The sequence below is a fragment of the Luteimonas sp. A534 genome, assembly GCF_054072805.1.
In genome coordinates, this window is sequence record NZ_JBSVRR010000004.1 from 113,846 (window position 1) to 169,667 (window position 55,822).

The window sequence follows — 55,822 nt, forward strand, 5'->3', positions numbered from 1 at the left end:
CGAGGTGCTGCGCCGGCTGGCCGCGGTGGTGCGTGCCCATGTGCGCGACGGCGATATCGCCGGGCGCATCGGCGGCGAGGAGTTCGCAGTGCTCCTGTGCGAAAGCGATACCGCGGCCGCGGAGGCATTCGCCGAGCGCCTGCGCCTGGCCGTGGCCGCGACCCGGTTTTCCCCGGGCGGCGACCCGCGGCAGGTCACGGTGAGCATCGGCATCGCCACGGTGTCGGCGGCACGCGCCACGCGCGCCAGCCTGATGGCCGCGGCCGACGCTGCGCTGTACCGCGCCAAGGCCGAGGGCCGCAACCGGACGCGCGTGAGCGCCTGAGTTCGCCGCGGGCGTGAATGTCCTGCGCGGCAGGGCTTGCACGTTTACGTTCCTGACCCGTCAGCCACAAGGAATCGGATTCATGCAGCTTGCTTCCGTCACCACCCTGTTCTCCGCCGCTCTGCTCCTCGCCAGCACCGGCGACGCACTCGCCGCCGACATCACGCGCTTCCAGATCCGCGCAGCCGTCAATGTCTGCCAAGGCTCCCTGCCAAGCTTCGAAGGCGCGCTGCGCAAGCGGCCGCTTGCCATCGCGAACGAAGGCACGACGGGTGCATTCGTCGGGTGCTCGCTGGAAGCCAACAACATGTTCAATTACGAGCGCACCTCGGTGGCCGCTATCTTCGTCAACCGCGGCGCTGCGGCGGCAACCGTGAACTGCACGCTCGTCAACGGCCTGCTGAACCGGCTCACGCCCACGTACTTCCCGAAATCGGCCACGATCGCCCCAAGGGGCGAGGCTGTCCTGAACTGGAGCGCCCCCGAGTTCCCGGACGGCTTCGAATTCCCGAACCTCAACTGCTCGCTGCCGCAGGGCGTGGAAATCGGCTGGATCAGCGACGTCTATCCGGAGCCGGTGGGCGAGTAGCGGCCAGCGGGCCGGCACGCCGCCGCGGCATGCCGGCTACTCCCGCGGGGGGCGTCGCCAGCGGTGGCAGACCAGCACCCACGCCGCAGCCGTCCATGCCATCGCCGCGGCCCATCCCGCGAGGATATCCGACGGGTAGTGCACGCCCAGATAGACCCGCGAGAACCCGACCAGTGGCACGAAGACCAACATCGCGGCCAGCACCGGCCAGCGCCAACGCGTCTGCCAGCACAGCAGCACCAGCACCATCGCCAGCGTCATCGAGCCCATGGCGTGGCCACTGGGAAAGCTGAAGTTGTGCTCGGGCGCGATCGATTCCCACAGCGTGGGGCGGTCGCGCGCGAAGGCCTGCTTGGCGGCGACATTCAGCAGGCCGGAGCCCGCCAGGGAGACGCCCGCGAACAGGCCGTGACGACGCCGCCCGGCCAAGGCCAGGCCCAGCACCAGCAGGATGTCCACGGGGACCACGCCCCACTCGTAGCCCAGCTTCGAAGCCAGCAGGAACACGCGATCGAACCCTTCGCGCGCCAGTCCGTGCGCGAACAGCAGGATCGGCTCGTCGAAGGCGAACGGTTCGCCCTCCAGCACCTCGTCGGCCAGTTCGGCGAATCCCCAGAGCGGCAGCAGCAGGCCGGCGAACACCAGTACCAGGCGCCAACCGTGGCGCTGCAGGAAGCCGGCGCCGAAGCGGGCTTCCGACATCAGGTTCCCGACGGCCTCAGCCGGCGTGCGCGGCCCGGCCATACCGCTGGTCGACGTAGGTGTCGATGAGGCCGACGAATTCGGCGGCGATGTTGTCACCGCGCAGGGTCACGGCCTTCTGGCCATCGATGAACACCGGCGCCGCCGGTGCCTCGCCCGTGCCCGGCAGCGAGATGCCGATGTCGGCATGGCGCGACTCGCCCGGGCCGTTGACGATGCAGCCCATCACCGCCAGCGTCATATGCTCGGCGCCCGGCCGCGTGATCTTCCACTCCGGCATCTTCGCGCGCACGTGCTCCTGCACCACCTTGGCCAGCTCCTGGAAGAACTCGGACGTGGTGCGGCCACAGCCCGGGCAGGCGGTGACCATCGGCGTGAACGCGCGCAGGCCCATGGTCTGCAGCAGCTCCTGGGCCACCACCACTTCCTGCGTACGCGGCGCGCCGGGCTCGGGCGTGAGCGAGATGCGGATGGTGTCGCCGATGCCTTCCTGCATCAGCACCGCCAGCGCCGCGCTGGAAGCGACGATGCCCTTGCTGCCGATGCCGGCCTCGGTCAGGCCGAGGTGCAGGGCGAAGTCGCTGCGCAGGGCGAGGTCGCGGTACACCGCGATCAGCTCCTGCACGCCGCTGACCTTGGCCGACAGGATGATCCTGTCGCGCCCGAGGCCCAGCTCGACCGCGCGCTCCGCGGACTCCAGGGCCGAACGGATCAGCGCTTCGCGCAGCACGCGGCCGGCATCGCGCGGCTCGGCGCGCGCCGCGTTCTCGTCCATCAGTGCCGTCGCCAGGGCCTGGTCGAGCGACCCCCAGTTGGCACCGATGCGCACCGGCTTGCCGTGCTTCATCGCGAACTCGATGAGCTGCGCGAACTGCAGGTCCTTCTTCCGACCGAAGCCGACGTTGCCGGGATTGATGCGGTACTTCGCCAGCGCTTCCGCACAGGCCGGCTCGCCGGCAAGCAGTTGGTGCCCGTTGTAGTGGAAGTCACCGATGATCGGCACCTCCAGCCCCATCATCGCCAGCTTCTCGACGATGCGCGGCACCGCTGCCGCGGACTCCGGGTTGTTGACCGTGACCCGCACCAGCTCCGATCCCGCGCGCCACAGCGCGGCGACCTGCTTCACGGTGCCGTCGATATCGGCGGTGTCGGTGTTGGTCATCGACTGCACCACCACCGGCGCCTCACCGCCGACGGCGATCTTCCCCACCATCACCTGGCGGGTCGCGCGCCGCGGCGCCGGGCCGAACGCCCATTCTTCAAGCGTGTGGGCGGCGTCCATGTGGCGGGTGTCGGTGATGGCGTTCATCGTTCCATTTTAGTCCGCGCCGCGACGGTTGTTACCGGGGGCACTGTCCCCCAGTTCATCTACGATCCCACGACAGGCCCCGCCATGCCCGTTTCCACCGCCACCATCGCCACCGCCGACGCCAGCCGCCTGATCAAGCGCCTGTGCACGCACTGGGCGCACAAGCTCGAGGTCAGCTTCGACGACAGCCAGGCCCGGGTGGTCTTCGATGCGGACACCGTCGCCCACCTGGCCGCCGGACCCGCGGCCCTGGAGGCACGGGTGGAGGCTCCCGACGAGGCGCAACTCGCCCGGATCCAGGAGGTGGTCGCCTCGCACCTTGAACGCATGGCCCGAGGCGAAACCCTGGAAATCAGCTGGCAGACGGCGCAGGGCGCTGACTGAAAGGTTGGGTCGGAGTCCAACTCCGTCACTTGGCGAGGGCGGAGGCTGGGTAGGTACTCCGCCGGCTGACCACGTGGTGGTCTTTATGCCGGCTGCGTACCCACCCACCCTCCGCTGCCATCGATCCGGCTGGCTGGGGGGAGGGCAAAAGCAAGTGCTCGCGATCCCGTCTGACCTGCAGGCTTGCCAAACCGTGAGCCGCGCGGGCACCGGTGGATTCGCGGCAATAGCCGCTCCCACACAAAAACCGCGGCAACCCCGCTCTCCCACCGGCCGCGAAAATGTCGCCATGGCGGGGCGGTGGGTGCGGAGTGGGCATCAAGAGCAGCTCCGCTGCGACGCCCACGGAGTACCCACCGACCCGCCACACAGCGACCCGCCACTCCGCGACCCCGGTATCCTGACTGCATGCCCGCCCCCCAGAACGAAAACGTCCTCAGCCCGAGCCAGCTCAACGCCCTGGCGCGCAGCCTGCTGGAGGACGCATTCCCGGTGGTCGTCGTCGAAGGCGAACTCGGCAACCTGTCGCGGCCTGCGTCCGGGCACCTGTACTTCACCCTCAAGGACGCCCGCGCACAGGTCCGCTGCGCGCTGTTCCGGCAGAGGAGCCAGGGGCTGCGCTTCCAGCCACGCGAAGGGCTTCGCGTGCTCGCGCGCGGCCGGCTCACGCTGTACGAGGCCCGCGGCGACTACCAGCTGATCCTCGATTCGCTGGAAGAAGCCGGCGAAGGCGCGCTGCGCCGCGCCTTCGAAGAGCTCAAGGCGAAGCTGGAGGCCGAAGGACTGTTCGACGCTGCGCGCAAGCGCCCGCTGCCGGCCTATGCGCGGCGCGTGGGCATCATCACCTCGCCCTCGGGCGCCGCCGTGCGCGACGTGCTGAGCGTGCTGGCGCGACGCTTTCCGCTGGTCGAGGCCGAGGTGCTGCCGGTGCCGGTGCAGGGCGACACCGCGGCGGTGCAGATCCGCGGCATGCTCGAACGCGCGGCGGCCAGCGGTCGCTACGACGTGCTGGTGCTGGCGCGCGGCGGGGGTTCGCTGGAAGACCTGTGGGCGTTCAACGACGAGGCGCTGGCGCGCGCCATCGCGGCGTCGGACGTACCCGTGGTCTCGGCGATCGGACACGAGACCGACTTCACCCTCGCCGACTTCGCGGCCGACGTTCGCGCGCCCACGCCTTCGGTGGCGGCGGAGCTGGTGGTGCCCAACGCGGTCGACGTGGGTACCCGGATGCGCGGCCTGCACCAGCGCCTCGCCGCGCTGCACCTGCAGCGCATGCGCGACCGGATGCAGCGCGCCGACCGGGCCTCGCTGCGGCTGCAGGCGCTGGCGCCGCAGATGCGGCTGCGTGCACTGGGCGAGCGCCAGCAGCAGGCGCTCCGGCGGCTGCACTCGGCCTGGCAGGTGCGCGATGCCGCGCTGCGTGCCCGCCTGCGCCATGCAGACGCGGTGCTTCGCGCGACCCGCCCGGAGCGGCGACTGGCGATCCTGCGCGATCGGCTGGCTGCGCTCGGGCCGCGTCCGCAGGCCGCCGTCGCGCGACGGCTGCAGGCCGATACCCTGCGCCTGCGCGGCCTTGCGCGTTCGCTGCAAGCGGTGAGTCCGCTGGCCACGGTGGCGCGCGGCTACGCCATCCTGCGGCACGACGATGGCCGCGTGGTGCGCAGCACCGGCGATGCGGCGCCAGGCGACCGCCTTACCGCCCGCGTCGGCGACGGCGAGCTGCAGGTACGCGTCGAGGGCGGGAACGACTGAGCCGTCCGGCGCCGCGGCGCACGCTCGCCTGACGCTAACGTCGCGACCTCCATACTGCCTGCACCGACGGCAGCCACATGGAGGCAGATCCACATGGCCAAAGCGTCCGACCTGCTGGTCGCCGCACTCCAGGCCGAGGGCGTCGAATACGTCTTCGGCATCCCGGGCGAAGAAAACCTGGACCTGCTCGAATCGCTGCGCACCTCGGGCATCCACCTGATTCTCACCCGCCACGAACAGGCCGCCGGCTTCATGGCGGCGACCTGCGGCCGCCTCACCGGCCGCGCCGGCGTCTGCCTGAGCACGCTGGGCCCGGGCGCGACCAACCTGGTCACCGCGGCCGCCTACGCCCAGCTCGGCGCCATGCCGATGCTGATGATCACCGGCCAGAAGCCGATCCGCAGCAGCCGCCAGGGCCACTTCCAGATCATCGACACGGTCGGCACCCTGCGTCCGCTGACCAAGTACACGCGCCAACTGGTCTCGGCCGACAGCATCCCCGCGCGCGTGCGCGAAGCCTTCCGCCGCGCCGAAGAGGAGCGCCCGGGCGCCACCCATCTGGAACTGCCGCAGGACGTCGCCGGCGACCCGACGGATGCGGTGCCGATCGCCAGGTCGTATTCGCGCAGGCCGGTCGCCGAGCACAAGGCGATCGCGCGCGCCGCGGAGGCGATCCGCGACGCCCGCCACCCGCTGTTGATGATCGGCGCCGGCGCCAACCGCAAGACCACCGCGCGCGCGCTGCGCGGCTTCGTCGACCGGCTCGGCATCCCCTTCTTCAGCACCCAGATGGGCAAGGGCGTGCTCGACGAGACCGACCCGCTGTGGATCGGCACCGCCGCGCTGTCCGACCACGACTACGTGCACCGCGCGATCGACGCCGCCGACTGCATCGTCAACATCGGCCACGACGTCATCGAGAAGCCGCCGTTCTTCATGCGCGAGGGCCGGCGCACGGTGATCCACGTCAACTACGACGGCGCCGAGGTCGACGCCGTGTACTTTCCGCAGGTCGAAGTGGTGGGCGATATCGCCGATGCGGTGTGGCGCCTGGGCCAGGCCGTCGAGCCGCAGGTGCACTGGGACTTCGCCTTCTTCGACCGGGTGCGCACGGCGCTCTGCGAGCAGCTGCGGCAGCGCAGTACGGACGACCGCTTCCCGATGGCCAGCCAGCGCATCATCGCCGACCTGGCGCAGGCGCTGGGTCCGGACGACATCACCTGCCTCGACAACGGCCTGTACAAGCTCTGGTTCGCGCGCAACCAGCGCTGCCGGCGGCCGAACACGCTGCTGCTGGACAATGCACTGGCGACCATGGGCGCAGGCCTGCCCTCCGCCATCGCCGCGCGCATCGTCCATCCCGATCGCAAGGTGGTCGCGGTCTGCGGCGACGGCGGCTTCATGATGAACTCGCAGGAGCTCGAGACCGCGGTGCGCCTGAAGCTGGACCTGGTGGTGCTGGTGCTGCGCGACGACGCCTACGGGATGATCAAGTGGAAGCAGGCCCACGAGGACTTCCCGAACTACGGCATGGACCTCGGCAATCCGGATTTCGTGAAGTATGCGGAGAGCTACGGCGCGCGCGGCCACCGGCCGGCGTCGGCCGGCGAACTGCTGCCGCTGCTGCGCGAGGCGCTGGCGAGACCGGGCATCGACCTGATCGACGTGCCGGTGGATTACGGCGACGACGACTGGCTCTTGAACGAAGAGATCCCGCGCCTGAGCGCGGCGGTGGAGTGAGCACCCGGCGTGCGTGAGGAGAACACGAGATGGCGAAGCAGAAGAAGGCGAAGCGGGACGGCCTTGCCCACAGCTACCCCTACTACCTCGCGAACCGCGCGGTCGCGGCCAACACCGACCTCGAGGTGCTGGACAAGTACAGCGGCAAGGTCGCCACCCGGGTCGCGTTTGCCGACACCGCCACCGTGCGCAAGGCGCTGGTCGCGGCGCACAGGGCGCGGGCAGCGATGGCCGCGTTCCCGCCCGACGCGCGCCGCGACGTGCTCGAGCACTGCGTGCGGCGCTTCGGCGAGCGCGCGGAGGAACTGGCACTGGCGCTGTGCATCGAGGCCGGCAAGCCGATCAGCGACTCGCGCGGCGAAGTCGCGCGCCTCATCGACACCTTCCGCATCGCCGCCGGCGAAGCCACGCGCATCGAGGGCGAGGTGCTGGAGCTGCAGGTCTCGGAGCGCAGCCGCGGCTACCGCGGCATGGTCAAGCGCGTGCCGATCGGCGCCTGCAGCTTCATCACCCCCTTCAACTTCCCGCTCAACCTGGTCGCGCACAAGGTCGCTCCGGCGATCGCGGCCGGCTGTCCCTTCGTGCTCAAGCCCGCGGTCAAGACCCCGGTCGGCGCGCTGATCATCGCCGAAGTGCTGGCCGAAACCGACCTGCCCAAGGGCGCGTTCTCGGTCCTGCCCTGCAGCAACGAGGATGCCTCGCTGCTGGTCGAGGACGAGCGCATCGCGCTGCTCAGCTTCACCGGCGGGCTGGTTGGCTGGGAGCTCAAGGCGCGCGCCGGCAAGAAGAAGGTGACGCTGGAACTCGGCGGCAACGCCGCCTGCATCGTCGACGCCGATCCCGGCGCCGACCTGGACCACGTCGTCGCGCGCCTGGTGTCCGGCGCCTACTACCAGTCCGGGCAGAGCTGCATCAGCGTTCAGCGCATCATCGCCCACGCCGACGTCTACCCCGCCTTGCGGCGCAAGCTCAAGGCCGCGGTGGCGAAGCTGCGCATGGGCGACCCGCGCGACGAAAGCACCTTCGTGGGCCCGGTGATCGATGAGGCGGCCGCCGAGCGCATCGAGCAGTGGATCCGCGACGCGCGCAAGGGCGGCGCGAAGCTGCTCGCCGGCGGCGCGCGCGCGGGCAGCATGCTGCCCGCGGCGCTGCTGGAGAACGTGGCGCGCGATGCCGACCTCTATCGCAAGGAGGTGTTCGGCCCGGTCGCCTGCCTGGAAGCCTTCGACGACTTCGACGACGCTCTTGAGCGCGCCAACGACAGCGACTTCGGCCTTCAGGCGGGCGTGTTCACCGCCAGCCTGGCGCATGCGATGCGCGCGTGGGACCGGCTCGAGGTCGGCGGCGTGGTGGTGGGCGATGTGCCGAGCTTCCGCGTCGACAACATGCCCTATGGTGGCGTGCGGGATTCAGGGCTGGGCCGCGAAGGCGTGCGCAGCGCGATCGAGGACATGACCGAACCACGCCTGCTGGTGATCCGCGACCCGGGCTGAGCACAATCGGCCGAAGCCCGGGGCAGCGCCACCGGCGCCGGAACCCCATGTCGCCTCCCGGCGCGTTGTCGCATCCGTCCAACCACGGAGCCATGCCATGACGCGCCATGCATTCACCGCCGCCCTCGCGGCCAGCCTGCTGCTTGCCGCTTGCCAGACGCCGCAGTCCAGCGCCGACAAGACGGCCGGTGCATCCGGCTCCACGCCGACCACGCCCGCCCCGCCGGCCCCGCCAGCCCCACCGGTCGCACTCGCGCAGCAACATGAGGCGATGCTGGATCGCGTCGAGGTCACCGGCGGACGCCAGCGGCTCATGGCCACTTCCAAGGCTCCGTCCGGGGTCATCAGGCCACCGCACCCCTGGCCGCCCAGCGATCCCGCGAACCGGGAGGAATACGCGGCCATCGACGACAACCCCGTGCGCCGTGCCTCCGAACACCCCGTGTCAACCTTCTCCGTCGACGTCGACACCGGCAGCTACAGCAACGTCCGCCGCATGCTGCGCATGGGCGTGCGCCCGCCGCCCGACGCCGTGCGCGCCGAGGAGTTCATCAACTACTTCCGCTACGACCACCCGGCGCCGACGTCGCGCGAAGTGCCGTTCCACGTGACCACCGAGATCGCGCCGTCGCCCTGGGATCCCGGCCGCCACCTGCTGATGGTCGGCATCAAGGGCTATGACGTGCCGAAGGCCGAGCTGCCGCCGGCCAACCTGGTGTTCCTGGTCGACACGTCGGGCTCGATGCACACGGCCGACAAGCTGCCGCTGCTGCGCAAGGCCTTCGCCGCGCTCACCGACCAGCTGCGCGCACGGGACAAGGTGTCGATCGTGGCCTACGCGGGTTCGGCGGGCCTGGTGCTGCCGCCGACCGCAGGTGACCGCAAGGGCGAGATCCTGGCCGCGCTCGAGCGCCTGCAGGCAGGCGGCAGCACCAACGGCGGCGCGGGCATCGAGCTGGCGTACGCGATGGCGCGGCAGGGCTATGTCGAAGGCGGCGCCAACCGCGTGATCCTGGCCACCGACGGCGACTTCAACGTCGGCACCGTCAACCGCGACACGCTCGAGGCCCTGGTCGCCGACCAGCGCGGCTCGGGCATCGCACTCACCACGCTCGGCTTCGGCACCGGCAACTACAACGACGCCATGGCCGAGCGCCTGGCCGACGCCGGCGACGGCAACCACGCCTACATCGACACCCTGCTGGAGGCGCGCAAGGTGCTGGTCGAAGAGATGTCGTCGACCCTGCTGACCATCGCCCGCGACGTGAAGATCCAGGTCGAGTTCAATCCGGCCCTGGTCGCCGAGTACCGCCTGGTCGGCTATGCCAACCGCATGCTGCGCGAAGAAGACTTCACCAACGACCGCGTCGATGCCGGTGACATCGGCGCCGGCCACGAGGTCACGGCGCTGTACGAGATCGCACTCGTCGGCTCCGGGGGCGAGCGCCTGTCCGCGCTGCGCTATGGCGGCGGCGCGCCCGCCGCAGCACACGGCGGCGAACTGGCACACCTGCGCCTGCGCTACAAGCAGCCCGACAGCGACAGCAGCCGGCTGATCGAGGTGCCGCTTGCGCGCAGTGCGATCCGCGCCGAAGCCGGCCCGGCCCTGCGCTTCGCCGCGACGGTCGCCGGGTTCGCCGATGCCCTGCGCGGCGGCCACAACCTCGGCCAATGGGATTGGGACGCGATCGCGGCCGGTGCGCGCGCCAGCCGGGGCGACGATCGCTGGGGCCTGCGCGGGGAGTTCGCCGAACTGGTCGAAGCCGGGCGCGCGGCCACCCGCGGCGATGCCGCCCGCAGCGGCGACTGACGCGATGGCCCTGCCCCGCCCCCGCTCAGGCCGCGCCGCGGCTCTCGGCGGCGGGCGCGGGCATCGGCTGCCCGAACAGGAAGCCCTGGCCCATGGTGCAGCCCAGCTGCCGCAGGATCGTGGCCTGCGCTTCGGTCTCCACGCCTTCGCCGATACTGTCGATGCCCAGCGTGCCGGCCAGCGCCAGGATCGCGCGCACCAGGGCCAGGCTCTCGGTGTGGAGTTCGTCGTCCAGGCCCGCGACGAAGCTCTGGTCGATCTTCAGCGCATGGATCGGGAACCGGTGCAGGTAGGACAGCGCCGAGAAGCCGGTACCGAAATCGTCCAGCAGGGCGTAGATGCCGCGCGAGCGCAGGGTCTTGAGCATCCGCAGCGTACGCGGCGCATCGTCGAGCAGGGCGACTTCGGTGATCTCGATGCGCAGCCGCGCGGGTTCGGCGCCGGCGTCGCCCAGCATCTGCAGCAGGCGTTCGACGAAATTGTCGGAGCGGAAGTGCCGCGGCGACACGTTGATCGATACGTAGCCCTCGCGGTGGCGGGCCATCCAGTCGAAGGCGCGCCGGTACACCAGCCAGTCGACCTGTTCGATCAGCCCGCTGTCCTCGCCCACGCCGATGAACTCGCCCGGCGGCAGCGGACCGCGCACTTCGTGGTTCCATCGCAGCAGCGCCTCGTGGCCGACCACCTTGCCGCTGGCGAGGTCGACGATCGGCTGGAACCAGGGCTCGAAGTCGTCGGCGAGGATCGCGCGCCGCAGATCGGCCTCGAGGTCGAGCAACCGCGTGGCTTCGGCGCGCATCTCCTCGTCGAACAGTTCGCTGCGGTCGCGGCCGCTGGCCTTGGCGCGGTACATGGCGGCGTCGGCATCGCGCAGCAGGTCCTCGCCGTGGTGGTAGCGCGGCTGCCACATGGCGATGCCCACCGACGCGGAGGGAAACAGTTCGCGGCCCGCGATCCACATCGGCTTGCCCAGCTCGGCGAGGATGCGCGCCGACACCGCCTGCGCCGTCGCCTCGTCGCCGGCATCGCCCAGCAGCACCGCGAACTCGTCGCCTCCCAGGCGCGCGACCACGTCGCCCTCGCGCAGCATCCGTGCGATCCGGCGCCCGGACTCGACCAGCATCTCGTCGCCGGCGGCATGGCCGACGCTGTCGTTGACCAGCTTGAAGCGGTCGAGGTCGAGGAACAGCACCGCGAACGGCCCGCGCTCCCGGGCACGGGTCTCTGCGATCGCCGCATCCAGGCGATCGAGCAGGTGGATGCGGTTGGGCAGGCCGGTGAGGTGGTCGTGCCGCGCCTGGTCGATCAGGCGCTGCTCGGCGCGCATGCGCTCGGAGACCTGCGCGCGCAGCTCGCGGTTGGCCTCTTCCAGCTCGCGCGTGCGCGCGTCGACCCGGTCCTCGAGTTCGGCATGCGCGGCCTTCAGGTGGTCCTGCGACCGCTTGCGCGCGAGCGCGCCGCCGATGTGGTGCGCGACGAAGGTCAGCAGCTTCTGGTCCTGCACGGTGAAGCCGATGTGCGGCGAATAGCTCTGCACCGCGATCACGCCCACGGCCATGCCGTCGCGCAGCAGCGGCACGCCGAGCCAGCAGTGCGCGAGCGTGCCGTGGTGCTGGAGGTCGCCCGCGGCCTCCAGGCGGGCGATGACCACGCGGTCGGCCAGCAGCGCGCGTCCGCTGTTGATCACGTACTCGCTCAGCCCACGGATCATCCGCCTGGTCTTGCGAATGATGTCGCGCTCGTCCACCGAATACGGGAACTCGATGTGGCTACCGTCGCCGGACACCATGGCGATGTAGAAGTTGCGCGCGTACAGCAGCTCGCCGACCACCGCGTGCAGGTCGCCATAGAAGCCTTCGACGCTGCCCGCGGTGAAAGACAGCTCGCTGATCCTGAACAGCGCGCGCTGCAGGCGCTCGGCGCGCTGGCGTTCGATGATTTCCGCTTGCAGCACCTCGTTGGCCTGCTGCAGCTCGCGCGTGCGCGCGTCCACGCGGCGCTCGAGCTCCGCCTGGGCATGCTTGCGGTCGAGCGCGGTGAGGATGTGCTGGGCCACGAACTCGAGCAGCGCGCGGTCCTCGTCGGTGTAGCAGTCGGGCTGGTCGTAGCTTTGCACCACGATCGCGCCGCTGACCCGGCCCTCGCGGCGCATCGGCACGCCCAGCCAGTCCGCGGCGTCGGGGCCGTGCGCCGGATCACGCTCGACGTGCAGCTGTTCGCGGATCAGCTCCGACGGGCCGCGCAGGGGCTGGCCATGCCGCAGCAGCGCCACGGTCAGGCTGTTGGGCATCGTCCCTACCGGGGCCTCGTTGTCCGGCTGCGCGATCCAGGGGTCAAGCCGATCGGCGAAGTACAGGAAGCGCACGGTGCCGCGCATGTCGTCGTACAGCACGATGTAGAAGTTCTCGGCCGACATCAGGCCGCCGACCACACCGTGGATGCGCTTGAGCATCTCCTCCATCTCGAGGCCCGAGCCCGCGAGGTCGGCGATCTCGTACAGCGCCTGCTGCAGCCGCTCCGACTTGCGCAGCGAATCAATCCGGGCTTCCGCCTGCGCCGAAGCGAGGGTGGCCGACACCAGCCTGCGCGCCAGCGCGCGCCAGGCTTCGCGCGAGCCGGGCGTAAGCGGTTCGGGAAGGCGCGCGGCGAGCGCGACGCGCGCCTCGCCCTCGATCCAGGATTCGTCGATCAGCGCGCCACCGGCGTCGGCGCGGCTGCGCTTGCCGGACATGAGTTCCTCCGCGCGCGCGCGCAGGGCGGGGGCCACGCCTTCGACCTCGGAGCGGCCGCTGCCCAGGCGCTCGTCGTCCCAGCACACCACCACGTCCGAGCCGGTCGGAAGCGATTGCGCCAGCATGCCCGCCAGCCCCGCGAGGTCGACCTCGCGCGGCGGCGCCAAAACCGGGATGTCCAGCATTGCCTGCACGTGCCGCGTCCCTTTGCCCAAGTCCGTCCCATGGGGACAACGGCAGTTGCAGCCGCGCGCGGCAAGCGGGCGCGGCCTCCCCATGCGACCCCGGCCGACATCATGCCCGTCGCGGCGGCCTCACGCACGGGCTTCCCGCGCCTGGCCGCAGCGCTTAACCTCGCATCCATGGACGCCCTGCCAAGCCGCGAAGACGCCGGAACCAGCGACGACGCGCTGATGCTGGCCTGGAGCGAGGGGGATGTCGCCGCGTTCGAGGCCCTGTACGGGCGCCACCGCGAGCGCCTGCACCGCTTCCTCCTGCGCCAGCTCCGCGATCCGGGGCTGGCTGATGAGGTGTTCCAGGACACCTGGCAGCGCGTGGTGGCTGCCGGCCGCGACTGGCGCCCGGACGCCGCCTTCATCACCTGGCTGTACCGGATCGCCCGCAATCGCATCGCCGACCACTGGCGCGCACGGCAGCACCGTCCGCCGGCGCCCGCCGATGCCGACGAGCGCAGCCTCCGGATCGAGGATCCGGACACGCCCGAGCTGCGCATGGATGCCTTCCAGCGCGGTCGCGACCTTCAGCAGGCACTCGACACCCTGCCCGACGAACAGCGCGAAGTGGTGCTGCTGCGCCTGGAGCAGGAACTGACCCTGGAGGAGATCGGTGACATCACCGGCGTGGGCCGCGAAACCGTGAAGTCGCGGCTGCGCTATGCCATGGACAAGCTGCGCGCGGCGCTCGCCGACCGCGATGTCCTGTCGGCCGGGGAGGTCGCACCGTGACCCGCCAGACCCGCCCCGACCCGCTGCAGCCGGCGGAGCGCGCGCTGGCTGACGCCCTGGCAGCGGCCACGCCACCGTCAGGGCCGTCTCCCGGCCTGGACGCGGCGATCTTCGCTGCCGCTCGCAGGACTGCCGCGGATCGCGCGGGCGGCAGCGCCCGTGCAGGGGAAGGCACCCCGGCGGCCGCCACGCCGTCATCCACTTCCACACGCGCCGGGCACCGTCGCCGGCGGCGGAGCCCGATCTGGCTGCGCGGCGGCGCATTGGCTGCAACGCTGGTGCTCGCGATCGGCGTGGCCTGGCAGCTGCGGCCGCAGCTCGAAGTGGTCCGGCTGCCAGAGGAGGCACCCGCTGCAGCGAAGATGCCAGCGCTCGCCGATGATGTTTCCGGGGCGCCTGCCAGTGCTCGGCGGCTTCACGCGCCAGCCGAAGCGGCCCAGGCCCCGCGCCAGCCGGCGCCCCCTGTGGAGACGGAGGCTGCGGCCGCGGCGTCGCAGGCCCCGGAAGCGATCACCCCGCCATCCGTAAGCGACGCTCCTGCGCCGCCGGCGCTGTTCGATGCGCCGTCTCGCGAACCAGCGGCGGCGCGCGAGGCAGCTACCGACTCGGCCGGCCAAGAGCTGCCCAGGCCTGCCGCGAAGTCCGCCCGGCCCGCACCGCGAGAAGCCGCAGCATCGGCACCCGTGCCGATGGCCATGCCGGCGCCGCCGCCTGCCCCGCCGGCGCCGCCGGCTCCAGCAGCGTCACGGGCCCTGCAGGCCCTGCCGCCGCCAAGGCCTGCCCCCGCCCAGGACGCCGCCATGCGCACCCGCGCACCGGACATCCTGGGCGGCGCGCAAGCGATCGACGGCGAGGCGATGCACGACGAGGACTGGCTCGACCAGCCCCTCGACGACACCCCGCCGGCGTCGGTGGACTCGCCTGCCGTGCGCGAGGCCTGGCTGGCGCGCATCCGCGAACTGGTGGTCTCCGAACGCTACGGGGAAGCGCGCGAGAGCTTCGCCGAGTTCCGGCGTCGCCATCCCGGAGCGGCCGTGCCGGACGACCTGCGCACGCTGCTCGGCGAAGAATGAGCACCACGCTTGCCGCGCCCGCCACGCACGAACTGGTGGTGAAGCACAGCCGTTTCCTGGCCCATGCAGCCCCGGTGGACGACACCGGGGCCGCCGCGGCCTTCATCGCTTCCGTGTCCGTGCCCGACGCCACCCACAACTGCTGGGCCTGGCGCATGGGCAGCGCCTACCGCTCCAGCGACGACGGCGAGCCCGCCGGAACCGCCGGGCGCCCTATCCTGGCCGCCATCGACGGCCAGGGCCTGGACGGCGTCGTGGTGGTGGTGACGCGCTGGTACGGCGGCATCAAGCTCGGCGCCGGTGGCCTGGTGCGCGCCTATGGCGGTACCGCGGCCGAGTGCCTGCGCACCGCCGAGCGGCGCGAAGTGGTCGAGATGGCCGAGGTCGACGTGGAGTGCCCCTTCGCCGACCTCGCCGCCGTGCATGCCGCGTTGCCCGTGTTCTGCGCCGAGAAGCTGGGCGAGGACTTCGCCGCCGATGGCGTCCACTTCCGCCTGCGCCTTCCGGCCAGCCAGCTGCCGGCGCTGGCCAGCCATCTGCGCGACGCCACGCGCGACCGCGCGCGCGTCGGGGAACCATAGGCAGAGGGCATGGGCGACAATGCCCGGATGGCCCAGTTCGCTCACACCTCCACCCCGCCCCCGACTCCCGATACGCGCGACGGCGATCGCGCCGGGAAATCAAAGGTCCCGCTGTCGACGCTGCGCCCGCTGTGGCCCTTCCTGGCCCGGCACCGCGGCCTGCTGGCAGCCTGGCTGCTGGCGCTGCTGGCCTCGAGCACCGCGACCCTGAGCCTGCCGCTGGCGGTGCGGCGGATGATCGACGACGGCTTCGCCAGCGGCGCCGGCATCGACGCCGCCTTCGTGCTGCTGTTCCTGGTGACGTTCGCGCTGGCCATCGCCACCGCGGCGCGCTTCTTCTTCGTATCGCTGCTGGGCGAACGCGTGGTGGCCGACCTGCGCACGCAGCTGTTCGGCCACCTGGTGGGCCTGGACCAGTCCTTCTTCGAACGCAGCCGCACCGGCGAGCTGGTCTCGCGCCTGACCGCGGACACCGAACTCCTGCGCGGCGTGGTCGCCACCAGCATGTCGGTGGCGCTGCGCAGCGTGGTGATGGTGCTGGGCAGCGTCGCCATGCTGATGGTGACCAGTCCGCGGCTGGCGGCCTGGACCCTGGTCGGCATCCCGCTGGCGGTGCTGCCGCTGGTCCTTGGCGGCCGCCGCCTGCAGCGCATTTCGCGCCAGAGCCAGGACCGCGTGGCCGATGCCAACGCGCTGGCCACCGAAACCCTGGGCGCGATCGACACCGTGCAGTCGCACGCCCGCGAGGGCCATGAGCGCGGCCGCTTCGCCACCGCCGTGGCGACCGCGGTGACGGTGGCGCGCAAGCGCATCGGCGTGCAGGCGCTGGTCACGGCCGTGGCGATCTCGGTGATCTTCGGCGCCATCACCCTGGTGCTGTGGCTGGGCGCGCACGACGTCGCCGACGGCCGCATGAGCGCCGGCACGCTGGGACAGTTCGTGCTGTACGCGATGTTCGGCGCCGGCTCGGTCGGTGCGCTGGCGGAGGTGTGGAACGAACTGCAGAAGGCCGCCGGCGGCATGGGCCGGATCGGGGAGCTGCTGGACGAACAGCCGCAGGTCGTCGCACCGGCCACGCCGCGCGCGCTGTCGCAGCCCGTGCGCGGTGCCGTCGCCCTGCGCGACGTCGTCTTCCACTACCCCACGCGCCCGGACACCGCGGCCCTGGAAGGCTTCAGCCTTGAAGTGGCACCGGGCGAGACGGTGGCACTGGTCGGGCCGTCCGGCGCAGGCAAGAGCACGGTCTTCTCTCTGCTGCAGCGCTTCCACGACCCGCAGTCGGGCAGCGTGGCGCTGGATGGCATCGACCTGCGCGAACTCGATCCCGTCGCGCTGCGCGGCGAGATGGCGCTGGTGGCGCAGCGCCCGACCATCTTCGCCGCCAGCGCCGCCGACAACATCCGCTACGGCCGACTCGACGCGAGCGATGCCGAAGTCGAGGCGGCCGCACGCGCGGCGGAGGCACACGAATTCCTCACCGCGCTGCCCGAGGGCTATGCCTCGGAACTTGGTGAACGCGGCGCCCGCCTGTCAGGCGGCCAGCAGCAGCGCGTCGCCATCGCCCGTGCCCTGCTGCGCGATGCGCCGGTGCTGCTGCTTGACGAAGCCACCTCGGCACTCGATGCGCAGAGCGAACGCGCCGTGCAGCACGCGCTCGAACGCCTGATGGAAGGCCGCACGACGATCGTCGTCGCGCACCGTTTGGCCACCGTGCTGCGCGCGGACCGCATCGTCGTCATGGACCAGGGCCAGATCGTGGCCGAGGGCACGCATGCCGAGCTACTGGCACAGGGCGGCCTGTACGCCGAGCTGGCGCGGTTGCAGTTCCTGGATGCGGTGCCAGCGGCCGTCGCCCGAGGCGCCTGAAACAGCATGCCGCTGGAACTGTTGAATTACTGAAACCATCGAGTGCAGGTCCCAGCTCCTTCAAAGCCATGCCTGAGCGTCTGCAATCTCCGACGCGCCGCGTCACCAAGCTCATTGGACGGATTCCGGATGCTGACCCGTTCAACAAGGGAATCCGCTTCCCGGCAATCTTCTTCGGCGCCCGTCAGAGACAGGTACGTCGCAAGGTTCAGCATCATCACCTGATCACCCATACCGACCGCGACCCGTTGCCAGTGCATGGCCTTCCCCCGGTCGGGCTCTCCCAACACATAGTGCGCGACAAGATCCCGTACCGCCTCGATGTCGCCCGTGGCCGCCCGTTTCTCAGCTTCAGTGATTTGCCCAACGCTCAGAAGCTGGGCATCGCCCGGAGTGGCGACCTGGTCAGGCGGGTTACCGCCCTGCGGTACACATGCAGCGACAAGCAGGAACAATGGGCATGCCGCAATCAATGTCTTCATCTTCGTGGCCCTCTCCCAGGCTTCGGGCAAATCCGTAGCAAGCATCCTTAATCCGGAAACGCCCTCGCCATGATGGAAAGGTGGTCCAGATCCACCGGCAGCGTGCCCAGTGCAAGCCCGTGCTCACCGCCTAACCGGGTGCGGCAGAACGCCTCTGCGACCGGGCTGACCGCGCGCAGCAGCACCGAAGCCTGCAGCGCAAGCGCCAGGCTTTCGACAAGCCGTCTCGACCCCGCTTCATCGGCAGCTGAAAACATGCCACCCAGTGACGCGGCGAACGTGTCCAGCGCAGGATGCAACCCGCGCGCCGCTTCGATCTCCGCACGCAGCACAGCCGCGGTGTCCGGCTCCCGCGACAGCGCTCGCAGCACGTCGAGGCACTGGATGTTGCCGCTGCCTTCCCAGATCGAGTTCAGCGGGGCCTGCCGGTACAGCCTCGGAAGCAGCGACTCTTCGATATAGCCCGCGCCGCCCAGGCACTCCTGCGCCTCGTTGACCACCGTCGGGGCACGTCGGCAGATCCAGTACTTGCCGATGGCGGTGGCGATGCGGGCGAATGCGGCCTCGCGCGGATCGCGTGCGGCGGCATCCACTGCCCGTGCCACGCGCATCGACAGCGCCAGCGCCCCTTCGGCTTCGATCGCGATATCGGCCAGGACGTTGCGCATCAGCGGCTGGTCGGCGAGCCGTTTGCCGAACGCGCTGCGATGGCGGCAGTGATGCAGCGCCTGCGCCAGCGCCATCCGCATCAGCCCCGCCGAGCCGAGCATGCAGTCCAGGCGGGTGAGCATCACCATCTGCAGGATGGTGGCGACGCCTCGGCCCTCTTCACCCACCCGCCAGGCCATCGCGTCCTGGAACTCGACCTCGCTGGACGCGTTGGACCAGTCGCCAAGCTTGTCTTTCAGCCGCATCAGGATGAAGCCGTTGCGGTCGCCGCCGGGCAGGCGGCGCGGCATCAGCAGGCAGGTCAGGCCGGCGGGTGCCTGCGCCAGCACCAGGAAGCCGTCGGACATCGGTGCCGACATGAACCACTTGTGGCCGGACAGCACGTAGGCATCGTCGCCGTCGCCGCAGGGCGCGGCCGTGGTGGCGTTGGCGCGTACATCGCTGCCACCCTGCTTCTCGGTCATGGCCATGCCCAGCGTCACGCCGGACTTCACGTCGATGGCGACATCACGCGCGTCGTAGCGGCAGGCCGCGACCTTGTCCGCCCATTCGTGCAGCGCCGGCGACTGCCGCAGCACCGGCATCGCGGCGTGCGTCATGGTCAGCGGGCAGCTCGTGCCCGGCTCGGCCTGGTAGTGCAGGTAGGCCAGGGCCGCGCGCGCGACGTGTGCACCGGGCTCCGGCCGCGCCCAAGACAGCCCGGCCACCCCGTGCGCGATGGCAAGCTCCATCACCCGGTGGTATGCGGGATGGAACTCGACGCGGTCGATGCGCTGCCCGGCGGCGTCGTGACTGCGCAGGCGCGGCCGGTCGCGATGGGCGTCATGGGACAGGGCCAGCAGTTCACCCCCCGCCAGTGCGCCATACGCCGCGACCTCGCGCTCGAACGCCGCACCGCCTTCGCGCGCCAGGGCTTCGCGCAGCGCGAAGTCATCCGACCACAGGTCGCGTTCGCCGAATGGCGGCGGCTGGTTGAAGACATCGTGCGTGGCCTGGACCATTCCCGTTCTCCCGTGCGTGCCCCGATTGTGGCCTTGCCCGCCGTGGCATGCACCCGACACGCCGGCGCGGCGCCACGGCGACGGCGCTATCCTCAAGCCATGCATCCAGACCTGTTCGCCGAGCCCGGCAACGATCATCGCGAAACCATCGGGCCGCAGGCCTGCGTGCTGCGCGGTTTCGCCCTGCCCTGCGTAGACGAACTGCTGCGGGCCATCGAGGCCGTGGCGGCACGCGCGCCGTTCCGCCAGATGCAGACGCGCGGCGGCTTCACCATGTCGGTGGCGATGACGAACTGCGGGCGACTCGGCTGGACCACCAGCCGCCATGGCTACCGCTATACGGCCACGGATCCGGAGAGCGGATTGCCCTGGCCGGACATGCCCGCCACGTTCGCAGCCCTGGCAGCCGACGCCGCGGCTGCGGCCGGCTTCAACGGCTTCGAATCCGATGCCTGCCTGATCAACCGCTACCGTCCCGGCGCACGCATGTCACTGCACCAGGACAGAGACGAGCGCGATCTCGACGCGCCGATCGTCTCCGTTTCGCTGGGCATGGACGCCATCTTCCTGTTCGGCGGCCACGCGCGCGCCGACCGGCCCGCGAAGGTGCCCCTGCACCACGGCGACGTCGTCGTCTGGGGCGGCGAGGACCGCCTGCGCTTCCACGGCGTCGCTCCGCTGAAGGACGTGGCGCACCCGCGGCTCGGCGCGGAGCGCATCAACCTGACCTTCCGCAGTGCGGGCTGACGACAAAAAAAGGGTCCCGGAACACCCGGGACCCTGGAACAGGAAATACTGCAACCGCGTGCCACTCAAGCGACAGCCGCCACCCCTGCCGCCTGCGCGCCCTTCGGGCCCTGAGTGACTTCATAGCTGACGCGCTGGCCTTCCTGCAGGCTGCGGAAGCCGTCGGAAGAAATCGCCGAGTAGTGCACGAACACGTCCGCGCTGCCGTCCTCGGGAGCGATGAAGCCGAAACCCTTGGCGTCGTTGAACCACTTCACTGTGCCGTATTGCATGACTCTTACACCTCGTCTGGTTACGATTGCGCGCCCCGACCTGCAAGGGACCGGACACACGCTGCCCGAGTATGCAAAGGCTTCGTGCCGTGCGCAATCACCCGGCCAGCATCGCTCCGACGAGGGTTGGCAGGCCCGAGGAGGCCGCGGCGACGTTCGCGAGCACGTCATCGAGCGTGATCACCTCGTCGATCTGGGGTCCAGCACCGGCCGCCCAGTTGGCGACGATGGCCAGGCATGCGTAGTCCAGGCCAAGCTCGCGGGCGAGCCCGGCCTCGGGCATTCCGGTCATGCCGACGAGGTCGCAACCGTCGCGGCGCATGCGCGAAATCTCCGCGCGCGTCTCCAGGCGCGGACCCTGCGTCGCGCCGTAGCAGCCGCCATCGACCAGCGCGACCCCGACAGTCGCCGCCGCATCGATGATCCTGCGGCGCAGCGACGGCGTGTAGGGATCGCCGAAGTCGACGTGCAGCACCTCGGTGCCCGGCTCTTCGCAGTAGGTGGAGATGCGGCCCCAGGTGTAGTCGATGAGCTGGTCGGGGCAAGCGAGCACGCGCGGGCCAAAGCCTTCGGTGATGCCGCCCACGGTATTGAGCGCGAGCACGCGCGTGGCGCCCAGCGACTGCAGCGCGGCGAGGTTGGCGCGGTAGTTCACCAGGTGCGGCGGCACCGAGTGGCCTTCGCCATGACGCGCCAGGAACGCCACGCGATGGCCGCCGATGCGGCCCACGCGCACCGGCCCGGACAGCGCGCCATGGCGCGTGACCGGCTGATGCGATTCCACATCCTCCAGCCCGGCCAGCTGGTAGAGGCCGGTGCCGCCAATCACCGCCAGGGCGATGGGTTCATCGGTATGCGCGGACACGGCGGTCTCCGGTGCGTGCGCGGCTCAGTCGGCCAGCGCGTAGATGGCGGGCAGGTTGCGGCCCTGTTCGTTGTAGTCCATGCCGTAACCGAAGACGTAGCGGTCAGGCACCTCGACGCCCGACCAGTCTGCGCAGACGCCGTCGACGCAGCGGTCGTGGACCTTGGTGGCCAGCACCGCCACGCGCACGTCGGCCGCGCCTTCGTCCTCGCACCAGCGGGTGACGGCCTGCAGCGTGTGGCCCTCGTCGAGGATGTCATCGACCAGCAGCACGCGGCGGCCGCGCATCGGCGTCGCCGGGCGGTGCAACCAGGCCAGGCGCGAACCACTGGTGCTGCCGCGATAGCGGGTCGCGTGCAGGTAGTCGAACTCGAGGTCGAGCCCGCGCTCGCCCAGCGCGAACGCGAGCTGCACGGCAAAGGGCATGCCGCCGTTCATGATGGTCACGAACAGCGGCGCGCGTTCGTCGCCGGCGTACTCGGTGTGGATGGCCTCGGCCATGCCCTGGATCGCCGCCTCGAGCGTGGCGCGGTCGTGGATGACGTCGGCATCGACCATGACGGTCGCGAGCGGGGGCGCAGTCATGCCACCACCCCGCCGCCGTGGCTCGCCGCGGCGCGGCCATGGCGTGCGTCGGCCAGCAGTCCGTCCCAGCCCAGCGCGCCCCGCCCCATCAGCCCGGCCAGCGCCATGGTGTTGAGGCTGCGGCCATCGACTGCCGCCAGGGATTCCTCCACGAGTTCCGGATGGCAGACCAGCACCACGTCGCAGCCGGCGTCGAGGTGCGCGTCGACGCGTGCCTTGATGCCGCCCACCCCGTGCGCCGCGGCCATGCCGATGTCGTCGGAGAAGACCACGCCGCGGAAGCCCATCTCCTGCCGCAGGATCCCGTTGATCCAGCGCGGCGAATAGCCGGCCGGCTCCGGCGCCACCTGCGGATAGACCACGTGCGCCAGCATCACGGCGTCGGCGCCGGCATCGATGCCGGCAACGAAGGGCACCAGATCCTCGGCGCGGATCACATCCAGCGGGCGGTCGTCGACGGCGTCGTCGAAGTGGGTGTCCTCGCGCACCGAACCGTGTCCGGGGAAGTGCTTGAGAGTGGCCGCCATACCGGCCTGGTGCATGCCATCGACATAGGCCCGGGTGAAGGCGGCGACCACGGCCGGATCATCCGAGAAGGCGCGGTCGCCAATGGCGAGGTTGCCGCGACCGAGGTCGACCACCGGCGCGAAGCTGAGGTCGACGCCCGATGCGCGCACCTCGCTCGCCATCAGCCAGGCGTGCTCGCGGGCACGGGCCAGGGCACCTTCGGGGTCGCGCGCGTAGTCGCGGCCGAAGACCTCGAGCGGCGGCAGCGCGCTGTAGCCCTCGCGGAATCGCTGCACGCGTCCACCCTCCTGGTCGACGCAGACCAGCTGCGGGCGCGGCGCGGCTTCGCGGATGGCGGCCGACAGTTCGGCCACCTGCGCGCGCGAGGCGAAGTTGCGGGTGAACAGGATCACGCCGGCGCAGGCATCGTGCTGCAGCCAGTCGCGCTCCTGGGCGGTGAGTCCGGTACCGGCGACGCCGATGACGAGCATGGTCTTCTCCTTAGGCTGCCGGCCCCGCGCGTTCCGCCCCGCTCCACTGCGAGTACGGACGCGCGGCCAGTGCCAGATTGTAGTAGCGCGGGCAGTCGGTCGCCTCGACGCCCAGCCAGTCGGGGTGTTCGAAGGTCTCGTCGGCGCTTCCGAGTTCGATTTCGGCCACCACCAGGCCGGCGTTGTCGCCAAGGAATTCGTCGACTTCCCAGAGATGGCCGCCATGGCGCACCAGGTGGCGGCGCTTCTCAACCAGCCCGCCCACGCAGAGCGCGAGCAGGTCGCGCGCCTCGCCCACGGGCAGCGGGTACTCGAATTCCTGCCGCGTGTGGCCGAGCTCGCGCGACTTGATGTTGAGGAAGGCACCCTCGCCCTCCAGGCGCACCCGCACCGAAGCGCGCTGTCGGCCCTCGTCCATCGAGGACTGGTCGTTGAGGTAGCCCTGCGCCATCGGGACGACGGCGTGCGCGGCTGCGCGCCAGCCGTCGCCGGTCACCAGGAATTTGCGTTCGATCTCGATGGCCATTCAAGTCCTCTGTGCGGGAGCAGCTATAGCTGCGATCGGAATTCAGGGTAATGCGTGTGCAAGTACGATCCCGCGGGTCAGGTCGCAGCTGTAGCTGCCCCTAGAGGGGGAACGGGGCCGACAGGGCCGACGGGTCCGATGGGGCCAACTGCGCCGGCAGGGCAGGTTCGAAGACCGCGATCGACTCGACGTGGGCGGTGTGCGGGAACATGTCCATCACGCCAGCGGCGCGCAGGTGCCAGCCGCGCTCGCTGACCAGGTACGCGGCGTCGCGCGCCAGCGACCCGGGATGGCAGCTGACGTAGACGATGCGCTTGAGTCCTTCCAGCGGAAGCTGGCGCAGCACCTCCAGCGCGCCGGCGCGGGCGGGATCGAGCAGCAGCTTGTCGAAGCCGGCGCGCATCCATGGCTCCTGCGAAAGATCGGTGGCCAGGTCGGCGACGTGGAAGCTGACGTGCCCCATGCCGTTGCGCGCCGCGTTGTCACGCGCGCGTGCCACCAGCCCGGCATCGCCTTCCACGCCCACGACTTCCGACGCGACGCGCCCCAGCGGCAGGCTGAAGTTGCCGAGTCCGCAGAACAGGTCGAGCACGCGATCATCCGGCTGCACATCGAGCAGTTCCAGCGCGTGCGCGATCATCTTCGCGTTGAGCCCGGCGTTGACCTGGATGAAATCCAGCGGCTGGAACGCCAGTTCGACATCCCAGGGCGCCAGCCGGAACGACAGCTTCGGATCCAGCGGCCACAGCGGCGCCACGGAGTCGATGCCCTTCGGCTGCAGGAACATGGCGAAGCCGTTCGCCTGCGCGAAGGCCACGAGCGCCGCCCGGTCGCCGTCGCCCAGCGGCTCGAGGTGGCGGACCACCAGCGCGATGGCATCGTCGCCGGCGGCGAACTCGATCTGCGGGATCGCCGCCCGCGCATCGAGGCCATCGACCAGCCGTGCCAGCGCTTCCATGCGGCTCCCCAGCTCCGGGATCACGGTGTGGCACTCGCGCAGCTCGGCGACGAAGCGCGGATCGCGCTCGCGGAAGCCGACCAGGGTCTTGCCCTTTTTCTCCACGTGGCGCACGGAGAACCGGCCCTTGCGGCGATAGCCCCAGGCCGGGCCGGTGAGCGGTGGCAGCCAGGTTTCAGGGCGGACCGGCCCGGCACGCTCGAAGTCGTCGGCCAGCACGCGCGCCTTGGCGACGATCTGCCGGTCCCCGGCCATGTGCTGCAGGCTGCAGCCGCCGCAGACGCCGAAGTGCGGACAACGCGGCTCGACGCGCTCGGGCGAGGCCTGCAGCACCTCGACCGTCTCGGCCTGGTCGTACTCGCGGGCGCGCCCGGTTTGGCGCGCCAGCACGCGCTCGCCGGCCAGAGCACCGGCAACGAGCACGGTCTTGCCGGCATGCGGATGGTCCACGGGCCGGCGGGCGATACCGCGGCCGTCAGGGCCGAGGTCGAGGATCTCGACCTCGAAAGGGGTCTGGTTGATGCGGGCCAATGCCGGAAGATGCCTGTCTGGAACGGCCCGCCATTGTCGCAGAAGCCCCGCGCCAAGCCTTGGCCGTTATTTCTGCTTCCAGCTCCCACCCTGCTGGTACCACCAGCCGGCGCGCGCACTGGCGACCCATTGCCGCGCGAACACCTCGCGGATCTGCTTCTCCCATTCCGGATGGCCGTTGGCGACGGCGATCTCGCGGTAGACCGCGTTGCGGTCGCGGTTGTCGTCGGCCACGGCGGCGTTCACCGCCACGCGGTCCTTCAGTGGCAGCTTCGATGCGTCGCGCAACACCACCATGCCGTCACCGCTGAAGCCCAGCGCACCGCTGTCGAAGTGCGGGCGCAGGCTGGACGAGAAGCGCGACTCCATCCGCTGCTGGATCGCCTGGATCGCGGGCGTGCGGATGGTGATGTCGGGCGTTTGCGCGTGTGCGGGCGCGATGCCCAGCAGCATCCATGGATCGAAGCCCGCGCGCTGCGCTGCCGGCGCCGCGCGCAACGCCATGCCGCCGGGGGTGCCGTTGCCGGGTACGTCCGGTGCCGGGGCCGCGGCCTCTTCCCCGATCACGTTCTCGACGAACTCGCGCGCCGCCTCGCGCGCTTCGGCCGCGGGGAAATACACGTTGATGGTGACGCAGGCGGTGAGCGCCAGCGCGGCGACGAATGGCAGACCGGACAAGCGCATGAAGTCCTCCTCGGACGGTTCAATCGAACACCGGCGAAACGTCGCCGGAACCCACCGCGGCCAGGCGTTCGACCAGGGTTTCCCAGTCGACGTCCCGGTTGAAGCCCACGATGTCCAGGCGCGGCAGTCCGGCCCCTTCGACGATAACAAACCCGCCGTCGCGGGGATGAAGCCCCGCCATCGTGCAGACGCCGTTCGCCAGCCGGCAGGAGATACCGATTCGCCGGTAGCCGAAGTCGTCGAACAGCCCCAGCAGCTGGCCCTGCAGGCTCGCGGTGAACGAGGCGTCGCCGACGCTGGAGATGTTCTGCACCGCGCGCTGGCTGATGCGCTGGCGCACGCCCCGGCGCCCCTCGGTGTGGAGTTCGGCGTCGAAAGCCACCGGCTCCCAGTCAACCAGGCGCAGACCCTCGACCTGGCCATGCAGGCGCCCGCTGATGCTGCCGAACTCGAACACGCCGGTCAGCGCCTGCAGGTCGAGGCCGTCCAGGGCAACGTCGGCCAGCAGCGTAGGCGCGACGCCGAAGGGCCGCTCCATCGCCAGCGAAGACACCCGTACCTCGCCGTCGAACGCGTGGACCACGAGGCCGCCATCGAAGTCGAGCCTGTCACCGACATAGCGCGCGCCGGGAATGCTGCCCGACAGCGTGCCCGGGAACGGCGGCAGGCCAAGCGCCAGGGCCAGCTGCGTCATGTCCAGCGCCTCCACCGCCAGCGCGCCTTCCACGCGCAACGGCCCGCCCGCGCCCGGCGGGTGCAGCAGCACGTCGGACACCTCGAGCCGGCCGTCGAGCAGCGGCATCACGGTGGTGCCGCGCAGCCAGAGTTCCCCATCGCTGCTGTGCCAGGGCAAGCGCGCGGGGCCGAGCGGAATCGCACCCAGGGCGCCGCCCCGCCAGTGCAGTTCGCTGTCCGCGCGACCCGAGGACACAAGGTGCACGCGGCCATCGAGACCGTCGAAACGGAAGCGCTCGTCGGGCGCGGCGATATCCAGTGCCTGCGGCCGCAGGTCGAGCGTGGCCAACACACCGCCCGCCATTGCGAGATCGACATCCAGCGCGCCCGACATGGTCAGGCCGCCCAGGCCGGCGAGGCCCAGCCAACCCGACAGGTAGCGTTCCGGCAGGGGCGAGACGTCCCTGCTGCGCAGCGACACTGCGAAGTCATCCAGGTCCGCGCCGACCAGGGTCGCGCGGCCGCGGACGTCGAGCACGCCCGGATCGCTGGCGGAGAACGCCGTCAACGCCCAGCCATCGGGCCTGCCCTGTGCGCGCAACTGCACGGGCAGCACGTGTTCGGGCAGCACGAAATAGCCACTGCCGAACAGCAGCTCGCCACCGCGCAGTTCGCCGTCAAGCGTGATCCGCGGCCCCTCGTCCAGGGCCAGCCAGTCCAGATCCAGGCGCGCACCCAGTCCGGCCCCGGCATGGCGTGCGTCCGCGGTGTCGAAACCGCCATCCGACAGCGCGAGCTCGCCTTCCAGATGCATCGCAGCGCCGTCCGGAACATGCAGGCGGAGTCGCCCATCAAGGCGGCCTTCGCCCAGGCGCACATCGGCCCAGGCGCGCGCCGCGAGCGCCTGCGCCCAGGCCACGGGCACCTGCGCGAGATCGATAGCGAAGAGGTCCGGGGCCGCATTGGCGCGCTGCAGTGCCAGACGCGCGCCGTGGCCATCGGACAGCGAGGCTTCAATGCCCGCCGCCGGCAGTGCCAAGGCCAAGCGCAGCGGCGCGCCCCGCCCTTCCCGCAGCTCGCCCTCGCAGCTCCAGCCTCCGGCGCCATCCCGACGGAGCGGGCAGCGCCAGGCCAGCGCCTGGAAGCGATAGCCGAGATCCGGCGCGTGCCCGCTGCGCGCGGTGATGCGCAGGTCGCCCGCGTCCGCATCCGCCGGCCACGCCAGGCGCACTTCCACCCCCTCGAGCGTGGCTACCGGCGTCGATACCTTCGCAACCCGCGCCACCAGCGTGCGCGCGTCCACCGCGCCCACGGGCAGCAGCGCAAGCAGTCCAAGCAGGGTTAAGATCCACGCGGGCATGGCTGCCAGAATAACGACCGGAGCGTCCGCGACGATGAAGCCCCGCATCCTGCTGGTCGAGGACGACCAGACCACCGCCGCCTTCCTCGCCGCCGCGGCGGAGGCGTTGCCTGCCAGCGTCGACATCGTCGGCACGCACGCGGCCGCGCGCGCCCAGGCCGCCAACATCGCCTACGCCCTGTGGCTGGTCGACGCCCACCTGCCCGACGGCGACGGTGCCGGCCTGCTCGCTGAGCTGCGCGGCCTTGGACTTGCCACGCCCGCGATCGCGCATACGGCCGCGCGCGAGCACGAACTGCACCAGGCGCTGCATGACGCCGGCTTCGACGCCGTGCTGGTGAAGCCGCTGTCGGCCGCGGCGCTGCGCGCGGCGCTGGCTGGAACGCTGGCCGGGCGCACCGGGTCACGCGTCGCCGAACCGCATCCACCGGGGCCGGCCGATGCTGCGGAGGTGTCGGGATCTGATTTGCAGGCCTGGGACGATGCCGCCGCCCTGCGCGCGCTCAACGGCGAGCGCGCCCATGTCGAGGCGCTACGCCAGCTGTTCCTGGCCGAACTGCCCGCCGCGCACGCGTCGGTCATGGGCTCCGCGCGGGATGGTGACCAGGGCGTGCTGTGCGATGTCCTGCACCGGCTGCGCGCAAGCTGCGGCTTCGTGGGCGCGGCGCGACTGGGACACGCAGCAATGGCGCTGGAGCGCGCACCCGCGTCCCCGGAAGCGCTGGCACTGTTCGATGCCGCGGCTCAGGAACTCTCGCCGCCGTCCTGAGGCGCCAGGGGCGCGGACACGCGGCCCAGGTCCCCCAGCAGCTGCCACGAAGACAGCGGCCGCCCCCCGAGATGGGACTCCAGCACTTCGCGCAGCACCCGGCGCAGGCCGCCGAGGTCGTCCGCGGGCGGCGCCATGTCCGCTGCAAGCGCCAGCAGCGCGCGCCCGGTAGCGGTGCGCCCGCGCTCGCCACCGCGTTCTCCGCGCACGCGCACCGGGCCATGCCCGGGATCCAGGCGGTAGCGCGCCGCCGGATCGATCGGATCGCCATCGCCTTCGTGCGCATAGTCCAGGCCGACGCCGATGGCGTCGAGCAGGTCGCGCTCGAAGCGCCGCAGGGTCCAGGGCAGCGGCTCACCCGCGCCCAGGCGGGTGCGCAGTTCGCCATAGGTCGCGTACAGCTCGGGCTGCGGATCCTGTCGCGGCGCCAGGCGCAGCACGAGTTCGTTGGCGTAGAAACCCGAGAGCATGGCCTCGCCCTGCAGTCGCGGCGCGGCATCGAGCGCCTCGGCGGCGTTCAGGTGGGCCAGTTCACCGCGCAGCGCCGCGTCGAAGCGGATGTGCTGCAGCGGCTGCAGCGCCGCGCGCAGGGCCTGCCGCCGCGGCCCGCGCACGCCGCGCGCGACCAGCCCCAGGCGCCCGTGTTCCGCGCACAGGACCTCGACCAGCAGGCTGGTTTCGCGCCAGGGCCGGGCGTGGAGGACATAGGCGGGTTCGCCGAGGATGCGCATGGAAACATTGTAGGAGCGGCTATAGCCGCGAGGAGGACGACGTATTTCCCGGGGCAGCGATCGCGGCTTTAGCCGCTCCTACAGTGCAGGCCCGGGGTTACTGGTCGTAGCCGAAGCTGCGCAGCGCGGCCTCGTCGTCGGACCAGCCGGCGCGCACGCGCACCCAGGTTTCCAGGAACACCTTGCAGCCGAACAGGCGTTCCATCGACAGCCGCGCCTTGCTGCCAATCTCGCGCAGCCGCACGCCGCCCTTGCCGATCACGATCGCCTTCTGGCCGTCGCGCTCGACCCAGATCACCGCGCCGATACGCATCAGCGGGCCGGACTTCGAGGTCTCTTCGGTGAACGATTCGATCTCGACCGTGGTCGAGTACGGAAGCTCCGCGCCGAGCTGCCGCATCAGCTGTTCGCGCAGCAGTTCGGCGGCCAGGAAGCGCTGGCTTTTGTCGGTGATCTCGTCCTCGTCGTAGGCCGGCAGCCCCTCCGGGACCAGGGACAGCAGCTGGGCGACCAGCGCGTCCAGGCCGGTGCGCTTCAGCGCGGACACCGGATGCACGCCCGCGAAGTCACGCCCCTCGGTCGCCTTCTGCAGATACGGCAGCAGGGTGGCCTTCTCTCGGATACGGTCGACCTGGTTGACCACCAGCACCACGGGCACCTTCGCCTCGCGCAGGGCCTCGTAGGCGAGCGAGTCCTCCTCGTCCCAGCGGCCGGCCTCGACCACCAGCACCGCGGCATCGACGCCCTCGAGCGCGCCGCGCGCGGCACGGTTCATCATCCGGTGCATGGCGGTGGCGGACTGGCTGCGCTCGCCACGGTGGATGCCGGGCGTATCGACCAGCTGCAGCTGGCCCGCGGGGAAGGTCGCGATGCCCAGCAGCCGATGGCGCGTGGTCTGCGGGCGATTGGAGACGATGCTGACCTTCGCGCCCACCAGGGCGTTGACCAGGGTGGACTTGCCGACGTTGGGCCTGCCGACGACGGCGACTGCCCCGCTGCGGCTTGCGCCTTCAGTAGTCATGACTTCATGGATTCCAGTTGTGCGAGCGCCGCGGATGCGGCGTCCTGCTCGGAGGCGCGGCGGGAACCGCCACTGCCTTCGGCCTCAAGCGCGGGTTCGGTCAGCACGCAGCGGACATGGAAGACCCGTGCGTGCTCCTCGCCGCTTTCCGAGATGAGTTCGTAGGTCGGCAGCGGACGCTGGCGCGCTTGCAGCCACTCCTGCAGCCGGGTCTTGGGGTCCTTGCCGATGCCACCGGCGGGAAGGGCGTCGATATGCGGCTCGAACCAGGGCAGCACCGCCGCGCGGCAGGCCTCGAAGCCGACGTCGAGGTAGATCGCGCCGACCACGGCCTCGAGTGCGTCCGACAGAATCGAGTCGCGGCGGTGGCCGCCTGACTTCATCTCGCCGGGCCCCAGCGTCATTCGCGCGCCGAGTTCGAGGTCGCGCGCGAGTCGCGCCAGCGACGACTCGCGCACCAGCTCCGCGCGTGCGCGGGTCATGGCGCCTTCGTCGGCCTTGGGCCAGCGCAGGTACAGCGCCTCGGCGACGATCAGCCCCACCAGGGCATCGCCGAGGAATTCCAGGCGCTCGTTGTGTGGCGCGCCGGCGCTGCGGTGGGTCAGCGCCTGTGCCAGGAGCGCGGGATCGCGGAACACATGGCCCGCGACGCGCGCAACGGGATCAATCGACCGCACCGGTCCTGGTCAGCATCTGCGTGGACTCGAACTTGCCCACGACGTCGAGGTTGCCGATCAGCGGCTTGCGGACTTCGTACTTCACGTCCATCTGCCAGCCGGCTCCCACGCGCTTGATCTTGACATGCTCGGGCTTCACGTTTTCCGAGTAGCTGATGTACAGCCGGCGGAAGAACAGGTCCTGGATCTTGCGCGGCTCGGTGTTGGCGATGCCCGGCTCGTTGGCCAGGCCCTTCATCGCCGAGCGCACGCTGTAGTACTCCGAATACATCGGGAACAGCTTCATGCCGACGTAGGCGAACAGCCCCACCACGGCCAGCACGATGATGAACCCGAGCAGGGTGATGCCGCGTTGCGAATTCCTCATTGCCCCTCTCCCCTCGTTCCCCGTTGTGGACATTCTGGCACCGGTCCGGTTCCCCGGCATCACAGGCGCGTGCCGATGCGGTTGAAGTCGACGCCACCGGCGGTGCGGTCGAAATTCATCCACACCAGGAACGCCTTGCCCCGGAGCTGTGTCTCCGGCAGCGTGCCCCAGAAGCGGCTGTCGTCGCTTCTATCACGATTGTCGCCCATCACGAAATATTCGCCCGCGGGCACGGTCCACTCGCCCACGCCATGTTTGGCGAAGAGCGGGCTCTCGATCTCGAGCACCTCGTGCCGTCCGTTGCCCAGGTCTTCGGCCAGCAGGGTGGCGCCGGTCATTTCCTGGCCGCGCCCCTTGCCCACGTACTCGCCGATGGCCTGGTACGCGGACGGCTCGCCGTTCACGTACAGGACGTTGTCACGGTAGGCGATGCGGTCGCCCGGCAGGCCGACCACACGCTTGATCCAGTCCTGGTCGGGATACTGCGGCGGCCGGAACACGACCACGTCGCCACGTTCGGGCAGTCCGATCTCGACGATCTTGTGGTTGTTCACCGGCAGCCGCAGGCCGTAGGCGAACTTGTTGACCAGGATGAAGTCGCCGATCAGCAGCGTCGGCATCATCGAGCTCGACGGGATCCGGAACGGCTCGGCCACGAAGCCGCGCAGCAGCAGCACGGCGGCCAGGATCGGGAAAAAGGCGCGGGCGTAGTCGACCACCACCGGCTCGCGGTCTTCGTCGAGCAGCCCGGCGCGCGCCTTGCGCGCCTTGGCGAAGAACAGCCGGTCGACCAGCCAGACCAGGCCGGAGGCGAAGGTCAGGATGACCAGGCCGAGTTCGAACCACTTCATGCGCGCACCCCGTCGGCGGCACCCAACGCGCCCGCCCTCACTTGTTGTCCACCTGGAGCACCGCCAGGAAGGCTTCCTGCGGGATTTCGACGCGGCCGACCTGCTTCATGCGCTTCTTGCCTTCCTTCTGCTTTTCCAGGAGCTTCTTCTTGCGGCTGATGTCGCCACCGTAGCACTTGGCCAGCACGTTCTTGCGCAGCGCCTTGACCGAGCTGCGGGCGATGATCTGCGAGCCGATGGCGGCCTGGATCGCGACGTCGAACTGCTGCCGCGGGATCAGGTCCTTCATGCGGTCGGTCAGGTCGCGCCCGCGGCGGTCGGCGTGGCTGCGGTGGACGATGATCGACAGCGCGTCGACCTTGTCGCCGTTGATCAGCGTGTCCACGCGCACGAAGGGACCGGCCTCGAAGCGCACGAAGTGGTAGTCGAGCGAGGCGTAGCCACGCGACACCGACTTCAGGCGGTCGAAGAAGTCCAGCACGACTTCGGCCATCGGCAGTTCGTAGCTGATCTGCACCTGGCTGCCGAGGTACTGGATGCCGACCTGGCTGCCGCGCTTCTCTTCGCACAGGGTGATCACGTTGCCGACGTAGTCGGGCGGCGTGAGGATATTGGCGCGGATGATCGGCTCGCGCACTTCCTCGATCGTGTTGGCCGGCGGCAGCTTGGCCGGGTTGTCGAGCGGCATCACCTCGCCGGAGGTCAGCAGCACCTCGTAGACCACCGTCGGCGCGGTGCTGATCAGGTTGAGGTCGTACTCGCGCTCCAGGCGCTCCTGCACGATTTCCATGTGCAGCATGCCGAGGAAGCCGCAGCGGAAGCCGAAGCCCATGGCCTCGGAGCTTTCCGGCTCGAAGCGCAGCGCGGCATCGTTCAGGCGCAGCTTTTCGAGCGCTTCGCGCAGGTCGGGGTAGTCGTCGGCGTCCACGGGGAACAGGCCCGAGAACACGCGCGGCTGCATTTCCTGGAAGCCCGGCAGCGGCTTGGGCGCCGGGTCCGACGCCAGGGTCAGCGTGTCGCCGACCGGGGCGCCGTGCACGTCCTTGATGCTGGCGTTGATCCAGCCCACCTCGCCCGCGCGCAGGGCCGGCATGTCCTTGCGCTTGGGGGTGAACACGCCGACCTTGTCGACCTGGTGGGTGCGCCCGGTCGACATCACCAGGATCTTGGCGCCGGCCTTGATCTCGCCCTGCATCACGCGCACCAGCGAAACCACGCCCAGGTAGTTGTCGAACCAGGAATCGATGATCAGCGCCTGCAGCTTGTCGGTGTCGCGCGGCCTCGGCGGCGGAATGCGGTGCACGATCGCCTCGAGCACGTCCTCGACGTTGAGTCCGGTCTTGGCGCTGACCGCGACCGCGTCGGAGGCGTCGATGCCGATCACCGCCTCGATCTCGGCCTTGGCGCGCTCGATGTCGGCCGTGGGCAGGTCGATCTTGTTGAGCACCGGCACCACTTCCAGGCCCTGCTCCACCGCGGTGTAGCAGTTGGCGACCGACTGCGCTTCCACGCCCTGCGCGGCATCGACCACCAGCAGCGCGCCCTCGCAGGCGGCCAGCGAGCGGCTGACCTCGTAGCTGAAGTCGACGTGGCCGGGGGTATCGATGAAGTTGAGGTGGTAGGTCTCGCCGTTGCGCGCCGTGTAGGGCACCGACACCGACTGCGCCTTGATCGTGATGCCGCGCTCGCGCTCGATCGGGTTGTTGTCGAGCACCTGCGCTTCCATCTCGCGCGCGGTCAGGCCGCCGCAGATCTGGATGAGGCGGTCGGCAAGCGTCGACTTGCCGTGGTCGACGTGGGCAATGATGGAAAAGTTGCGGATGTTCCGCATCGGGTCTGGAGACATGGGGATCGCAGGCGGGGCCGTCTACCGGCCGGGTGGCGTCGAACGGACCATTGTCGCACAGGGCGAGGCCCGCTCTCGTGGCTCTCCCGCCAGGCTGCCCCCATCCGCCCCTTTGGGGCAGATGGGGGCGAAGCTTGCGTGATCGTTCCCTTACTTGCTGGCCTCTTCCCGCGGCGTGACGGCGAGGAACTGGGTTCCGCCGCTGCGGTTCCGGACCAGCAGCATCACCGTCTCCCCGGCCTTCACCTTGCCGAGCTCACGGTCTAGCGCTGCAGGCGTGGCCACGTTCACGCGGCCAACCTGCAGGATGACGTCGCCGGGCTGGATGCCCGCGCTGCGCGCGGCGAGGCCTTCGACGCGGGCAATGGCCACGCCCTCGTCCGGCTTCAGGTCGAGCCGGCGGCGCTGCTCTTCACCGATCTCGCTGCCCACGATGCCCAGCGGATTGCTCTGCTGCGCCGCCGGTGCGCGCGTCGACGACCGCGGGCCGGTGGCGACCACGCCCTCGTCGAGTTCGCCCAGGGTGAGCGCGAAGTCGCGGGTGCGGCCCTCACGCCAGACCTTCATGGTCACGCGGCTGCCCGGCGCGCGCGCACCGATCATCGGCGGCAGGTCGCTGGACTGGTTGATGCGGGTGCCGTCGACCTCGCGGATCACGTCGCCGCGCTCGATGCCGGCCTTGTCCGCCGCGCCACCCTGGATGACGTCCGACACCAGCGCGCCGCGCGTGTCCGGCAGGCCCAGGCCCTTGGCGTCGTCGGCCCGGATCTCCTGCACCTGCACGCCCACCTGGCCGCGGCGCACCTGGCCGGTGTCCTTGAGCTGCCCGGCGACGTTCATCGCCACGTCGATCGGTATCGCGAAGCTGACGCCCATGTAGCCGCCGGAGTTGGAGAAGATCTGCGAGTTGATGCCGATCACCTCGCCACGCGTGTTGAGCAGCGGGCCGCCAGAGTTGCCGCGGTTGATTGCGACGTCGGTCTGGATGAAGGGCACGTAGCGCTGGTTGGCGTAGCGGTTGGCGCGGCCCACGGCGCTGACGATGCCCGCGGTGACCGACTGGTCAAAGCCGAAGGGCGAGCCGATCGCGACCGCCCATTGCCCGGGCTTGACGTCATTGGCGTCGCCCGCGCGCAGGAACGGCAAGTCCTTGGCGTCGATCTTGAGCACCGCGACGTCGGATTGCTCGTCGCTGCCCACGACCTCGGCGGCGAAGCTGCGGCGGTCGGGCAAGGTCACCTTGACGTCGCTGGCGTTGGCGACGACGTGGTGGTTGGTGATCACGTAGCCGTCCGCGGACATCAGGAAGCCGCTGCCCATCGACATGCCTCCGCGTCCACCCGGATCCTGAGGAACGCCGGGGAACGGCGTGCCCGGGCCGAAGAAACGGCGGAAGAACTCGGGCATCTCGTCGGGCATCTGCTGCGCCTGGCGGTTGCCGCGGGCGCCGATGGTGACCTCGATATTGACCACCGCCGGCGCGACGCGATCGACCAGGCGGGTGAAGTCGGGAAGACCGGTGACCAACTGCGGGGCGGGCGGGGCCGCGGCGGCGGCCGCGGCCTGGTCCTGCTGCGACTGCGCGGTGGCGGCAGGGATCACGACGGCGGCCGTCCCTGCAGCGGTGAGTGCGACCAGGGCAAGGGCGAAGGCAGGCGATTTCATCGGGGAATGGGCCTCGACAGGGAAATGGAACGTGGGGTGGACCCGTCGCCCCCGGCGCGACAGCCGCGCCGGGGGCGAACGGAAATCATCTGGCGGGGTCGGATCCGGCCTCGGGGGCGGATTCCTGGCCGGAGTCGGCCTGCGGCTCCGGCCTCGACTGCGCGGGATCATGCGCACGGCGTACGGCATGGCGATCCAGCCGCGGCTGGAAGGGTGCGAATGCGTCGGCCTGCGGCATGCCATAGCGGACGGCCAGTGGCTGGGTGCCCCCCAGGCCCGGTAGCACCGCGCGCGGCCAAGGCCGCGTGGTCGCGGCCGGCAGCGCGCCAAACAGGGCATTCCCATCGATGGCGGCCGACGGCAGGCTGGCCAGCAGCGGGAAACCGGTGTCGGCTACGGCAGGCACGGACGCCTCCGGCACGAGGCCGGCCGACCGCGGCGCCGCGGTGGCGGCCACGGCGCGCTGCGGGACCTCTGCGACGGACTGCGAACGCCTGAGGGCCGCACGCTGGGACTGGCTGCGGGTGCTGTTGCGCTCCCCGGTGCGGCGCGGGACTTCCGCCACCGCGACCGCCACCGGGACGGCAGCAGCCAGCAGGGCCGCGGCGTTGTCGGGTGCAGGTGCAGGCACAGGCGTGGGTGTGCCCGGCCCGGGCGGCAGCGCAGCGCGTCCGGCGTCAGCCAACGCGACCGGCGCCGCGTCCTGCACCAGCGCCGGCGCGGAACGCGCAGGGCTGATGGCCTCCACCATCTCCGGCGCCTGCGCATCGGGAAGCTGCCGCGCCATGAACAGCGCCACCAGCGCCATCGACGCGGCCAGCGCGCCGCCGCCCCAGCGCAGCAGGCGATGCTGGCGCCGTGGACCCGCGCCGGCGGCGGTGCGGGTCGCCTCGCCCGTCGCTGGCGCGGCGATCGACGCCGCCACCCGCTGCGAGAAATCCGATGGCAACAGCGCATGGCCGTGCCCGCGCAGCAGGTCGCCGCAGACCTGCCAGCGCTCCCAGCACGCGGCCAGTTCGCCGTCGTGCTGGAGCCGGCGCAGCATGAAGCGCGCCTGGTCGGGGGACAACTCGCCGTCGAGCATCGCCGACAGCTGCCGGCGGTTGTGCGCGTACAGCTTGTCCGGCGGCGCCAGTTGGAAATCGATATCGATGTTGTCGTTTTCGTGGGTCATATCGTGCTCATCGCGCCGCGCGTTCGGGCGCGGATCCGGTGTCCATCAGCGGCTTGAGCTCCAGGTCGATCGCTTCGCGGGCGCGGAAGATGCGCGAGCGGACGGTACCGATCGGGCAATCCATGCGCGCGGCGATCGCCTCGTAGCTCAGGCCCTCGACCTCGCGCAGGGTGATGGCCGTGCGCAGCTCTTCGGGCAAGGCTTGGACCGCGCGCAGCACCGTTTGTTCCATCTGCTGCCGCATCAGTTCGCGTTCGGGCGTGTCGTTGTCGCGCAGGCCGAAGCCGGAATCGAAATGTTCGGCATCCTCCACGTCGACATCGTCGGTGGGCGGACGGCGGTTGCTGGCGACCAGGTGGTTCTTGGCGGTATTGACGGCGATGCGGTGCAGCCAGGTGTAGAACTGGGCGTCGCCGCGGAAGTTGCCGATCGCCCGATAGGCGCGGATGAAGGTTTCCTGGGCGACGTCCTGGCATTCGCTCCAGTCCCGCACATAGCGCCCGACGAGCGCGGCGACCCGGTGCTGGTATTTGCGCACCAGGAGGTCGAACGCCGCCATGTCGCCGCGCTGGACGCGGCGGACAAGGTCCTGGTCAAGTTGCGTATCGTCGATATCGGCCATGGGCCGGCGCTCTCCTCGGGACCGGCCCTGGGACCGGGATGTGACCTTCACGCTGCGGAAAAGTTCCGCACTGCAGGATCATCTGGGGTCGCGTTCATCGTCCCGCAAGCCAGGATCGGCCAGCCCGGCATTTGACGCGGGTTAAACGGACTCTGGATCATAGGCAGTTCCCCGTACCCTGACGGATGGTTCCGCATGATTGCTGGCCTCGATGGTCTGCGCTTCAGCCACTGGCAAGCCGAGCAGCGCCCCGACGGCGTCGTCCTGCTGACATTCGACCGCGCCGGCGAGTCGGTCAACACCTTTGCCCAGGACGTCCTGGTCGAACTCGACGCGCTGCTCGAACGCCTCGCCCTGGACCCGCCGAAGGGGCTGGTGCTGCGCTCGGGCAAGCCCCGCGGCTTCATTGCCGGTGCCGACATCCGCGAGTTCGCCGAGTTCGACGCCAAGGGCACCATCGGCGATTCGATCCGGCGCGGCCAGCAGGCGTTCCAGCGCCTGGCCGAACTGCCCTGCCCCACGGTGGCCGCGATCCACGGCTTCTGCATGGGCGGCGGCACCGAGATCTCGCTGGCCTGCCGCTATCGCGTGGCCAGCAACGACCCCTCCACGCGCATCGGCCTGCCCGAAGTGAAACTGGGCATCTATCCCGGCTGGGGCGGCAGCGTGCGTCTGCCGCGCCTGGTCGGCACGCCGGCGGCAATGGACATGATGCTCACCGGGCGCACGCTGTCGGCGTCGGCCGCCAAGGGCATCGGCCTGGTGGACCAAGTGGTCGAGCCGGCGCAGCTGGTGGAGGCCGCGGTCGAACTGGCGCTCAAGGGCACGGAGCGACCGTTCAAGCAGCGCTTCATGGGCTGGCTCACCAACACCTGGCCCGCGCGCCAGCTGCTGGCGCCGATGCTGGTCAAGCAGGTCGCGCGCAAAGCCCGCAAGGAGCACTACCCCGCGCCCTACGCGCTGATCGAGACCTGGCGCCGGACCGGCGGCGGCACCCGGCAGCGCCTGGCCGCCGAGCGCAAGTCGGTGGTCAAGCTTGCCGGCACCCCGACCGCGCGCAACCTGACGCGCGTGTTCTTCCTGCAGGAGCGGCTCAAAGGCCTTGGCGGCAAGGACAGTGGCATCGCGCGCGTGCACGTGGTCGGCGCCGGCGTCATGGGCGGCGACATCGCGGCATGGGCGGCGTACAAGGGCTTCGAGGTCACCCTGCAGGACCGCGAGCAGGTCTATATCGACAAGGCCATGGCGCGGGCGCAGGAGCTGTTCGCGAAGAAGGTGAAGGTGGACGCGAAGCGGCCCGAGGTCGCGGCGCGGCTGAAACCGGATCTCGCAGGTGACGGCGTGGCGGAGGCGGATCTCGTGATCGAGGCGATCATCGAGCAGGCGGAGGCCAAGCGTTCGCTGTACGCCGGCGTCGAGCCGAAGCTCAAGGCGACTGCCCTGCTGACCTCCAACACCTCGTCGATCCCGCTGGACGAGCTGCGCACCGGCCTTGTCCGCCCGGCGCAGTTCGCCGGCCTGCACTACTTCAACCCGGTGGCGATGATGCCGCTGGTGGAGATCGTGCGACATGACGCCATGGACGCGGAGACCGAACGCCGCCTGGCCGCGTTCTGCAAGGCGATCGACAAGCTGCCGGTGCCGGTGGCGGGCACGCCGGGGTTCCTGGTCAACCGCCTGCTGTTCCCGTACATGCTCGAGGCCGCGACCGCGTACTCCGAAGGCATCCCGGGCGCCGTGATCGACCGCGCGGCGGTGAAGTTCGGCATGCCGATGGGGCCGATCGAGCTGATCGACACCGTGGGCCTGGATGTGGCCGCCGGCGTGGGCGCCGAGCTCGCGCCGTTCCTGGGCCTGCCGATCCCGCCGTCGCTGTCCACGCCGCCCGAAGCCGGCAAGCGCGGCAAGAAGGACGGCCAGGGCCTGTACGCATGGGAGAACGGCAAGCCGAAGAAGCCCGAGGTGCCGAAGGACTACACCGTCCCGGCCGACCTTGAGGACCGCCTGATCCTGCCCTTGGTCAACGAAGCCGTCGCCGCGCTGCACGAGGGCGTGGTGGCCGACGGCGACCTGCTGGATGCGGGCGTGATCTTCGGCACCGGCTTCGCGCCGTTCCGCGGCGGCCCGATCCAGTACGTGCGCGAAACCGGCGCGGACGCGCTGCTGCTGCGGCTCAAGGGCCTGCAGGCGGTGCACGGCGACCGCTTCGCACCGCGCCCCGGCTGGGATTCACCGGCGCTGAGGAAGTAGCGCGCGCCGCCGCTAGAGCCGCGAAGCCGTCAGCGTGATGTCGGCGTGCTGCCATGCTTCGGCAAAGCGGCGGTCCACATCCCTCGCCTCGTCCGACTTGCGCTGTGCCTTCAGGCTTTCCGCCAGTCCGAACAGCGACCAGCCGTTGCCGGGATTGCGGCTGAGTTCCTCGCGATAGACTTGCTCGGCGTCCACCGGACGCCCCGCGGCCAGCAGCACCGCGCCCAGCGAATGGCGCACCGGCGCGTGCCAGCCCGGCGGCTCGTCATACGGAATGCCGTCCTCGATGGCGGTCGCTTCGCCCAGCGCCGCCACGGCGGCGTCATGGTCCCCACGGGCGGCGGCGAGTTCCGCGGTCAGCGAGCGCTCGGCGATCTTCGCCGCATGGGCCAGCGGGTAGCGGTCCCAGACCATCAGCTCGTCCATCAGCGGGTCGGCGGCAAGCGGACGCAGTGCGGCGAGATACCGGTCGGCATCGTCCAGCCGCGACTGCCGCACGGCCGCGACGCCACGCGCATAGTTCCAGATCGCGGTGACGTAGGGCAGGTCCTCCGCCGGGTTGGGCGCGTTGGCGATCTCGTCCCAGCGCCCGAAGCGCACGCGCTCGAACCACGGCGTCATCCAGTAGTGCTGCAGGCCGGCGAAGCCCGGCTGGCGCATCAGGTCCTGCAGGTCGGTGCGCTCGGCGGTGTGCCGCGCGGCCTCGCCGGCAAGCGCGCTGTTGCCCTCCATGCTGGCGGCGAACCACAGGAAGTGATGGTTGTGCGGGACGTAGCCCAGCGGGTACACGCCCTGCACGTTGCCGCGGCAGATCGCGAGATAGGCATCGTCGGCCTCGATCGCGCGCTGGTTCGCGAGCACCGCGTCGTGCCAGCGTCCGACCCGCGCATAGATGTGCGCGGGCATGTGCACCAGATGGCCGGACCCCGGCACCAGGTCGCGCAGGCGATCGGCCGCGACGGCGCCCCGCTGCGGATCGGCCGAGGCCTCGACCGCATGCACGTACAGATGAAGCGCACCGGCGTGCTCTGGATTGCGCTCGATCACCGACTCCAGCACATCCACGATCTCGGCCGTATGGCCTTTCGGCCGCAGGGCCTGGTCGTAGTAGTCCCACGGCTGCAGGTCCATCAGTGCCTCGGCGTGGAACACGGCGGCGTCGAGGTCATCCGGGCGCTGCGACACGAGCAATCGGGTGGCGGCTGCGTAGGCTTCATCGAGTGGACGCCGATCCCCGGACGACGGGGCCGATGGTGCATAGCGCGCCGTCAGCGCCTGGATGAAGGCCTGCTCGCGCGCGTCGGCCCCGGGTGCCAGCTCACGCGCGCGTTGCAGGCGATGCCACGCGTCGGCGCTGTCTGCGGGGTCCATCGCGGCGTTGACGTGCGGCCCGAGCACGAGCGATGCGCCCCACCAGCACATCGCACACTCGGGATCGAGCTCGGTGGCCTTGAGGAAGGCGCGCTCCGCGGCGTCGTGGTTGAAACCGTAGGTCAGCGCGAGGCCCTGGTCGAACCAGCGCTGCACCTCCGGATGCTTGCTGGTGACCGGGAAACTGTAGTTGCCCAGGCCGTCCAGCAGCACGGCGCCGACAAGCGCCATTTCCGGAGGCGAGACCAGCGGCGGCGCCGCCGCGGACGGCTGTTGCCTGCATCCGATGCCGACAGCCGCAAGCAGGGCGGCACTGAACGAGAGGGCGGCGATGCGACGAAGGGTCATGGGAGGTCTCCGGCAGCGGATGACACTCCCTCACCAACGCACGGCCGGTGGCAGGACGGACACCAGACGCCCCCTCCGAACGCGCTCGCGGTCACGATCCCGCAAGCGGGAACGCTCCGCACCAGCCCTTACATGGTGTGCGTGGCCTTGTCCGCGTTCAGCGTGCCGGCCAGCAGGGTCTCGATCTTGCCCTTCACGTTCTCGCCCTCGGCGGTGTCGGCGAACTGCACGCCGATGCCGGCGGTACGGTTGCCCTGCGCGCCCGGCGGCGTGACCCAGACCACCTTGCCGGCGGCCGGCAGGCGTTCGTTGGACTCGGGCAGTGTCAGCAGGACGAAGACCTCGTCGCCGATGAAATAGCGTCGCGTCGTCGGCACGAAGATGCCGCCGTGCTTGAGGTACGGCATGTAGGCCGCGTACAGCTGGGCCTTGTCCTTGACTGCCAACGACAGGATGCCCTGCCGCGCGCCGCCACCGGTTGCACTCATCGCATCATTCCCCTTGCCTTGTCGCCGGCCGCGTCGCGCCATGCGAGCAGCAGGTCCACCACCGCCAGGTCCGCGCGGATCGTGCTGCGTAGCAGCTCCCGGGTGCGGTTGGCGGCGTCGAACCAGGCGGCCAGCTTCCGGATTCGTGCCGGATCGGTCAAGCCGACGGCCCGGTCGCGCGACAGGTCGGCCGCATGCAGCAGCCTCTGCATCGCGAGGTCATCGGCAGTCCAGGCCTTCGCCACGTCCAGCGGCGATGCTGAATTCGACGCCACGCCGGCGAGATCGGCCGCGACTTCGCGGCGCAGCACCATGCCGCCATCGCGCAACCAGGCATCGGCGAGGCCGGGATGCCCGCGGGCGGCTGCCAAGGCTTCGGTCGCCGCCGCGGCGGGGTGGCCCTGCGCATCGAGCCAGGCAATCGCTTCGTCCGCCGGCGGCAGGCGGAACTCCAGGCGCTGGCAGCGGCTGCGGATGGTCGCGGGCAGGCGCGCAGGGTTGGCGCAGATGAGCCACAGGTAGCGGCCGGGCACCGGCTCCTCGAGCGTTTTCAGCAGGGCGTTGGCCGCGGCATCGTTCATGTCGTCGCCCGGATCGATGATCGCGACCTTGGCACTGCCGTACTGCGGCGTGGTCGACAGGCGCACGGACAGCTCGCGGACCTGGTCGACGGGGATCACCGTCATCTGCCGCGCGGGCGACGGCGTGCTGCGCCAGGCGTGGCCGACGAAGATGGCGTCGGGATGGCCCGGATGGCCCCAGGGCTGCGAGAGCGACCCGTCCGGCCGATGCTCGACCGGATCCTTCTGCGAGCGCGAGCGGTACAGCGTGCAGGGGCGGCAGTGTCCGCAGGGACGCGCCGCGGCGTCGGGCGCCTGGCACAGCACGCGCTGCGCGAGGCGTTCCGCCACCAGACGCTTGCCGAGCATCGCCGGCCCGCAGAACAGCAGCGCGTGCCCCATGCGGCCGGCGTCCAGCGCGGCGGCCGCGTGGTCGTGCATGCGTTGCTGCCAGGGTGCGAGCGCGGCGTCGAGGCTCATGCGGCTTCCGTGAAAGCGCGCAGCGCGGCGACGGCCGCGGACACGACATCGTCCAACGCACGGGATGCGTCGACCACGCGGAAGCGCGCGGACTCGGCCGCGGCGCGCGCCAGGAACGTCGCGCGCACGCGCTCGAAGAAGGCGTCGCGCTCGCTTTCGATGCGGTCGGGCCGGGGGTCGCGTCCTTGGATGCGCGCGCGGCCGGCGGCGACGTCGATGTCGAGCAGCAGGGTCAGGCCCGGGCGGATGCCGACCACGCGCTGTTCAAGCGCGGCGATGAAGTCCATGTCCAGGCCGCGGCCGCCGCCCTGGTAGGCATAGCTGGAATCGGTGAAGCGGTCGCACAGCACCCATGCGCCGCGCTCGAGCGCGGGCTGCACGGTCGCACGCACGTGCTGCGCGCGCGCGGCGAACATCAGCAGCAGCTCGGTTTCCGCAGCCACTGATTCATCGCCGGGGTGCAGCAGCAAGTCGCGGATCTTCTCCGCCAGCGGGGTTCCGCCGGGCTCGCGGGTGACAACCACCTCGCGCCCCGAAGCCTCGAGCTCCGTGCGCAACGCGGCGAGCACCGTGGTCTTGCCGGCGCCCTCGCCGCCTTCCAGCGACACCAGGCGCGGATGCATGGGCAGCGCGCTCATCGCGGCCCGTGCTGTTCGCGGTAGCGGCGCACGTACTGGCGCACGGCGGCGTTGTGCGCTTCGAGCGAGGGCGAGAAGACGTGGCGGCCACTGCCGTCGCCGACGGCGACGAAATACAGCGCGTCGGTCTCCTCCGGCCGCGTCGCCGCGCGCAGCGCATCCACGCCCACCATTGCGATCGGCGTTGGCGGCAGGCCGTCGCGGGTGTAGGTGTTGTACGGCGTGTCGGTGAGCAGGTCGCTGCGCCGGATGTTGCCGGTGAAGGCCGAGCCCATGCCGTAGATCACCGTCGGGTCGGTCTGCAGGCGCATGCCGATGCGCAGTCGGCGCGTGAACACGCCGGCAATCATTGGCCGCTCCTCGGCGATGCCGGTCTCCTTCTCTACGATGGAGGCCAGCACCAGCGCCTCTTCGGGCGTATCGATCGGCAGGTCGTCCGCGCGCGCCTCCCAGGCCGCGTCCAGCGCGCGCTCCAGGTCGGCGGCGGCTCGGCGCAGCAGGTCGACGTCGGTGTCGCCGCGGTCGTAGGCGTAGGTCTCGGGCAGGAAGCGGCCTTCCGGATGCACGCCCTCGCGCCCGAGCATCGCCATCAGGGCCGCGTCGTCGACCTGCTGCAGGGTCTGCAGCAACGGCTCGGCGCGGCCCAGCGCGGCGCGGAGCTCGCGGATGTTCCAGCCCTCGACGATGGTGAAGCGGTGGCGGACCACCCGGCCGTCGCGCATGTGCTCAAGCAGCTGCCTGGCGGTGATGCCGGGCTCCAGCGCGTACTCGCCGACCTGGATGCGGCCGCCGGTGGCCAGCTGGCGTGCCAGCAGGCGCCATTCGAGGTCGCGGCCGGCATCGATGCCCTGCGAGCGCAGGCGCGCCACCACGCGCGGCAGCGTGTCGCCGCGCTCCACCACCAAGTTGTCGCCGGCTTCGACGCCCGCAAGCGGCGCGCTGGTGAAGCGCTGGTAGCCGCTCCATGCCCACCACCCGGCCGCGCCCGCGGCCAGGGCCGACAGCACGAACAGGACCAGCACGATGCGCTTGAGCGCCTTCATGGCGCGTTCTCGACGGTGTGGTCGGGGGTCGGATGCATGCGCGGAAGGATACCGTGCCGGCCGCGGCGCCGGTCAGGCACCGATGGCCTGCAACATGCCGCGGGCCTTGATCCGGGTCTCGTCGAGCTCGTGCTGCGGATCGGAGTCGGCGACGATGCCGGCGCCGGTGTTGAAGCGCAGCGCGTGGCCAAGGACTTCGGCGCTGCGGATCAGGATGTTGAGGTCGAGGTCGCCGCTGCGGTCCAGCCAGCCCATGGCGCCGGTGTAGGCCCCGCGGCCGACGCCTTCCAGCTCGGCGATGATCTGCATGCAGCGCACCTTGGGCGCGCCGGTGATGGTGCCGCCGGGAAACACCGCGCGCAGCACCTCGCCCGGAGTGGCGTCCGCGCGCAGGCGGCCACGCACGTTGCTGACGATGTGGTGCACGTGGGCGTAGCTCTCCACGACCATCAGTTCGTCGACTTCGACACTGCCCGCGGTGCAGACGCGGCCGAGGTCGTTGCGCTCCAGGTCGACCAGCATCACGTGCTCGGCGCGCTCCTTGGCGTGGCCGATGAGCTCGCGGATGCGGCCCGCCTCGTCGTCGCCCTGCAGGCGTGGACGGGTACCGGCAATGGGTCGGGTTTCGACGATGTCGCCGCGCACCGAGACCAGGCGTTCGGGCGATGCGCTGACCACGGCGCCGGCCGGGCCCAGGTCGAACAGGCCGGCGAAAGGCGCGGGGTTGGCACGGCGCAGGCGCTCGTACAGCGCGGCGGGTGCAAGGGGCGCGTCGAAGCGCGCTTCCCAGGCGCGGGAGAGATTGACCTGGAAGACGTCTCCGGCACGGATGTACTCCAGCGCGCAGGCGACAGCGGCGACATAGTCCGCGCCCGGCGCTTCCCGGCACGCGAGCAGCGTGGGCCAGGACTGGAGGTTCGCCTCGGCACTTCCGTCCATGGCGTCCGGTGCACGGGCGGCGTCGGCCAGCACGGCATCGAGCAGGGCTTCCGCGCCCTCCTCGGCCACCACGACGGCTTCGCCACTCACCCTGTCGCGCAACACCGCAGCGGGACAGCGGCAGGCTACGGCCACGGGGAGGCCGCCCGGGGCTGGCGGCAAGTCGAGCACCGGCTCGACTTCGGCAGCCAGTTCATACGCGAGCAGCAGCGCCCAGCCGCCCTGGAAGGGCCACGGAGCCGCTTGCGCGGGTTGCTGCAGGTCCTGCCAGTCCGAGTCCAGCGCGCGCAGGAAATCATTGCCGGCAGGCGTGCCGTCGGCGCGTCGCGTGACGCCATCGCGCCCCAGCGACAGGCGGTCGCCATCGGCCACCAGCAGCATGTCCCAGCGACCCTGGGCGGTGCCGGAAGCGACCGATTCAAGCAGCAGCGGATAGCGGCCGGGCGCGTGCCGCTGCAGCGCGAGCAGGTCGAGGCCGGGCGCCAGCGCGCGGACGTGGGTCATGTGCAGTTCTGCCGCCCGCGGGCGGCACCGTGGTCAGATACGGCGGAACACCAGGCTGCCGTTGGTCCCGCCGAAGCCGAACGAGTTCGACATCGCGACATCGACCTGCTTTTCGCGCGCGGTGTGCGGCACGTAATCCAGGTCGCAGCCCTCGGAGGGATTGTCGAGGTTGATGGTCGGCGGAATGACGCCGGTGTGCAGCGCCATCGTCGAGAACACCGCTTCGACGCCGCCTGCGGCGCCCAGCAGGTGCCCGGTCATCGACTTGGTCGAGCTGACCATGACCTTGCGCGCGTGGTCGCCCAACACGCTCTTGATGCCCATGGTCTCGGCCAGGTCGCCCTGTGGGGTCGAGGTGCCGTGGGCGTTGATGTAGCCAACCTCGGAGGGGTCGATGCCGGCGTCGCGGATCGCGGCCACCATGCAGCGCGCGCCGCCCTCGCCATTTTCGCTGGGCGCGGTCATGTGGTACGCGTCGCCGCTCATGCCGAAGCCGGCAAGCTCCGCGTAGATCCGCGCGCCCCGCGCCTTCGCGCGCTCGTATTCCTCGATCACCAGCACGCCGGCGCCATCGCCCATGACGAAGCCGTCGCGGCCCTCGTCCCATGGACGCGAAGCGCGCTCGGGATCGTCATTGCGGGTCGACAGCGCCTTCATGGCGCAGAAGCCGCCCAGCGACGTCGGCGTGGTCGCGAACTCGGCGCCGCCGGCGATCATCGCGTCGGCATCGCCGTACTGGATCATGCGCATCGCCAGGCCGATGTTGTGCGTGGCCGTGGTGCAGGCGGTGACCGCGGCGATGTTCGGGCCCTTGGCGCCGGTCATCATCGACACCTGGCCGGCGATCATGTTGATGATCGTGCTGGGCACGTAGAACGGCGAGATCCGGCGCGGGCCGGCCTCGTGGTACTTGATCGCGGTTTCCTCGATGCCCTTCAGTCCGCCGATGCCAGCACCGATGGCGACGCCGATGCGCTCCGGATCGTCGGCCGCGACGTCAAGGCCGGCGTCGGCCAGCGCCATCATCGCCGCCGCCACGCCGTAATGGACGAAGGGATCCATCTTCTTGACGTCCTTGGCCGCGATCCACTTCGTGGGATCGAAGCCCTTGACCTCGCCCGCGATGCGCGTGGCGAAGGCCGAGGCGTCGAAATTGGTGATCGGGCCGATGCCCGAACGGCCGTCCACGATGCCCTGCCATGACGAGGCCAGGTCATTGCCGAGCGGCGACAGGATGCCGAGGCCGGAGATGACGACGCGACGCTTGGACATGTGGACTCCTGGACGGTTGTGCACGCCACGCGCGGCGCGCCGGAAACGCCCGAGGCCGCGTCAGCGGCCCCGGGTTTTGTGCTCGGTGCGGCGCCATGCGCCGCCTGGCGACTCAGGCCTTGACGTGGGCCTTGACGTAGTCGATCGCCTGCTGCACCGAAGTGATCTTCTCGGCTTCTTCGTCCGGGATCTCGCACTCGAACTCTTCTTCGAGGGCCATCACCAGTTCGACGGTGTCGAGGGAATCCGCACCCAGGTCGTCGACGAACGAGGCGCTGGCGCTGACCTCGTCTTCCTTGACGCCCAGTTGTTCGACGACGATCTTCTTGACGCGCTCTTCGATGCTGCTCATTGGTATTTGGCTCCGGTGGAGGCTGTTGCGGTGGGTAGTGTAAGGGATTCGCGTGGGGGTGGTACGGGCCGATTCCGTCCCTTTTCATTCAAGGACTTGGCGGCCGTCTCGCTTTACGGCATGTACATCCCGCCGTTGACGTGCAGGGTTTCGCCGGTGATGTAGCCGGCATCCGGACCCGCCAGGAACGCGACCGCCCGGGCGATGTCGGCAGGCTCGCCAAGGCGGCCCAGCGCGACCTGGCCAACCAGCGCGGACTTGATGTCGTCGGACAGGTCGCGGGTCATGTCGGTGGCAATGAAGCCGGGGGCGACCACGTTGACGGTCACGCCGCGGCTGCCGATTTCCTTCGCCAGCGACTTGCTGAACGCGATGACGCCGGCCTTGGCCGCCGCGTAGTTGGCCTGGCCGGCATTGCCGGTCACGCCGATCACCGAGGCGATGTTGATGATGCGGCCCCGGCGGGCCTTCATCATGCCGCGCATCACCGCCTTGCTGCTGCGGTAGACGCTGGTGAGGTTGGTATCGAGGATGGCCTGCCAGTCCTCGTCCTTCATGCGCATCAGCAGGTTGTCGCGGGTGATGCCGGCGTTGTTGACCAGGATCGAGATCGCGCCGACGTCCTTGCCGATGGCGTCGATCAGGTCTTCGATCGCACCGGCCGCGGCGACATCGAGCACGCGGCCATGGCCACCCTGCCCCGCCAGCCGCTCACCAATCGCCCTGGCACCGGCGTCGCTTGTCGCGGTACCGACCACCGTCGCGCCACGCGCGGCCAGTTCGTCGGCAATCGCCGCGCCAATGCCACGGCTTGCGCCCGTAACCAGCGCGATCTCGCCTTTCAGTTCCTGGGTCATATGGTTCTACCTGTGTCAGTCAAAGCTTTTTTGCCACGGATTTACGCGGATCTGGCCGAGGCAAGATTGTCACCGCAAATCCTTCCGTAAAAGAAGCAGATGCGGAGCGCGGTATTCGGACTGGCCTCGCTTCGATCCGCGTAATCCGCGTAAATCCGTGGCCAAATCAGCTTTTCCACTCCGCCAGCGCCGCGTTGAAGTCAGCGACGGTGCCCAGCGCGCGGGCTTCGAGGGATTTTTCGATGCGGCGGGCGAGGCCGGTGAGGACCTTGCCGGGGCCGCATTCGGCGATGCGGGTGGCGCCGCGGCCGGCCAGGGCCTGGACGCAGTCGGTCCACTGCACCGGCAGGTACAGCTGGCGCACCAGCGCGTCGCGGATGGCGTGGACGCCGTCATGCACCTCGGCGTCGACGTTCTGCACGACCGGCAGCGACGGTTCGCTCCAGGCCAAGCCGGACATCGCTTCGGAGAGGCGGTTGGCGGCTTCGCGCATCAGCGGCGTGTGCGAGGGCACGCTGACGGCGAGCTTGACCACCTTGCGCACGCCCTTGGCGGCCAGCAGCTCGAGTGCACGGTCGACGGCGGCGGCGTGGCCACCGATCACCACCTGGCCGGGGGAGTTGAAGTTGGCCGGCACCACCACCTCCTCACCCGAGGCTTCAACGCAGGTCTCGCGCACCAGCGCATCCTCGGCGCCGATGACCGCGGCCATGGCGCCGGTGCCGGCGGGCGCGGCGTCCTGCATCAGCTGGCCGCGCAGGCGCACCAGTCGCGCAGCGTCAGCCAGCGGCAGCGCGCCGGCGGCGACCAGCGCGGAGTATTCGCCCAGGCTGTGGCCGGCCAGCACCGACGGCATCGCCCCGCCAGCAGCCTGCCAGGCGCGCCATGTCGCCACGCCCGCGGCCAGGAGGGCCGGCTGAGTGAATTCCGTGCGATCCAGGCGACCGTCGACGGCGTCCTGCGACAGCCCCCAGAGGTCGACGCCGGCGCCGTCGGAGGCTTCGGCGAAAGTGTCACGCACCACCACATGCACCTCGGCCAGGTCGGCGAGCATGCCTTGCGACTGCGAGCCCTGGCCGGGAAACACGAAAGCGAGGTGGGAAGTGGTCAAGCCGGTGATCCAAATGGAAAAAGCCGGGCGATGATAATGGTGAACGGCCCGCTGCGTCTGTACCCGCCCGTATTGAGCCGTGCCCGTGCGCCGGGCACGCGGCCTACATCTGCAGCGCGGGCTCCCGCGGTGCGAGTGCCTGGGCTTCGCGTTGCTGCCCCGCCTGCAGGCGGTCCTGTGCCAGCTCCCGGTCACCGGCCTGCGCGAGCCACCGGCCTTCGTCGGATCGCGCGAACTCGACGGCGATCCGGTCCACCTGCTCCGTATCACCCGCCATCACCGCCGCCAGGTAGCCATCGGCCATCGGGTCGCCGAACACGGCCGGGTGGACCCCAGCCAGCTCGACCTCGCGCGCGGGCTCGCCGGCGGTGGATGTGAGCACGTACTGCCAACGGTCCTGTTCCGGATTGGCAGTGACCTCGCGTATGAAGCGGTCGTAGTCCTCCGGGTGGATGGTCTGGCACCCCGCCGAGTCTGTGTTGCGGCGCGAACCACTGTGGATCTTGAAGGTGTTGTTGAGCGCCTGGACGCCGTTGACGTCCGCCGCGTCGAACCAGCCATCCGCATTGGTATCGCGCTCGACGAGGGTGGCACTCGCGGGGTCGTCGATCTGGGCCAGCGTGGGCCGCAGCGAGAAGTCCGTGGCGCGCCCCCTCGCGGGATGGGTGGTCCGCAGCATCTCGATGCTGCCTTCGGCCAGCCGCCCGAGGTCGCGGTAGGAATCCGCGTTGACGTCCTCGCCCTCGATCTTCCGCCGCGACACGTCTTCGTACCCCGGGCTGGGGTCGAGGTCCCGGCGCTCCCGCCCACCGTCGCCGAAGGCCCGCGTCCCGTCGCTGCCGGCATGATGGTCGTACTGTGCGGTGGGCTCGGTGCTCGCGCGATCGGCGATGAACCAGTTGCGCTCGCCGTCGGGCCCCTTCCGCAGGACCACGATATGGTCGTCGTACACGCCGGTGCCGCGGCGCGCATGCGCATCCGCCGAGGCCAGCGTGTGGGTCTCCGCGCGCAGTCCCAGCAGCACGGCATCGCCGTCATCGAGCGCGGCGCGCGCCGCAGTGCTGCCGCGCGCGGCGACCATGCTGGCGTAGACGTCGTAGGTCTGGGCATCGGTCAGGCCGACCAGCTCGTTGGGCTGCGCCGCGTCGCGCGCGTCGTAGTCGGGCTTCCTGGGCGCCGCCGTCGCCTGTTGCAACCGGTCCAGCACCGCGGAGGATGCCGACATGGTCTCCGCCATCTCCAGGCCACCAAGCCGGGTGAGCTCCTCCCTTGCGCCGGCGGCCACGTACCGGTCCAGCGCCTCCTGGACGACCGGGCGCTCACCGGCCCGATCCCGCTCGAGGCGTTCGAGCGCTTCCACCGCGCGACCGGTCTGCAGCAGTTCGATCACGGCATCGGCCGAGGCGCGGATGTCGATGGTGGTGGCTTCCACCGGGTGCGGGTTGCTCATCGGGTCGTCCCTGATCCGTCGAGGTGGAGATAGCGGTCGACGGTGACGTCATGCCCGGCCGCGCAGTTGTGGCCGTCGTGCCGCACGGTGCGGCAGGGCCATAGCGTCGCGGACACCTCATCCTGCAGTTCGAAACGCTCTCCATTCCAGACGAGGAAGCCGAAATGCGCCGCGCGCGCACGCCAGTCGGAATCCTCATAGGCGCGCGGGTCCGAGGCCGGCATCGCGGGGGGTTCGTAGTCGCCGTAGTCGACAGGCCTGAACACCCAGCGCAGCACGGGCACGTAGGCGAGCCGGCTCACGTCCAGCTTCACGTCCGTGCTGCGCGCGGCGCCCTCCGCGGCCAGGTAGCGTCCGTACCTGCGCTGCTCGTCCGGCGTCATCCCCGGTGCAGGTGGGGCGAGCTCGGCGGTCACCTCTTCGGGTGGTCCGCCCCGGTGGACGCGATACAGCACGACGTCGCGGAAATAGGCGTCATCGGAGCGGCAGATCCTCCGCGCAGGGTCATCGGGATCGCGACGGCCCGCGTCGCAGTCGGGCCCGTAGACCATGTAGACGGTGGTGTCCGGATCGGCGCCTTCGAACGAGCGGATCCAGAACGGGCTGAGGTGCTCGATCATCGCGACAATGTCGGGACGCCGGCCGTTACCCGGCACGGCCTTGTAGATCTGCGGGGCGCGGGCGGCGGCACGCTCGGCGGCCCCGACGAAACGGTGGCTGTCCGGAAGGCGTTCGATGAATTCCGCGACGTGCGCGGGGAGCGGCCCATAGCAGGCCGTGTCGGCGAGCGGAGGATCGGTGACGAACGCGCTGCGGCAATCCGCACCCATCGCGCGCTCGAGCTCGAACCATTCCGGCGCTTCGGCGCGCAAGGCCGGCGTACACGCCGGCATCGCGGCCAGCACCAGGGCCAGGACCAGTGCCGGGAACGCGGCAAGTGGACTGCGGGGCATGTACGACCTCCTGTCGAAACACCGACTCCAGGGCGGAGCACGCCACCGCCAACGCCAGTCTACAAGCGCGTCCACCCGTGCGTCTGGCTGCAATCCGTGCTGTCGGGCACAACCTGGCTGATCGATGGCGTCCCGGAATGGCTCCGCGGGCACCACCCGGGTGCGGTCCCGCGGATCAGCTGGCAGCCAACGAAAAGGCCGCGGAATTCGCGGCCTTGGTCCATCCGGGTACGGTCGCCTCAGTAGCGCAGCAGCGCCGAGCCCCAGGTAAACCCGCCGCCGAAGGCTTCCAGCAGCAGCAGCTGGCCGCGCTGGACCTTGCCCGCGCGCACCGCTTCGTCCAGCGCCAGCGGCACCGAGCCCGACGAGGTGTTGCCATGCCTGTCGACGGTGACGATGACGCGCTCCATCGGCATCTCCAGGCGCTTGGCCGTGGCTTCGATGATGCGCAGGTTGGCCTGGTGCGGGATCAGCCAGTCGATGTCGTGGCGGTCGATGCCGTTGGCTTCGAGCGTCTCCTCGACGATGGCGTCAAGCGCGCGCACCGCGTGCTTGAACACGTCGCTGCCGGCCATCTGGATGCGGACGCCGGCGTTCTTCTCGTTTTCCTTGAACCCGACCGACACGCCCACCGGGTTCCAAAGCAGTTCCTTCTTGGCGCCGTCGGCGTGCAGGTGGGTGCTGAGGATGCCGGTCTCGGTGTCGGCCTTGAGCACGACCGCGCCGGCGCCGTCGCCGAACAGCACGGCCGTGGTGCGCTCGCCCCAGTCGACCATGCGGGTCAAGGTTTCCGATCCGATCACGAGCGCGGTCTTCACCGAGCCCGAGGCGATGAATTTCTCGGCCACGCCCAGCGCGAAGATGAACCCCGAGCATGCGGCGTTGACGTCGAAGGCCGGGCAGCCAGCCACGCCCAAGCGCGCCTGCACCAGGCAGGCGGTGGACGGGAAAATGAGGTCCGGGGTGGTCGTGCCGACGATGATCAGGTCGATCTCGGAGGCATCGGTGCCCGCGGCTTCCAGCGCGCGCAGGGCGGCATGCACGGCAAGGTCGCCGGTGGTCTCGCCCTCGGCGGCAACGTGGCGCTGGCGGATGCCGGTGCGCGCGGCGATCCATTCGTCCGACGTATCGACGAACTTCGCCAGGTCGTCGTTGGTCAGGACCTTGGACGGCAGGTAGCTGCCTGTCCCTGCAATGCGCGCATAGATGCGCTGTGCGGCGGACTCACTCATGACTTGGGACGGACCTCGCGTGTTGCTGGGCGCCGATCATGGCACCTGCGGGCGCGCGGCGCACGGGGCGCCACGGCCAGGGCATCGTCCGTCACGAGGACGGACGCGCGGGGTCAATCTTCCTCGACCACCTTGCTCTTGGGCACGATGACCTGGCGGCCACGGTAGAAGCCGTCGGCGGTCATGTGGTGGCGGATGTGGGTCTCGCCCGAGGTCGGGTCGGTCGACAGCTGCTTCGCCGAGAGCGCGTCATGCGCACGACGCATGCCACGGCGGGAGGGGGAAACGCGGGACTTCTGTACAGCCATGGGATTGCTCCAGCAACGGAATGGGGTAGCTCAAACGTTCTTCTTCAGCGCCGCCAACGCCGCGAACGGGTTGGCCTGCGCTTCTTCGTCGGCGGCGACCGGCCAGTCGCGTTCGACGCTTTCCGACCCTGGCGACACCGGCACCACCGGCACGGCCAGGATCAGCTCATCTTCGACCAGGTCGACGGGGCGGACGGTTCCGTCGTCGGCCACGGCCAGGGCTTCATAGCCCGGCGGCAGCGCGGCTTCGGCAACCTCGTCCCCGTCGTCCTCGGCCCGCAGCAGCCCCAGCCGCTGCACCAGCGACACCGGGAACACGAAGCGCTGCAGCGTGCGCTGGCAAAGCAGCGGCAGCTGCGCCTCGATTGCCAGTTCGACGTAAGGCACCTGCAGCGCGTCGCGATCGAAGGACAGCGTGAACGCCACCTCGCCCGCGTCGTCGACCAGTGCCTCGCGCAGGCGTGGCAAAGCGGACAGCGGCAGGCGTCCAGCGAACTCTCGCCGGGCCGCAACCATGCGCCAAGCGTCCAGTACCTCGGGCACGTCTGCGGACATAAGCCGCGGAATGTTAGGCCTCGGATCGCCCGCTGTCAAACCGCCCCACGCCGTAAAACCCTCGCCGTGGCGGGCAATTTGCCTCGGCGGCCGGCCCCCCGGCAGACTGCGGGTCCACGAAGCGAGGCCTCCAGGTTGACCCCGACACTGCTCCTGATCGCTGCCGCCGGACTGGTCGCCGGCTTCATCCTGCACCGGCGCCGCGGCCTGCACCGCCATCAACGGGCGATGGCCGGCGTCCTGGACGCCGCCGACGCCCTCGAATCCAGGCTGCGGACCGCACGCAGCGAGATCGAGGCCGTGGCCGGCGAAGGCCAGGACCCCGTGCGCGAGGCCCTGCAGGAAATGCTGCGCCAGCGGCTGTGGCTGCAGCAGCACGGCGCTACCGCCTCGCCCGACCAGCTCGACGCGGTGCGGGCATCGATCGACGGCGCGCGCGCCCGCATCGACCAGCAGCTCCAGCGCATCGAACGCGCCCGGGCGCCGCTGGCGTGAGCGCCACGCCCGGCCTGGTGCTGGCCTCGACCTCGCCCTACCGCCGTGAACTCCTCGCCCGGCTGCGGCTGCCGTTCGATACCGTGCGCCCAGAGGTGGACGAAGCCGCCTTCGCCGGCGAAACCCCGACCGCCCTCGCCCTGCGCCTGGCCGTGGCCAAGGCCGAAGCCGTGGCCGCGCTGCGCCCCGGGGCGCGCGTGATCGGCTCCGACCAGGTCGCGGACTTCGATGGCGTGGCCGTCGGCAAGGCTGGCGGACGGGCGGCCGCGATCGCGCAGCTCGAGACCATGTCCGGATGCACCGTGGCCTTCCGCACCGCGGTGGCCGTGGCATCGGACGGATCCGTTACCAGCGCACTGGACACGACCGTGGTGCGCTTCCGCCGCCTCGGCCGCGCCGAGATCGAGCGTTACGTCGACCTCGAGCAGCCCTTCGACTGCGCCGGCAGCTTCAAGTCCGAGGGCCTGGGCATCACCCTGTTCGAATCGATCGAAAGCCGCGACCCCACCGCGCTCGTCGGCCTGCCGCTGCTGGAAACCATCCGCCTGCTGCGCGCGTCCGGACTGGTCCTGCCCTGAGGCTCAGGGTCGGGCAGCGGTGACGACGATGCGCTGCTCGGACCAGTCTTCAACGCTGCCGTCTCGGCCATGCAGGCGCAGGCCGAGCCAGTGCGCGCCGGCGCTGCCCGGCGGCAGCGCGACGGTCGCGGAGAAACCGACGCGCGGATGGCTGGCATCGGTGGAGATGTCCCAGTAGTCGGCCACTCCGGGGCTGTGGATGCCGTAGTCGGCTTCCGCCACGACGCGACCATCCAGCGTCACTTCCACGCGCTCGATGCCGACGCCGTCCTTGAACGCCCAGCCTTCGACCGCGAAGGTCCGGTCGAGCCGCGCACCGGCCGCGGGGGTGTCGAGCCAGGCCATCGCCGGGAGCGTGCACGCATCACCGTCGGTACGGGCCTCGCTCGCATCCATCGCGAACAGCAGGAACCGCGTGCGCCCATGGTCGACGTTCAATACGCGGGGCGGTGGCAGCGGCCCGAAGCGCCTGCACAGGGCGTGGTAACGCAACAACAGGTGCTTGTATTCGACTTCGCTGGCGGCGACGACCAGCAGCACAGGCCCACCCGGGTCGGTGGCGCCCGTCGCCTCCAGGCCCCAGAGGCGCAGCTGTGGCGCGCGGCCATGCTGGCGGTTCACCGGATGCTCGAGCACTTCGA

Annotated in this window: 54 protein-coding genes (2 of these 54 cut by a window edge); 16 read left to right on the forward strand and 38 right to left on the reverse strand. The window is 70.5% G+C overall.

The annotated features are described in order from the left end of the window. Both ACW5F0_RS10705 and ACW5F0_RS10710 read left to right on the forward strand, forming a co-directional pair. Positions 1-325, forward strand: partial view of a diguanylate cyclase gene (locus ACW5F0_RS10705; protein ID WP_456999720.1) — the final stretch only. It extends 557 nt beyond the left edge of the window; the window shows 325 of its 882 coding nt (coding positions 558-882); its start codon lies beyond the left edge, outside the window; its stop codon occupies positions 323-325. A 13-nt stretch (positions 326-338) separates the two neighbouring features. After that, positions 339-914, forward strand: a complete 576-nt coding sequence (locus ACW5F0_RS10710; RefSeq protein WP_456965928.1) for a hypothetical protein — start codon at positions 339-341, stop codon at positions 912-914. A 36-nt stretch (positions 915-950) separates the two neighbouring features. Here the strand turns inward: ACW5F0_RS10710 and ACW5F0_RS10715 are convergent, their stop codons facing one another. Further along, positions 951-1,616, reverse strand: a complete 666-nt coding sequence (locus ACW5F0_RS10715) for a phosphatase PAP2 family protein (protein ID WP_456999721.1) — start codon at positions 1,614-1,616, stop codon at positions 951-953. Positions 1,617-1,632: 16 nt separating this feature from the next. Further along, on the reverse strand, positions 1,633-2,898 hold the full coding sequence (gene ispG, locus ACW5F0_RS10720; RefSeq protein ID WP_456999794.1) for a flavodoxin-dependent (E)-4-hydroxy-3-methylbut-2-enyl-diphosphate synthase: 1,266 nt from the start codon (positions 2,896-2,898) through the stop codon (positions 1,633-1,635). Between the two features lie 111 nt (positions 2,899-3,009). On the opposite strand from ispG, the gene ACW5F0_RS10725 reads away from it, so the two are divergent. The 5 genes from ACW5F0_RS10725 (at position 3,010) to ACW5F0_RS10745 (ending at position 10,104) form a co-directional block, all read left to right on the forward strand. Beyond that, positions 3,010-3,309: a DUF2218 domain-containing protein gene (locus ACW5F0_RS10725; RefSeq protein ID WP_456965926.1), complete on the forward strand. Its 300-nt coding sequence runs from the start codon at positions 3,010-3,012 to the stop codon at positions 3,307-3,309. A 408-nt stretch (positions 3,310-3,717) separates the two neighbouring features. Continuing rightward, entirely contained in the window at positions 3,718-5,061 is a 1,344-nt protein-coding gene (xseA, locus tag ACW5F0_RS10730; protein WP_456999722.1) for an exodeoxyribonuclease VII large subunit, read from the forward strand. Between the two features lie 93 nt (positions 5,062-5,154). After that, complete coding sequence (locus ACW5F0_RS10735; RefSeq protein WP_456965924.1) at positions 5,155-6,801, forward strand: acetolactate synthase large subunit; 1,647 nt, start codon at positions 5,155-5,157, stop codon at positions 6,799-6,801. 29 nt (positions 6,802-6,830) lie between these two features. Then, positions 6,831-8,294, forward strand: a complete 1,464-nt coding sequence (locus tag ACW5F0_RS10740) for an aldehyde dehydrogenase family protein (RefSeq protein ID WP_456999723.1) — start codon at positions 6,831-6,833, stop codon at positions 8,292-8,294. A gap of 97 nt (positions 8,295-8,391) precedes the next feature. Beyond that, on the forward strand, positions 8,392-10,104 hold the full coding sequence (locus tag ACW5F0_RS10745) for a vWA domain-containing protein (protein WP_456999724.1): 1,713 nt from the start codon (positions 8,392-8,394) through the stop codon (positions 10,102-10,104). Between the two features lie 25 nt (positions 10,105-10,129). Here the strand turns inward: ACW5F0_RS10745 and ACW5F0_RS10750 are convergent, their stop codons facing one another. Next, complete coding sequence (locus tag ACW5F0_RS10750; RefSeq protein ID WP_456965921.1) at positions 10,130-13,021, reverse strand: EAL domain-containing protein; 2,892 nt, start codon at positions 13,019-13,021, stop codon at positions 10,130-10,132. A 177-nt stretch (positions 13,022-13,198) separates the two neighbouring features. Between ACW5F0_RS10750 and ACW5F0_RS10755 the strand changes: the two genes are divergently transcribed. Genes ACW5F0_RS10755 through ACW5F0_RS10770 form a run of 4 tightly spaced genes read left to right on the forward strand, consistent with a single transcriptional unit; the run spans position 13,199 to position 17,321 of the window. Further along, positions 13,199-13,801 carry an RNA polymerase sigma factor gene (locus ACW5F0_RS10755; protein WP_456999725.1) on the forward strand — a complete coding sequence of 201 codons (603 nt, stop codon included), beginning with the start codon at positions 13,199-13,201 and terminating at the stop codon, positions 13,799-13,801. Beyond that, positions 13,798-14,874, forward strand: a complete 1,077-nt coding sequence (locus tag ACW5F0_RS10760; protein WP_456999726.1) for a hypothetical protein — start codon at positions 13,798-13,800, stop codon at positions 14,872-14,874. The genes ACW5F0_RS10755 and ACW5F0_RS10760 overlap by 4 nt, the downstream gene beginning before the upstream one ends. Beyond that, positions 14,871-15,455 (forward strand): IMPACT family protein, encoded by a 585-nt coding sequence (locus ACW5F0_RS10765; protein WP_456965918.1) that lies wholly within the window; start codon positions 14,871-14,873, stop codon positions 15,453-15,455. Before ACW5F0_RS10760 ends, ACW5F0_RS10765 begins: the two co-directional genes overlap by 4 nt. A gap of 27 nt (positions 15,456-15,482) precedes the next feature. Beyond that, positions 15,483-17,321 carry an ABC transporter transmembrane domain-containing protein gene (locus ACW5F0_RS10770; RefSeq protein ID WP_456999727.1) on the forward strand — a complete coding sequence of 613 codons (1,839 nt, stop codon included), beginning with the start codon at positions 15,483-15,485 and terminating at the stop codon, positions 17,319-17,321. Between the two features lie 26 nt (positions 17,322-17,347). Here ACW5F0_RS10770 and ACW5F0_RS10775 read toward each other — a convergent pair whose 3' ends face one another. Continuing rightward, a complete protein-coding gene (locus ACW5F0_RS10775; protein ID WP_456965916.1) occupies positions 17,348-17,803 on the reverse strand; it encodes a hypothetical protein in 456 nt (151 codons plus the stop codon). Between the two features lie 47 nt (positions 17,804-17,850). Beyond that, a complete protein-coding gene (locus ACW5F0_RS10780; RefSeq protein ID WP_456965915.1) occupies positions 17,851-19,473 on the reverse strand; it encodes an acyl-CoA dehydrogenase family protein in 1,623 nt (540 codons plus the stop codon). A gap of 99 nt (positions 19,474-19,572) precedes the next feature. Here ACW5F0_RS10780 and alkB point away from each other — a divergent pair, with 99 nt between their 5' ends. Further along, a complete protein-coding gene (alkB, locus tag ACW5F0_RS10785) occupies positions 19,573-20,220 on the forward strand; it encodes a DNA oxidative demethylase AlkB (protein WP_456965914.1) in 648 nt (215 codons plus the stop codon). 65 nt (positions 20,221-20,285) lie between these two features. Here alkB and cspE read toward each other — a convergent pair whose 3' ends face one another. The 8 genes from cspE to ACW5F0_RS10825 form a co-directional block, all read right to left on the reverse strand. Further along, positions 20,286-20,492, reverse strand: coding sequence for a transcription antiterminator/RNA stability regulator CspE (gene cspE, locus ACW5F0_RS10790; RefSeq protein ID WP_456965913.1), 207 nt, complete (start codon positions 20,490-20,492; stop codon positions 20,286-20,288). A 97-nt stretch (positions 20,493-20,589) separates the two neighbouring features. Beyond that, positions 20,590-21,357 (reverse strand): S-methyl-5'-thioinosine phosphorylase, encoded by a 768-nt coding sequence (locus ACW5F0_RS10795; protein WP_456965912.1) that lies wholly within the window; start codon positions 21,355-21,357, stop codon positions 20,590-20,592. Between the two features lie 24 nt (positions 21,358-21,381). Next, positions 21,382-21,942, reverse strand: a complete 561-nt coding sequence (locus ACW5F0_RS10800) for a hypoxanthine-guanine phosphoribosyltransferase (protein WP_456965911.1) — start codon at positions 21,940-21,942, stop codon at positions 21,382-21,384. Continuing rightward, positions 21,939-22,940: a beta-N-acetylhexosaminidase gene (nagZ, locus tag ACW5F0_RS10805; RefSeq protein WP_456965910.1), complete on the reverse strand. Its 1,002-nt coding sequence runs from the start codon at positions 22,938-22,940 to the stop codon at positions 21,939-21,941. Before nagZ ends, ACW5F0_RS10800 begins: the two co-directional genes overlap by 4 nt. A gap of 10 nt (positions 22,941-22,950) precedes the next feature. Then, the gene (locus ACW5F0_RS10810; RefSeq protein ID WP_456999728.1) at positions 22,951-23,466 is read right to left on the reverse strand and encodes a CYTH domain-containing protein; all 516 of its coding nucleotides are present in this window, start codon (positions 23,464-23,466) and stop codon (positions 22,951-22,953) included. 100 nt (positions 23,467-23,566) lie between these two features. After that, positions 23,567-24,955 carry a 23S rRNA (uracil(1939)-C(5))-methyltransferase RlmD gene (gene rlmD / locus ACW5F0_RS10815; RefSeq protein ID WP_456999729.1) on the reverse strand — a complete coding sequence of 463 codons (1,389 nt, stop codon included), beginning with the start codon at positions 24,953-24,955 and terminating at the stop codon, positions 23,567-23,569. A 66-nt stretch (positions 24,956-25,021) separates the two neighbouring features. After that, positions 25,022-25,639: a YdbL family protein gene (locus tag ACW5F0_RS10820; protein WP_456999730.1), complete on the reverse strand. Its 618-nt coding sequence runs from the start codon at positions 25,637-25,639 to the stop codon at positions 25,022-25,024. Positions 25,640-25,658: 19 nt separating this feature from the next. Further along, the gene (locus ACW5F0_RS10825) at positions 25,659-27,674 is read right to left on the reverse strand and encodes a hypothetical protein (RefSeq protein ID WP_456999731.1); all 2,016 of its coding nucleotides are present in this window, start codon (positions 27,672-27,674) and stop codon (positions 25,659-25,661) included. A gap of 34 nt (positions 27,675-27,708) precedes the next feature. Here ACW5F0_RS10825 and ACW5F0_RS10830 point away from each other — a divergent pair, with 34 nt between their 5' ends. After that, the gene (locus tag ACW5F0_RS10830) at positions 27,709-28,443 is read left to right on the forward strand and encodes a response regulator (RefSeq protein ID WP_456999732.1); all 735 of its coding nucleotides are present in this window, start codon (positions 27,709-27,711) and stop codon (positions 28,441-28,443) included. On the opposite strand, the gene recO is transcribed toward ACW5F0_RS10830, so the two are convergent. The 9 genes from recO to rpoE form a co-directional block, all read right to left on the reverse strand. After that, entirely contained in the window at positions 28,419-29,174 is a 756-nt protein-coding gene (gene recO / locus ACW5F0_RS10835; RefSeq protein ID WP_456999733.1) for a DNA repair protein RecO, read from the reverse strand. The genes ACW5F0_RS10830 and recO overlap by 25 nt on opposite strands. Before the next feature lie 97 nt (positions 29,175-29,271). Then, positions 29,272-30,195, reverse strand: coding sequence for a GTPase Era (era, locus tag ACW5F0_RS10840; RefSeq protein ID WP_456965903.1), 924 nt, complete (start codon positions 30,193-30,195; stop codon positions 29,272-29,274). Further along, positions 30,192-30,872: a ribonuclease III gene (gene rnc, locus ACW5F0_RS10845; protein ID WP_456965902.1), complete on the reverse strand. Its 681-nt coding sequence runs from the start codon at positions 30,870-30,872 to the stop codon at positions 30,192-30,194. Before rnc ends, era begins: the two co-directional genes overlap by 4 nt. Then, positions 30,859-31,239 (reverse strand): DUF4845 domain-containing protein, encoded by a 381-nt coding sequence (locus ACW5F0_RS10850; RefSeq protein ID WP_456965901.1) that lies wholly within the window; start codon positions 31,237-31,239, stop codon positions 30,859-30,861. The genes rnc and ACW5F0_RS10850 overlap by 14 nt, the downstream gene beginning before the upstream one ends. A gap of 59 nt (positions 31,240-31,298) precedes the next feature. Continuing rightward, positions 31,299-32,090 carry a signal peptidase I gene (lepB, locus tag ACW5F0_RS10855; protein WP_456999734.1) on the reverse strand — a complete coding sequence of 264 codons (792 nt, stop codon included), beginning with the start codon at positions 32,088-32,090 and terminating at the stop codon, positions 31,299-31,301. Positions 32,091-32,127: 37 nt separating this feature from the next. After that, on the reverse strand, positions 32,128-33,921 hold the full coding sequence (gene lepA / locus ACW5F0_RS10860) for a translation elongation factor 4 (RefSeq protein WP_456966020.1): 1,794 nt from the start codon (positions 33,919-33,921) through the stop codon (positions 32,128-32,130). A 165-nt stretch (positions 33,922-34,086) separates the two neighbouring features. Then, entirely contained in the window at positions 34,087-35,601 is a 1,515-nt protein-coding gene (locus ACW5F0_RS10865; RefSeq protein WP_456965899.1) for a Do family serine endopeptidase, read from the reverse strand. Positions 35,602-35,686: 85 nt separating this feature from the next. Further along, the gene (locus ACW5F0_RS10870) at positions 35,687-36,775 is read right to left on the reverse strand and encodes a sigma-E factor negative regulatory protein (RefSeq protein ID WP_456965898.1); all 1,089 of its coding nucleotides are present in this window, start codon (positions 36,773-36,775) and stop codon (positions 35,687-35,689) included. Between the two features lie 7 nt (positions 36,776-36,782). Beyond that, complete coding sequence (gene rpoE, locus ACW5F0_RS10875; protein ID WP_456965897.1) at positions 36,783-37,397, reverse strand: RNA polymerase sigma factor RpoE; 615 nt, start codon at positions 37,395-37,397, stop codon at positions 36,783-36,785. 195 nt (positions 37,398-37,592) lie between these two features. Here rpoE and ACW5F0_RS10880 point away from each other — a divergent pair, with 195 nt between their 5' ends. Continuing rightward, positions 37,593-39,647, forward strand: coding sequence for a 3-hydroxyacyl-CoA dehydrogenase NAD-binding domain-containing protein (locus ACW5F0_RS10880; RefSeq protein ID WP_456965896.1), 2,055 nt, complete (start codon positions 37,593-37,595; stop codon positions 39,645-39,647). A 12-nt stretch (positions 39,648-39,659) separates the two neighbouring features. Here ACW5F0_RS10880 and ACW5F0_RS10885 read toward each other — a convergent pair whose 3' ends face one another. The 15 genes from ACW5F0_RS10885 to ACW5F0_RS10955 form a co-directional block, all read right to left on the reverse strand. After that, positions 39,660-41,366: a hypothetical protein gene (locus ACW5F0_RS10885; RefSeq protein WP_456999735.1), complete on the reverse strand. Its 1,707-nt coding sequence runs from the start codon at positions 41,364-41,366 to the stop codon at positions 39,660-39,662. Positions 41,367-41,494: 128 nt separating this feature from the next. Beyond that, positions 41,495-41,854, reverse strand: a complete 360-nt coding sequence (locus tag ACW5F0_RS10890) for a PilZ domain-containing protein (RefSeq protein WP_132985137.1) — start codon at positions 41,852-41,854, stop codon at positions 41,495-41,497. After that, on the reverse strand, positions 41,851-42,894 hold the full coding sequence (locus ACW5F0_RS10895) for a DNA polymerase III subunit delta' (RefSeq protein WP_456965894.1): 1,044 nt from the start codon (positions 42,892-42,894) through the stop codon (positions 41,851-41,853). Before ACW5F0_RS10895 ends, ACW5F0_RS10890 begins: the two co-directional genes overlap by 4 nt. Next, a complete protein-coding gene (gene tmk, locus ACW5F0_RS10900; protein WP_456999736.1) occupies positions 42,891-43,532 on the reverse strand; it encodes a dTMP kinase in 642 nt (213 codons plus the stop codon). The genes ACW5F0_RS10895 and tmk overlap by 4 nt, the downstream gene beginning before the upstream one ends. Continuing rightward, positions 43,529-44,575, reverse strand: coding sequence for an endolytic transglycosylase MltG (gene mltG, locus ACW5F0_RS10905; RefSeq protein ID WP_456999737.1), 1,047 nt, complete (start codon positions 44,573-44,575; stop codon positions 43,529-43,531). Before mltG ends, tmk begins: the two co-directional genes overlap by 4 nt. 72 nt (positions 44,576-44,647) lie before the next feature. Next, on the reverse strand, positions 44,648-46,018 hold the full coding sequence (locus tag ACW5F0_RS10910) for an aminodeoxychorismate synthase component I (RefSeq protein ID WP_456965891.1): 1,371 nt from the start codon (positions 46,016-46,018) through the stop codon (positions 44,648-44,650). Between the two features lie 33 nt (positions 46,019-46,051). Beyond that, positions 46,052-47,290, reverse strand: coding sequence for a beta-ketoacyl-ACP synthase II (fabF, locus tag ACW5F0_RS10915; protein WP_456965890.1), 1,239 nt, complete (start codon positions 47,288-47,290; stop codon positions 46,052-46,054). 112 nt (positions 47,291-47,402) lie between these two features. Further along, a complete protein-coding gene (gene acpP / locus ACW5F0_RS10920; protein WP_132985143.1) occupies positions 47,403-47,642 on the reverse strand; it encodes an acyl carrier protein in 240 nt (79 codons plus the stop codon). Between the two features lie 113 nt (positions 47,643-47,755). Further along, positions 47,756-48,499, reverse strand: coding sequence for a 3-oxoacyl-ACP reductase FabG (fabG, locus tag ACW5F0_RS10925; protein ID WP_456965889.1), 744 nt, complete (start codon positions 48,497-48,499; stop codon positions 47,756-47,758). A gap of 166 nt (positions 48,500-48,665) precedes the next feature. Then, the gene (gene fabD / locus ACW5F0_RS10930) at positions 48,666-49,610 is read right to left on the reverse strand and encodes an ACP S-malonyltransferase (protein WP_456999738.1); all 945 of its coding nucleotides are present in this window, start codon (positions 49,608-49,610) and stop codon (positions 48,666-48,668) included. 103 nt (positions 49,611-49,713) lie between these two features. Further along, the gene (locus tag ACW5F0_RS10935) at positions 49,714-51,060 is read right to left on the reverse strand and encodes a hypothetical protein (protein ID WP_456999739.1); all 1,347 of its coding nucleotides are present in this window, start codon (positions 51,058-51,060) and stop codon (positions 49,714-49,716) included. Beyond that, positions 51,057-52,013: a hypothetical protein gene (locus ACW5F0_RS10940; RefSeq protein WP_456965886.1), complete on the reverse strand. Its 957-nt coding sequence runs from the start codon at positions 52,011-52,013 to the stop codon at positions 51,057-51,059. The genes ACW5F0_RS10935 and ACW5F0_RS10940 overlap by 4 nt, the downstream gene beginning before the upstream one ends. Before the next feature lie 239 nt (positions 52,014-52,252). Next, positions 52,253-53,245, reverse strand: a complete 993-nt coding sequence (locus ACW5F0_RS10945) for a beta-ketoacyl-ACP synthase III (protein WP_456999740.1) — start codon at positions 53,243-53,245, stop codon at positions 52,253-52,255. A gap of 113 nt (positions 53,246-53,358) precedes the next feature. Further along, positions 53,359-53,553, reverse strand: coding sequence for a 50S ribosomal protein L32 (gene rpmF / locus ACW5F0_RS10950; RefSeq protein ID WP_456965884.1), 195 nt, complete (start codon positions 53,551-53,553; stop codon positions 53,359-53,361). 30 nt (positions 53,554-53,583) lie between these two features. Further along, positions 53,584-54,108 (reverse strand): YceD family protein, encoded by a 525-nt coding sequence (locus tag ACW5F0_RS10955; RefSeq protein ID WP_456965883.1) that lies wholly within the window; start codon positions 54,106-54,108, stop codon positions 53,584-53,586. Between the two features lie 135 nt (positions 54,109-54,243). Here ACW5F0_RS10955 and ACW5F0_RS10960 point away from each other — a divergent pair, with 135 nt between their 5' ends. Both ACW5F0_RS10960 and ACW5F0_RS10965 read left to right on the forward strand, forming a co-directional pair. Then, positions 54,244-54,603, forward strand: coding sequence for a hypothetical protein (locus ACW5F0_RS10960; protein ID WP_456965882.1), 360 nt, complete (start codon positions 54,244-54,246; stop codon positions 54,601-54,603). After that, a complete protein-coding gene (locus ACW5F0_RS10965) occupies positions 54,600-55,181 on the forward strand; it encodes a Maf family protein (protein WP_456965881.1) in 582 nt (193 codons plus the stop codon). Before ACW5F0_RS10960 ends, ACW5F0_RS10965 begins: the two co-directional genes overlap by 4 nt. A 3-nt stretch (positions 55,182-55,184) precedes the next feature. Here ACW5F0_RS10965 and ACW5F0_RS10970 read toward each other — a convergent pair whose 3' ends face one another. Further along, on the reverse strand, positions 55,185-55,822 hold the 3' end of the coding sequence (locus tag ACW5F0_RS10970; protein WP_456999741.1) for a glycosyltransferase family 39 protein. Its footprint extends 1,219 nt past the window's final position; the window shows 638 of its 1,857 coding nt (coding positions 1,220-1,857); the start codon falls outside the window, past its right edge; it ends in the stop codon at positions 55,185-55,187.

What these genes read in the sequence shown, in the direction of transcription:
- ACW5F0_RS10715 (WP_456999721.1), bottom strand. Translation starts at nt 1,616, where the DNA reads ATGTCGGAAGCCCGCTTCGGCGCCGGCTTCCTGCAGCGCCACGGTTGG.
- ispG (WP_456999794.1), bottom strand. Translation starts at nt 2,898, where the DNA reads ATGGACGCCGCCCACACGCTTGAAGAATGGGCGTTCGGCCCGGCGCCG.
- ACW5F0_RS10725 (WP_456965926.1), top strand. Translation starts at nt 3,010, where the DNA reads ATGCCCGTTTCCACCGCCACCATCGCCACCGCCGACGCCAGCCGCCTG.
- xseA (WP_456999722.1), top strand. Translation starts at nt 3,718, where the DNA reads ATGCCCGCCCCCCAGAACGAAAACGTCCTCAGCCCGAGCCAGCTCAAC.
- ACW5F0_RS10735 (WP_456965924.1), top strand. Translation starts at nt 5,155, where the DNA reads ATGGCCAAAGCGTCCGACCTGCTGGTCGCCGCACTCCAGGCCGAGGGC.
- ACW5F0_RS10740 (WP_456999723.1), top strand. Translation starts at nt 6,831, where the DNA reads ATGGCGAAGCAGAAGAAGGCGAAGCGGGACGGCCTTGCCCACAGCTAC.
- ACW5F0_RS10745 (WP_456999724.1), top strand. Translation starts at nt 8,392, where the DNA reads ATGACGCGCCATGCATTCACCGCCGCCCTCGCGGCCAGCCTGCTGCTT.
- ACW5F0_RS10750 (WP_456965921.1), bottom strand. Translation starts at nt 13,021, where the DNA reads ATGCTGGACATCCCGGTTTTGGCGCCGCCGCGCGAGGTCGACCTCGCG.
- ACW5F0_RS10755 (WP_456999725.1), top strand. Translation starts at nt 13,199, where the DNA reads ATGGACGCCCTGCCAAGCCGCGAAGACGCCGGAACCAGCGACGACGCG.
- ACW5F0_RS10765 (WP_456965918.1), top strand. Translation starts at nt 14,871, where the DNA reads ATGAGCACCACGCTTGCCGCGCCCGCCACGCACGAACTGGTGGTGAAG.
- ACW5F0_RS10770 (WP_456999727.1), top strand. Translation starts at nt 15,483, where the DNA reads ATGGCCCAGTTCGCTCACACCTCCACCCCGCCCCCGACTCCCGATACG.
- ACW5F0_RS10775 (WP_456965916.1), bottom strand. Translation starts at nt 17,803, where the DNA reads ATGAAGACATTGATTGCGGCATGCCCATTGTTCCTGCTTGTCGCTGCA.
- ACW5F0_RS10780 (WP_456965915.1), bottom strand. Translation starts at nt 19,473, where the DNA reads ATGGTCCAGGCCACGCACGATGTCTTCAACCAGCCGCCGCCATTCGGC.
- alkB (WP_456965914.1), top strand. Translation starts at nt 19,573, where the DNA reads ATGCATCCAGACCTGTTCGCCGAGCCCGGCAACGATCATCGCGAAACC.
- cspE (WP_456965913.1), bottom strand. Translation starts at nt 20,492, where the DNA reads ATGCAATACGGCACAGTGAAGTGGTTCAACGACGCCAAGGGTTTCGGC.
- ACW5F0_RS10800 (WP_456965911.1), bottom strand. Translation starts at nt 21,942, where the DNA reads ATGACTGCGCCCCCGCTCGCGACCGTCATGGTCGATGCCGACGTCATC.
- nagZ (WP_456965910.1), bottom strand. Translation starts at nt 22,940, where the DNA reads ATGCTCGTCATCGGCGTCGCCGGTACCGGACTCACCGCCCAGGAGCGC.
- ACW5F0_RS10810 (WP_456999728.1), bottom strand. Translation starts at nt 23,466, where the DNA reads ATGGCCATCGAGATCGAACGCAAATTCCTGGTGACCGGCGACGGCTGG.
- ACW5F0_RS10820 (WP_456999730.1), bottom strand. Translation starts at nt 25,639, where the DNA reads ATGCGCTTGTCCGGTCTGCCATTCGTCGCCGCGCTGGCGCTCACCGCC.
- ACW5F0_RS10825 (WP_456999731.1), bottom strand. Translation starts at nt 27,674, where the DNA reads ATGCCCGCGTGGATCTTAACCCTGCTTGGACTGCTTGCGCTGCTGCCC.
- ACW5F0_RS10830 (WP_456999732.1), top strand. Translation starts at nt 27,709, where the DNA reads ATGAAGCCCCGCATCCTGCTGGTCGAGGACGACCAGACCACCGCCGCC.
- recO (WP_456999733.1), bottom strand. Translation starts at nt 29,174, where the DNA reads ATGCGCATCCTCGGCGAACCCGCCTATGTCCTCCACGCCCGGCCCTGG.
- era (WP_456965903.1), bottom strand. Translation starts at nt 30,195, where the DNA reads ATGACTACTGAAGGCGCAAGCCGCAGCGGGGCAGTCGCCGTCGTCGGC.
- ACW5F0_RS10850 (WP_456965901.1), bottom strand. Translation starts at nt 31,239, where the DNA reads ATGAGGAATTCGCAACGCGGCATCACCCTGCTCGGGTTCATCATCGTG.
- lepB (WP_456999734.1), bottom strand. Translation starts at nt 32,090, where the DNA reads ATGAAGTGGTTCGAACTCGGCCTGGTCATCCTGACCTTCGCCTCCGGC.
- lepA (WP_456966020.1), bottom strand. Translation starts at nt 33,921, where the DNA reads ATGCGGAACATCCGCAACTTTTCCATCATTGCCCACGTCGACCACGGC.
- ACW5F0_RS10865 (WP_456965899.1), bottom strand. Translation starts at nt 35,601, where the DNA reads ATGAAATCGCCTGCCTTCGCCCTTGCCCTGGTCGCACTCACCGCTGCA.
- ACW5F0_RS10870 (WP_456965898.1), bottom strand. Translation starts at nt 36,775, where the DNA reads ATGACCCACGAAAACGACAACATCGATATCGATTTCCAACTGGCGCCG.
- rpoE (WP_456965897.1), bottom strand. Translation starts at nt 37,397, where the DNA reads ATGGCCGATATCGACGATACGCAACTTGACCAGGACCTTGTCCGCCGC.
- ACW5F0_RS10880 (WP_456965896.1), top strand. Translation starts at nt 37,593, where the DNA reads ATGATTGCTGGCCTCGATGGTCTGCGCTTCAGCCACTGGCAAGCCGAG.
- ACW5F0_RS10885 (WP_456999735.1), bottom strand. Translation starts at nt 41,366, where the DNA reads ATGACCCTTCGTCGCATCGCCGCCCTCTCGTTCAGTGCCGCCCTGCTT.
- ACW5F0_RS10890 (WP_132985137.1), bottom strand. Translation starts at nt 41,854, where the DNA reads ATGAGTGCAACCGGTGGCGGCGCGCGGCAGGGCATCCTGTCGTTGGCA.
- ACW5F0_RS10895 (WP_456965894.1), bottom strand. Translation starts at nt 42,894, where the DNA reads ATGAGCCTCGACGCCGCGCTCGCACCCTGGCAGCAACGCATGCACGAC.
- tmk (WP_456999736.1), bottom strand. Translation starts at nt 43,532, where the DNA reads ATGAGCGCGCTGCCCATGCATCCGCGCCTGGTGTCGCTGGAAGGCGGC.
- mltG (WP_456999737.1), bottom strand. Translation starts at nt 44,575, where the DNA reads ATGAAGGCGCTCAAGCGCATCGTGCTGGTCCTGTTCGTGCTGTCGGCC.
- ACW5F0_RS10910 (WP_456965891.1), bottom strand. Translation starts at nt 46,018, where the DNA reads ATGACCCACGTCCGCGCGCTGGCGCCCGGCCTCGACCTGCTCGCGCTG.
- fabF (WP_456965890.1), bottom strand. Translation starts at nt 47,290, where the DNA reads ATGTCCAAGCGTCGCGTCGTCATCTCCGGCCTCGGCATCCTGTCGCCG.
- acpP (WP_132985143.1), bottom strand. Translation starts at nt 47,642, where the DNA reads ATGAGCAGCATCGAAGAGCGCGTCAAGAAGATCGTCGTCGAACAACTG.
- fabG (WP_456965889.1), bottom strand. Translation starts at nt 48,499, where the DNA reads ATGACCCAGGAACTGAAAGGCGAGATCGCGCTGGTTACGGGCGCAAGC.
- ACW5F0_RS10935 (WP_456999739.1), bottom strand. Translation starts at nt 51,060, where the DNA reads ATGAGCAACCCGCACCCGGTGGAAGCCACCACCATCGACATCCGCGCC.
- ACW5F0_RS10940 (WP_456965886.1), bottom strand. Translation starts at nt 52,013, where the DNA reads ATGCCCCGCAGTCCACTTGCCGCGTTCCCGGCACTGGTCCTGGCCCTG.
- ACW5F0_RS10945 (WP_456999740.1), bottom strand. Translation starts at nt 53,245, where the DNA reads ATGAGTGAGTCCGCCGCACAGCGCATCTATGCGCGCATTGCAGGGACA.
- rpmF (WP_456965884.1), bottom strand. Translation starts at nt 53,553, where the DNA reads ATGGCTGTACAGAAGTCCCGCGTTTCCCCCTCCCGCCGTGGCATGCGT.
- ACW5F0_RS10955 (WP_456965883.1), bottom strand. Translation starts at nt 54,108, where the DNA reads ATGTCCGCAGACGTGCCCGAGGTACTGGACGCTTGGCGCATGGTTGCG.